63 protein-coding genes and 1 tRNA gene (1 of these 64 running past the window's edge) are annotated in these 53,832 nt (G+C 55.5%); 35 read left to right on the plus strand and 29 right to left on the minus strand.

The window, feature by feature from the left end:
- The 3 genes in view from BUA39_RS08080 to dnaQ are tightly spaced (each overlapping or abutting the next) and all read left to right on the plus strand, a layout consistent with a single transcriptional unit that may run on beyond the window.
- Positions 1-123, plus strand: partial view of a shikimate dehydrogenase gene (locus BUA39_RS08080; protein ID WP_072792539.1) — the end only. Its footprint begins 711 nt before the window's first position; the window shows 123 of its 834 coding nt (coding positions 712-834); its start codon lies off the left edge, out of view; the stop codon is at positions 121-123.
- Complete coding sequence (gene coaE, locus BUA39_RS08085; protein WP_072792540.1) at positions 120-713, plus strand: dephospho-CoA kinase; 594 nt, start codon at positions 120-122, stop codon at positions 711-713. Before BUA39_RS08080 ends, coaE begins: the two co-directional genes overlap by 4 nt.
- Positions 706-1,437, plus strand: a complete 732-nt coding sequence (gene dnaQ / locus BUA39_RS08090) for a DNA polymerase III subunit epsilon (protein ID WP_072792541.1) — start codon at positions 706-708, stop codon at positions 1,435-1,437. Before coaE ends, dnaQ begins: the two co-directional genes overlap by 8 nt.
- 51 nt (positions 1,438-1,488) lie before the next feature.
- Here dnaQ and secB read toward each other — a convergent pair whose 3' ends face one another.
- Together secB and BUA39_RS08100 are read right to left on the minus strand one after the other, a co-directional pair.
- Complete coding sequence (secB, locus tag BUA39_RS08095; RefSeq protein WP_072792542.1) at positions 1,489-1,986, minus strand: protein-export chaperone SecB; 498 nt, start codon at positions 1,984-1,986, stop codon at positions 1,489-1,491.
- A 59-nt stretch (positions 1,987-2,045) separates the two neighbouring features.
- Positions 2,046-2,540, minus strand: coding sequence for an FxsA family protein (locus BUA39_RS08100; RefSeq protein ID WP_072792543.1), 495 nt, complete (start codon positions 2,538-2,540; stop codon positions 2,046-2,048).
- A gap of 100 nt (positions 2,541-2,640) precedes the next feature.
- Between BUA39_RS08100 and BUA39_RS08105 the strand changes: the two genes are divergently transcribed.
- The 3 genes from BUA39_RS08105 to BUA39_RS08115 are packed head-to-tail and all read left to right on the plus strand — an operon-like array spanning position 2,641 to position 4,918.
- Positions 2,641-3,294, plus strand: coding sequence for a Tim44/TimA family putative adaptor protein (locus tag BUA39_RS08105; RefSeq protein WP_072792544.1), 654 nt, complete (start codon positions 2,641-2,643; stop codon positions 3,292-3,294).
- Entirely contained in the window at positions 3,291-4,328 is a 1,038-nt protein-coding gene (gene mltA / locus BUA39_RS08110; RefSeq protein ID WP_072792545.1) for a murein transglycosylase A, read from the plus strand. The genes BUA39_RS08105 and mltA overlap by 4 nt, the downstream gene beginning before the upstream one ends.
- Entirely contained in the window at positions 4,325-4,918 is a 594-nt protein-coding gene (locus BUA39_RS08115; protein WP_072792546.1) for a Smr/MutS family protein, read from the plus strand. The genes mltA and BUA39_RS08115 overlap by 4 nt, the downstream gene beginning before the upstream one ends.
- A 109-nt stretch (positions 4,919-5,027) precedes the next feature.
- Here the strand turns inward: BUA39_RS08115 and hslU are convergent, their stop codons facing one another.
- Together hslU and hslV are read right to left on the minus strand one after the other, a co-directional pair.
- On the minus strand, positions 5,028-6,335 hold the full coding sequence (hslU, locus tag BUA39_RS08120) for an ATP-dependent protease ATPase subunit HslU (RefSeq protein ID WP_072792547.1): 1,308 nt from the start codon (positions 6,333-6,335) through the stop codon (positions 5,028-5,030).
- A 21-nt stretch (positions 6,336-6,356) separates the two neighbouring features.
- A complete protein-coding gene (gene hslV, locus BUA39_RS08125; RefSeq protein ID WP_072792548.1) occupies positions 6,357-6,914 on the minus strand; it encodes an ATP-dependent protease subunit HslV in 558 nt (185 codons plus the stop codon).
- A gap of 220 nt (positions 6,915-7,134) precedes the next feature.
- Between hslV and BUA39_RS08130 the strand changes: the two genes are divergently transcribed.
- Positions 7,135-7,326 (plus strand): DUF1127 domain-containing protein, encoded by a 192-nt coding sequence (locus BUA39_RS08130; RefSeq protein WP_072792549.1) that lies wholly within the window; start codon positions 7,135-7,137, stop codon positions 7,324-7,326.
- Between the two features lie 76 nt (positions 7,327-7,402).
- Here the strand turns inward: BUA39_RS08130 and BUA39_RS08135 are convergent, their stop codons facing one another.
- The 9 genes from BUA39_RS08135 to regB form a co-directional block, all read right to left on the minus strand.
- On the minus strand, positions 7,403-7,771 hold the full coding sequence (locus BUA39_RS08135) for a Lin0512 family protein (RefSeq protein WP_072792550.1): 369 nt from the start codon (positions 7,769-7,771) through the stop codon (positions 7,403-7,405).
- Positions 7,771-8,118: a Lin0512 family protein gene (locus tag BUA39_RS08140; protein WP_072792551.1), complete on the minus strand. Its 348-nt coding sequence runs from the start codon at positions 8,116-8,118 to the stop codon at positions 7,771-7,773. Before BUA39_RS08140 ends, BUA39_RS08135 begins: the two co-directional genes overlap by 1 nt.
- A 140-nt stretch (positions 8,119-8,258) precedes the next feature.
- Positions 8,259-8,579, minus strand: coding sequence for a thioredoxin (gene trxA, locus BUA39_RS08145; RefSeq protein WP_072792552.1), 321 nt, complete (start codon positions 8,577-8,579; stop codon positions 8,259-8,261).
- A 59-nt stretch (positions 8,580-8,638) separates the two neighbouring features.
- Positions 8,639-11,995: a double-strand break repair helicase AddA gene (gene addA, locus BUA39_RS08150; RefSeq protein ID WP_072792553.1), complete on the minus strand. Its 3,357-nt coding sequence runs from the start codon at positions 11,993-11,995 to the stop codon at positions 8,639-8,641.
- On the minus strand, positions 11,992-14,925 hold the full coding sequence (addB, locus tag BUA39_RS08155) for a double-strand break repair protein AddB (RefSeq protein ID WP_072792554.1): 2,934 nt from the start codon (positions 14,923-14,925) through the stop codon (positions 11,992-11,994). Before addB ends, addA begins: the two co-directional genes overlap by 4 nt.
- On the minus strand, positions 14,918-15,613 hold the full coding sequence (locus tag BUA39_RS08160; RefSeq protein WP_072792555.1) for a nucleotidyltransferase family protein: 696 nt from the start codon (positions 15,611-15,613) through the stop codon (positions 14,918-14,920). The genes addB and BUA39_RS08160 overlap by 8 nt, the downstream gene beginning before the upstream one ends.
- Positions 15,589-16,611, minus strand: coding sequence for an aminoglycoside phosphotransferase family protein (locus BUA39_RS08165; RefSeq protein WP_242648557.1), 1,023 nt, complete (start codon positions 16,609-16,611; stop codon positions 15,589-15,591). Before BUA39_RS08165 ends, BUA39_RS08160 begins: the two co-directional genes overlap by 25 nt.
- Positions 16,604-17,080: a tRNA (adenosine(37)-N6)-threonylcarbamoyltransferase complex ATPase subunit type 1 TsaE gene (gene tsaE / locus BUA39_RS08170; RefSeq protein WP_072792557.1), complete on the minus strand. Its 477-nt coding sequence runs from the start codon at positions 17,078-17,080 to the stop codon at positions 16,604-16,606. The genes BUA39_RS08165 and tsaE overlap by 8 nt, the downstream gene beginning before the upstream one ends.
- A gap of 83 nt (positions 17,081-17,163) precedes the next feature.
- Positions 17,164-18,555: a sensor histidine kinase RegB gene (gene regB / locus BUA39_RS08175; RefSeq protein ID WP_072792558.1), complete on the minus strand. Its 1,392-nt coding sequence runs from the start codon at positions 18,553-18,555 to the stop codon at positions 17,164-17,166.
- Between the two features lie 163 nt (positions 18,556-18,718).
- Here regB and BUA39_RS08180 point away from each other — a divergent pair, with 163 nt between their 5' ends.
- Together BUA39_RS08180 and BUA39_RS08185 are read left to right on the plus strand one after the other, a co-directional pair.
- Positions 18,719-19,336 (plus strand): SCO family protein, encoded by a 618-nt coding sequence (locus tag BUA39_RS08180; RefSeq protein ID WP_072792559.1) that lies wholly within the window; start codon positions 18,719-18,721, stop codon positions 19,334-19,336.
- Between the two features lie 80 nt (positions 19,337-19,416).
- Positions 19,417-19,971 carry an ActR/PrrA/RegA family redox response regulator transcription factor gene (locus BUA39_RS08185; RefSeq protein ID WP_072792560.1) on the plus strand — a complete coding sequence of 185 codons (555 nt, stop codon included), beginning with the start codon at positions 19,417-19,419 and terminating at the stop codon, positions 19,969-19,971.
- 79 nt (positions 19,972-20,050) lie between these two features.
- Here the strand turns inward: BUA39_RS08185 and BUA39_RS08190 are convergent, their stop codons facing one another.
- Together BUA39_RS08190 and BUA39_RS08195 are read right to left on the minus strand one after the other, a co-directional pair.
- Positions 20,051-20,536 (minus strand): GNAT family N-acetyltransferase, encoded by a 486-nt coding sequence (locus tag BUA39_RS08190; RefSeq protein WP_072792561.1) that lies wholly within the window; start codon positions 20,534-20,536, stop codon positions 20,051-20,053.
- Positions 20,533-21,099, minus strand: a complete 567-nt coding sequence (locus tag BUA39_RS08195; protein WP_423219933.1) for an HD domain-containing protein — start codon at positions 21,097-21,099, stop codon at positions 20,533-20,535. Before BUA39_RS08195 ends, BUA39_RS08190 begins: the two co-directional genes overlap by 4 nt.
- A gap of 415 nt (positions 21,100-21,514) precedes the next feature.
- On the opposite strand from BUA39_RS08195, the gene BUA39_RS08200 reads away from it, so the two are divergent.
- The 6 genes from BUA39_RS08200 (at position 21,515) to BUA39_RS08225 (ending at position 25,876) form a co-directional block, all read left to right on the plus strand.
- Positions 21,515-21,829: a hypothetical protein gene (locus tag BUA39_RS08200; protein ID WP_072792781.1), complete on the plus strand. Its 315-nt coding sequence runs from the start codon at positions 21,515-21,517 to the stop codon at positions 21,827-21,829.
- A 93-nt stretch (positions 21,830-21,922) separates the two neighbouring features.
- Positions 21,923-23,311, plus strand: coding sequence for an adenosylhomocysteinase (gene ahcY / locus BUA39_RS08205; RefSeq protein WP_072792565.1), 1,389 nt, complete (start codon positions 21,923-21,925; stop codon positions 23,309-23,311).
- Between the two features lie 87 nt (positions 23,312-23,398).
- The gene (locus tag BUA39_RS08210; RefSeq protein WP_072792782.1) at positions 23,399-24,055 is read left to right on the plus strand and encodes an extensin-like domain-containing protein; all 657 of its coding nucleotides are present in this window, start codon (positions 23,399-23,401) and stop codon (positions 24,053-24,055) included.
- A gap of 180 nt (positions 24,056-24,235) precedes the next feature.
- Positions 24,236-24,817, plus strand: a complete 582-nt coding sequence (locus tag BUA39_RS08215) for a PRC-barrel domain-containing protein (protein WP_072792567.1) — start codon at positions 24,236-24,238, stop codon at positions 24,815-24,817.
- A 187-nt stretch (positions 24,818-25,004) separates the two neighbouring features.
- A complete protein-coding gene (locus BUA39_RS08220) occupies positions 25,005-25,346 on the plus strand; it encodes a DUF2853 family protein (RefSeq protein WP_072792569.1) in 342 nt (113 codons plus the stop codon).
- Positions 25,347-25,483: 137 nt separating this feature from the next.
- Entirely contained in the window at positions 25,484-25,876 is a 393-nt protein-coding gene (locus BUA39_RS08225) for a rhodanese-like domain-containing protein (RefSeq protein ID WP_072792571.1), read from the plus strand.
- A 39-nt stretch (positions 25,877-25,915) separates the two neighbouring features.
- On the opposite strand, the gene BUA39_RS08230 is transcribed toward BUA39_RS08225, so the two are convergent.
- Genes BUA39_RS08230 through tsaD form a run of 5 tightly spaced genes read right to left on the minus strand, consistent with a single transcriptional unit; the run spans position 25,916 to position 29,117 of the window.
- A complete protein-coding gene (locus BUA39_RS08230) occupies positions 25,916-26,311 on the minus strand; it encodes a DUF1761 domain-containing protein (RefSeq protein WP_072792573.1) in 396 nt (131 codons plus the stop codon).
- 58 nt (positions 26,312-26,369) lie between these two features.
- Positions 26,370-26,789, minus strand: coding sequence for an EVE domain-containing protein (locus BUA39_RS08235; RefSeq protein WP_072792574.1), 420 nt, complete (start codon positions 26,787-26,789; stop codon positions 26,370-26,372).
- Positions 26,789-27,061 (minus strand): YciI family protein, encoded by a 273-nt coding sequence (locus BUA39_RS08240; RefSeq protein WP_072792576.1) that lies wholly within the window; start codon positions 27,059-27,061, stop codon positions 26,789-26,791. The genes BUA39_RS08235 and BUA39_RS08240 overlap by 1 nt, the downstream gene beginning before the upstream one ends.
- Positions 27,062-27,063: 2 nt before the next feature.
- Positions 27,064-28,023 (minus strand): NAD(P)H-dependent glycerol-3-phosphate dehydrogenase, encoded by a 960-nt coding sequence (locus BUA39_RS08245; protein WP_072792578.1) that lies wholly within the window; start codon positions 28,021-28,023, stop codon positions 27,064-27,066.
- Positions 28,020-29,117 carry a tRNA (adenosine(37)-N6)-threonylcarbamoyltransferase complex transferase subunit TsaD gene (gene tsaD, locus BUA39_RS08250; RefSeq protein WP_072792783.1) on the minus strand — a complete coding sequence of 366 codons (1,098 nt, stop codon included), beginning with the start codon at positions 29,115-29,117 and terminating at the stop codon, positions 28,020-28,022. The genes BUA39_RS08245 and tsaD overlap by 4 nt, the downstream gene beginning before the upstream one ends.
- Before the next feature lie 67 nt (positions 29,118-29,184).
- Between tsaD and BUA39_RS08255 the strand changes: the two genes are divergently transcribed.
- The 4 genes from BUA39_RS08255 (at position 29,185) to BUA39_RS08270 (ending at position 33,072) form a co-directional block, all read left to right on the plus strand.
- A complete protein-coding gene (locus tag BUA39_RS08255; protein WP_072792580.1) occupies positions 29,185-29,892 on the plus strand; it encodes a uroporphyrinogen-III synthase in 708 nt (235 codons plus the stop codon).
- Between the two features lie 75 nt (positions 29,893-29,967).
- On the plus strand, positions 29,968-31,290 hold the full coding sequence (locus BUA39_RS08260) for a hypothetical protein (RefSeq protein WP_131814581.1): 1,323 nt from the start codon (positions 29,968-29,970) through the stop codon (positions 31,288-31,290).
- Between the two features lie 10 nt (positions 31,291-31,300).
- Entirely contained in the window at positions 31,301-32,782 is a 1,482-nt protein-coding gene (locus tag BUA39_RS08265; protein WP_072792584.1) for a heme biosynthesis protein HemY, read from the plus strand.
- Positions 32,783-32,996: 214 nt separating this feature from the next.
- A tRNA-Thr gene (locus BUA39_RS08270) sits at positions 32,997-33,072 on the plus strand.
- 11 nt (positions 33,073-33,083) lie between these two features.
- Here the strand turns inward: BUA39_RS08270 and BUA39_RS08275 are convergent.
- A complete protein-coding gene (locus BUA39_RS08275; RefSeq protein ID WP_072792585.1) occupies positions 33,084-33,296 on the minus strand; it encodes a helix-turn-helix domain-containing protein in 213 nt (70 codons plus the stop codon).
- 76 nt (positions 33,297-33,372) lie between these two features.
- Between BUA39_RS08275 and BUA39_RS08280 the strand changes: the two genes are divergently transcribed.
- Positions 33,373-34,482: a hypothetical protein gene (locus tag BUA39_RS08280; RefSeq protein WP_131814582.1), complete on the plus strand. Its 1,110-nt coding sequence runs from the start codon at positions 33,373-33,375 to the stop codon at positions 34,480-34,482.
- A gap of 290 nt (positions 34,483-34,772) precedes the next feature.
- Here BUA39_RS08280 and BUA39_RS08285 read toward each other — a convergent pair whose 3' ends face one another.
- The 4 genes from BUA39_RS08285 to BUA39_RS08300 form a co-directional block, all read right to left on the minus strand.
- A complete protein-coding gene (locus tag BUA39_RS08285; RefSeq protein WP_072792589.1) occupies positions 34,773-37,070 on the minus strand; it encodes a VapE domain-containing protein in 2,298 nt (765 codons plus the stop codon).
- Entirely contained in the window at positions 37,060-37,281 is a 222-nt protein-coding gene (locus BUA39_RS08290) for a helix-turn-helix transcriptional regulator (protein ID WP_131814583.1), read from the minus strand. The genes BUA39_RS08285 and BUA39_RS08290 overlap by 11 nt, the downstream gene beginning before the upstream one ends.
- A 107-nt stretch (positions 37,282-37,388) precedes the next feature.
- Positions 37,389-37,994, minus strand: coding sequence for a hypothetical protein (locus BUA39_RS08295; RefSeq protein ID WP_072792592.1), 606 nt, complete (start codon positions 37,992-37,994; stop codon positions 37,389-37,391).
- A 213-nt stretch (positions 37,995-38,207) separates the two neighbouring features.
- Positions 38,208-39,374, minus strand: coding sequence for a tyrosine-type recombinase/integrase (locus tag BUA39_RS08300; protein WP_072792593.1), 1,167 nt, complete (start codon positions 39,372-39,374; stop codon positions 38,208-38,210).
- 459 nt (positions 39,375-39,833) lie between these two features.
- Between BUA39_RS08300 and BUA39_RS08305 the strand changes: the two genes are divergently transcribed.
- Positions 39,834-41,066, plus strand: a complete 1,233-nt coding sequence (locus BUA39_RS08305) for a DNA methyltransferase (RefSeq protein ID WP_084604823.1) — start codon at positions 39,834-39,836, stop codon at positions 41,064-41,066.
- Here BUA39_RS08305 and BUA39_RS08310 read toward each other — a convergent pair.
- Together BUA39_RS08310 and BUA39_RS08315 are read right to left on the minus strand one after the other, a co-directional pair.
- The gene (locus BUA39_RS08310) at positions 41,063-42,148 is read right to left on the minus strand and encodes a hypothetical protein (RefSeq protein WP_165610500.1); all 1,086 of its coding nucleotides are present in this window, start codon (positions 42,146-42,148) and stop codon (positions 41,063-41,065) included. The two genes, BUA39_RS08305 and BUA39_RS08310, sit on opposite strands and share 4 nt — an antisense overlap.
- Before the next feature lie 629 nt (positions 42,149-42,777).
- Entirely contained in the window at positions 42,778-42,903 is a 126-nt protein-coding gene (locus BUA39_RS08315; RefSeq protein ID WP_072792598.1) for an entericidin A/B family lipoprotein, read from the minus strand.
- A 451-nt stretch (positions 42,904-43,354) separates the two neighbouring features.
- Between BUA39_RS08315 and BUA39_RS08320 the strand changes: the two genes are divergently transcribed.
- The gene (locus tag BUA39_RS08320) at positions 43,355-44,230 is read left to right on the plus strand and encodes a formate/nitrite transporter family protein (RefSeq protein ID WP_072792784.1); all 876 of its coding nucleotides are present in this window, start codon (positions 43,355-43,357) and stop codon (positions 44,228-44,230) included.
- A gap of 85 nt (positions 44,231-44,315) precedes the next feature.
- Positions 44,316-44,813, plus strand: coding sequence for a Dps family protein (locus BUA39_RS08325; protein WP_072792600.1), 498 nt, complete (start codon positions 44,316-44,318; stop codon positions 44,811-44,813).
- 103 nt (positions 44,814-44,916) lie between these two features.
- Here BUA39_RS08325 and BUA39_RS08330 read toward each other — a convergent pair whose 3' ends face one another.
- Positions 44,917-45,744, minus strand: coding sequence for a response regulator (locus BUA39_RS08330; RefSeq protein WP_072792602.1), 828 nt, complete (start codon positions 45,742-45,744; stop codon positions 44,917-44,919).
- A 92-nt stretch (positions 45,745-45,836) separates the two neighbouring features.
- On the opposite strand from BUA39_RS08330, the gene BUA39_RS16790 reads away from it, so the two are divergent.
- The 12 genes from BUA39_RS16790 (at position 45,837) to BUA39_RS08385 (ending at position 52,321) form a co-directional block, all read left to right on the plus strand.
- A complete protein-coding gene (locus BUA39_RS16790) occupies positions 45,837-46,013 on the plus strand; it encodes a NepR family anti-sigma factor (protein ID WP_165610501.1) in 177 nt (58 codons plus the stop codon).
- Positions 46,003-46,551, plus strand: a complete 549-nt coding sequence (locus BUA39_RS08335) for an RNA polymerase sigma factor (RefSeq protein ID WP_072792604.1) — start codon at positions 46,003-46,005, stop codon at positions 46,549-46,551. The genes BUA39_RS16790 and BUA39_RS08335 overlap by 11 nt, the downstream gene beginning before the upstream one ends.
- A 140-nt stretch (positions 46,552-46,691) precedes the next feature.
- Positions 46,692-47,192 (plus strand): PRC-barrel domain-containing protein, encoded by a 501-nt coding sequence (locus tag BUA39_RS08340; protein ID WP_072792606.1) that lies wholly within the window; start codon positions 46,692-46,694, stop codon positions 47,190-47,192.
- A gap of 69 nt (positions 47,193-47,261) precedes the next feature.
- A complete protein-coding gene (locus BUA39_RS08345) occupies positions 47,262-47,987 on the plus strand; it encodes a Crp/Fnr family transcriptional regulator (RefSeq protein ID WP_072792608.1) in 726 nt (241 codons plus the stop codon).
- A 279-nt stretch (positions 47,988-48,266) separates the two neighbouring features.
- Positions 48,267-48,515: a hypothetical protein gene (locus BUA39_RS08350; protein WP_072792610.1), complete on the plus strand. Its 249-nt coding sequence runs from the start codon at positions 48,267-48,269 to the stop codon at positions 48,513-48,515.
- 189 nt (positions 48,516-48,704) lie between these two features.
- Positions 48,705-48,866 (plus strand): DUF1328 domain-containing protein, encoded by a 162-nt coding sequence (locus BUA39_RS08355; RefSeq protein ID WP_072792612.1) that lies wholly within the window; start codon positions 48,705-48,707, stop codon positions 48,864-48,866.
- Between the two features lie 62 nt (positions 48,867-48,928).
- A complete protein-coding gene (locus BUA39_RS08360) occupies positions 48,929-49,207 on the plus strand; it encodes a FliH/SctL family protein (protein WP_072792614.1) in 279 nt (92 codons plus the stop codon).
- A gap of 140 nt (positions 49,208-49,347) precedes the next feature.
- Positions 49,348-49,533, plus strand: coding sequence for a PLDc N-terminal domain-containing protein (locus tag BUA39_RS08365; RefSeq protein ID WP_072792785.1), 186 nt, complete (start codon positions 49,348-49,350; stop codon positions 49,531-49,533).
- Positions 49,534-49,667: 134 nt separating this feature from the next.
- Positions 49,668-50,135: a hypothetical protein gene (locus BUA39_RS08370; RefSeq protein ID WP_072792615.1), complete on the plus strand. Its 468-nt coding sequence runs from the start codon at positions 49,668-49,670 to the stop codon at positions 50,133-50,135.
- Positions 50,122-50,523 carry a phage holin family protein gene (locus BUA39_RS08375; protein WP_072792617.1) on the plus strand — a complete coding sequence of 134 codons (402 nt, stop codon included), beginning with the start codon at positions 50,122-50,124 and terminating at the stop codon, positions 50,521-50,523. The genes BUA39_RS08370 and BUA39_RS08375 overlap by 14 nt, the downstream gene beginning before the upstream one ends.
- Positions 50,510-51,280 carry a DUF883 family protein gene (locus tag BUA39_RS08380; RefSeq protein WP_072792619.1) on the plus strand — a complete coding sequence of 257 codons (771 nt, stop codon included), beginning with the start codon at positions 50,510-50,512 and terminating at the stop codon, positions 51,278-51,280. The genes BUA39_RS08375 and BUA39_RS08380 overlap by 14 nt, the downstream gene beginning before the upstream one ends.
- Positions 51,281-51,286: 6 nt before the next feature.
- Positions 51,287-52,321, plus strand: a complete 1,035-nt coding sequence (locus BUA39_RS08385) for an AI-2E family transporter (RefSeq protein ID WP_207546201.1) — start codon at positions 51,287-51,289, stop codon at positions 52,319-52,321.
- A gap of 17 nt (positions 52,322-52,338) precedes the next feature.
- Here BUA39_RS08385 and BUA39_RS08390 read toward each other — a convergent pair whose 3' ends face one another.
- Entirely contained in the window at positions 52,339-53,751 is a 1,413-nt protein-coding gene (locus BUA39_RS08390) for a mechanosensitive ion channel family protein (RefSeq protein WP_084604825.1), read from the minus strand.
- Positions 53,752-53,832 lie beyond the last annotated feature (81 nt).

Raw genomic sequence — 53,832 nt, forward strand, 5'->3', positions numbered from 1 at the left:
CGCGGATGTGTGACGGTCGATGGTCTTGGCATGTTGCTGCATCAGGCAACGCCCGGATTTGAGCGTTGGTTTGGCCCGCGCCCAGAAGTCACGGATGAATTGCGGCAGGTGATTTTGGGATGACATTCACGCTTGGCTTGACCGGTTCCATCGGCATGGGAAAATCGACCACGGCCAAAATGTTTGCCACGGAAGGCTGTGCCGTTTGGGATGCGGATGCGGCTGTGCATCGCATGTACGGAAAAGGCGGCGCGGCCGTTGGCCCGATGAAAAACGCCTTCCCCTCTGCGGTTCAAGACGGGGCTGTCTCTCGCGAGGTCCTCAAGACGCTCATTCAGTCTGATCCGAGTGTTTTGAAACAGATCGAGCAGATTGTGCATCCTTTGGTCGCTGCAGATCGAGATGCGTTTATCTCGGCCAGCACCGCAGCCATCACTGTTCTGGACATCCCGCTGCTGTTTGAAAACGGCACAGAGAAAACTTTGGACGCCGTTGCCTGCGTGCATGTTGCGCCAGATATTCAGCGCGCGCGTGTTCTGGAGCGCGGCACGATGAGTGAGGCGCAGTTCGAAAGCATCCTCGCAAAACAAATGCCCATCGCTGACAAGCTAGCGAAATCAGATTATGTCATAGAGTCCGACACGCTGAATCACGCGCTTGCGCAGGTGAAGGCGGTGGTTGAGGACATCAAGCAAAGGTTGGCACATGCGTGAAATCGTGATGGATACCGAAACGACGGGCTTTGACCCGGAGTCTGGCGATCGGATCGTCGAAATTGGCTGTGTCGAACTTTATAACCACATGCCAACGGGAGAGACGTTTCACGTCTATATCAACCCCGAACGGTCCATGCCGGAGGAGGCCTTTGGTGTGCATGGCATCGGACCGGACCTGTTGGAGCCGCCGCGCCCACCTGAACCGGGTGAGGTCATTCTGCGAGACAAACCGGTCTTTGCGAAGGTTGGCCAATCCTTTGTGGATTTCATCGGCGACGCCAAGCTGGTGATCCACAACGCGGCCTTTGACATCAAGTTCCTGAATGCAGAACTGAAATGGATGGGTCTGCCGCCGATTCCATGGGAACAGGCCATCGACACATTGGCCATCGCGCGCAAGAAATTCCCAGGCGCACGCGCGTCTTTGGATGCGCTTTGTACGCGCTTTGGAATTGATAACAGCAACCGGACGCTCCACGGCGCGTTGCTTGATTCTGAAATTCTGGCTGAGGTTTATCTGGAACTGATTGGCGGGCGACAGCCGGACTTTGGCCTGTCAACAAGCGCAGGTCAGTCAAGCGGCGGTGGTGCAGAAACTTGGCGGCCCACGGCGCGTCCCAATCCCTTACCTTCTCGACTTACTGAGGCTGAAAAGGCGGCGCATACGGCGTTTGTCGATAAGATGGGAGATGAGGCGCTTTGGAAAAAGCTTGGTCTATAGACCGGCCAAAGCGCGCAGCACCCCCAGACTGAACCAGGGGTGCAGATAGATTTAAGAATCCAGTTTCTGAGCGCCAGCAGTCGCTTGACGGCGCGCGATCTCGTTGCGGTAAAGCGCAACAAAATCAATGGTTTCCAAGTTCAGAGGCGGGAAACCACCGTCGCGTGTCACGTCAGAAACGATGCGACGCACAAATGGGAAAATCATCCGAGGGCATTCGATCAGCAGGAACGGATGCATTTGTTCCTCTGGGATGCCTTCGATGTGGAAGATGCCCACATAATCCAATTCCAGCACGAACAGAGTCGCGTCGCCGTCTTTGGCTTTGTTTGTGATGTTCAGCTTGATCGCGGCTTCGTATTGGTTTTCCTGAGACCGCTTCTTGGCATCAAGGTTCACCTGAACCTGCACGTCAGGCTGCACGTCACCCTGAACGCCCTTTTGTGCGAGAATGTTTTCAAAGGACATGTCGCGCACATATTGCGTCATCACGTTCATTTTGACTTGCGGCGCTTGTGGCGCCTGTGCGGGGGCGTCGTTTTCAGCCATTGGGGTTCTCCGAGAATATCAATAATTGCAGGCAGGCTTAACAGAGGCGCCGGGTGGCCTCAATGCTTAGTCCAACCCGAGGGGCGGTGTGTCGGCTTTTTTGACGGGTCGACTTCGGCATAATCCACGTCAATCACGTCTTCATCGGGTTGCGGTTCGCCGTGAAAATGCGCACGGCGGTCACTGCCGCCCATTGAAAAGCGATGCACTTTGATGCGTTTGCGGGCGTAATTCATAATTGCAATGCGCACCGGCGGCATCAGCAAGGCAAAGCCCACGGCATCTGTGAAAAAACCGGGTGTCAGCAATAATGCGCCAGAAAAAAGGATCATCGCCCCGTGGGCCAATGGCTCTGTCGGATCGTTCAGCTCGTTAAATGACTTCCGCAAATCCCCAAGCGCCATCGCACCCTGCGTACGGACCAGCCAAGTGCCCAAAACGGCAGTCAAAACCACAATCGCAAGCGTTGGGAAAAGGCCAATCGCGCCACCGATTTGAATAAACAGTGCAATCTCAATCAGGGGCACTGCCAGAAAAGCCAAAAACAACCACATGCTCAATGTTCCTTCTGATCCCGCGCGTGTGGACTTGACGTCGCGCCTGTCCTACATAAGTCCGGTACATGATGATTTCCACGCCTGACACGAGGTTCATATGAATTCCCCACTTATTCAGCTTTTGGTGCTGGCCGGCATTGCCGTTTTCCTGATCCTTCGGCTGAGAAACGTGCTTGGCACAAGAGATGGGTATGAACCCCCACGCGAAGCCGCTCCGGCGCAGCGACGCGGCCCCGCGCTTGAAGTGATTGATGGTGGCCCGGATCGCGACATTACCGATCATGTCGAAGACGGCAGCCCTTCGGCCATTGCCCTCGGCAAAATGAAAGCGGCGGAACCGGGTTTTGGCGTCAGCGATTTCCTTGGCGGTGCCAAAGGTGCGTATGAGATGATCCTGATGGGTTTTGAAAAGGGCGATCTGGCCCCGATCAAAGATTTCCTTGCCGAGGATGTCTATGAGACTTTTGAACAGGTCGTTAAAGCGCGCGAAGAGCAGGGGCTGAAAATCGACGCGGAATTCATCGGTGTGCGCGAAACCGCTTTGCAAGAGGCCACTTTTGACGATGCGACCCGCGAAGCTGAACTGACCGTGCGTTTCGTCGGTGAACTGACTTACGTTGTGCGCAACGCCGAGGGTGAAGTTGTCGAAGGCAGTGACACTCAGATCAAACGTCAGAAAGACGTCTGGACCTTTGCGCGGAATATGGGTTCTGACGATCCAAACTGGCAGCTTGTCGCCACGGGCGAATGATTGCGGCGCTGCGGGCGGCATTGGTTGCGGGGGCGGCAATGATTTCCAGCATTGCGGCAGCGGATCCTTCGGTCACGATACTTGACTTCAAAGACCTCGATGGTTGGGAGCGCGACGATCACACCGCCGCGCTTCGTGTTTTTCAGAACACCTGCCCTGATCTTGATGCGCCGGATTGGCGCGCTGTCTGTGCGGCGGCACCCACCTTTGGAAGCGCCAAAAAGTTCTTTGAACTTCTGTTTCGACCCGTCCTGATTGAAGACGGCGCAGAGGCGAAATTCACTGGTTATTTTGAACCGGAACTCAATGGCTCTCGGATACCCACGGCGCGCTACCGGTTTCCGGTCTATGCCAAGCCGCCTGAGGTTGGGCTTGGCCAACGTTGGCTGAGCCGCGCAGAAATCGAAACCACCGGCGCGCTGGTGGGGCGTGGGCTGGAGATCGCTTGGGTTGACGATTCTGTTGAGCTGTTTTTCCTGCAAATCCAAGGCTCTGGCCGCATTCGCTTGCCTGACGGCAGCGCCATTCGCGTTGGTTATGGCGGCGCAAATGGGCACCCTTATCGCTCTATCGGGGCCGAACTTGTGCGGCGCGGTACCTATCAGGCGCATCAGGTCAGCGCGCAGGTCATCCAGAATTGGGTGAAACGCAACCCGGCAGAAGGCGCGGAGCTGCTGCGTCATAACCCGTCGTATGTCTTTTTTCGTCGGGTCGACCAGGTCCCTGCTGAGCTTGGTCCCTTGGGCGCAATGAATAGGTCCATCACGACCCTACGATCGGTGGCTGTTGACCCGGCCTATACGCCCCTCGGCGCGCCGGTTTGGGTTGAAAAAGACGGCGCTGGCCCCATCCGGCGGCTTATGATTGCGCAGGACACCGGGTCGGCAATCAAAGGCGCGCAGCGCGCAGACATCTTTTTTGGCACCGGTGATGCCGCTGGTCGGCTGGCCGGTCAATTGCGCGACCCCGGGCGGATGCTGGTGCTTTTGCCCATTCAGCGCGCCTATTCGCTTTTGCCAGAGGCCGTGTTGTGAAACGCAAGAGACTGAGCGAAGAAGACAAGGCGCTTTGGAAAAAAGTGTCTGAAACGGCTGAGCCGTTGCACCCACCGGGTGCCCGCCCAAAACCTCCGTCAGAGCGCCCCTTGCCGATGCCAAAACCTGTCACGGTAGAGCATTCAAAGATCGCGCCGTTCCAGTTGGGCGCGAAATCCAAGGTCTCTGACATTGGGCACGACTTGATGCCCTCCATATCAGAGCGCGTGGGTGGTCAGCCTGTGCAGATGGATAAAAAGGCCTATGGCCGGATGACACGCGGCAAGCTGAAACCTGAAGGGCGGATTGACCTGCATGGCATGACATTAGAGCAAGCCCACCCTGCGCTGATCGGCTTTGTGACGCGATCCTATGCAGAAGGCAAACGGCTGGTTCTGGTCATCACGGGCAAAGGCAAATCCAAACGCGATGATGGCCCCATCCCGGTGCGGCGCGGCGTGTTGAAACATCAAGTGCCGCAATGGCTGCAAATGGCGCCGCTGCGGTCTGTGGTGTTGCAGGTGCGCGAGGCGCATTTGAAACACGGTGGGTCCGGAGCGTATTATGTTTATCTGCGCCGAACACGGTAGATTTCTAATAATGAGGGTGGCCCCTGACCTTGGGTGGGGGTGAAGCCCCCTCCCGTGGGGAGGGTCGGGGGCTGCCCGGCCTGTCGACCGGGCCTATGTTTCGTTCAAATCAAAGCACGTAGCGCGACACATCCGTCGATTTTGACAGTTCGCCCAAGTGTTTCTCAACAAATGCCGCGTCAATGGCGATCTCGGCCCCTGCCTGATCAGGCGCGGTAAAGCTGAGGTCTTCGAATACGCGTTCAATCACCGTGTAAAGACGCCGCGCACCAATGTTTTCAACCGATTGGTTCACTTCGGCCGCGATCTTGGCCAAGGCCGCGATGCCATCGTCGGTGAAAGTCACGGTCACCTCTTCGGTCGCCATCAGCGCCGAATACTGCAGCGTCAGCGCATTGTCGGTTTCCGTCAGAATACGCACAAAATCCTCTTCGGTCAGCGCACGCAGCTCCACCCGGATGGGTAGACGGCCCTGCAATTCGGGCAGCAGGTCCGAGGGTTTCGCAATGTGGAAGGCCCCTGAAGCGATGAACAAGATATGGTCGGTTTTCACCGGGCCATGTTTGGTGCTGACGGTTGTGCCTTCAATCAAGGGTAACAGATCGCGCTGCACCCCTTCCCGAGAGACATCGCCGCCGCGCGCGTCAGAGCGGGCACAGACCTTGTCGATCTCATCCAAAAAGACGATGCCGTTTTGTTCAACCGCTTCAAGCGCCGCCTTGGTGACGGTTTCATCATCCAGCAATTTGTCGGCCTCTTCGCCGATCAGCACATCATAGCTTTCGGCCACGGTCAGGCGTTTCTTTGTCGTGCGTCCACCCATGGCTTTTCCGAAGATATCGCCAAGGTTCATCATGCCCATCTGGCTGCCGGGCTGACCGGGAATGTCAAACATCGACATTGGGTTGCTTGAATCGGTCAGTTCTAGGTCAATCACCGTGTCATCAAGTTCCCCGGCGTGCAGCTTTTTGCGGAACATCTCGCGTGTGCCCTCGCGGGCGTCTTCGCCTGCAATGGCCGTGATCACGCGTTCCTCTGCCGCGCGCTGGGCGTTGGCTTTGACATCTTCGCGCATGAATTCGCGGGTTTGCATGATGGCGGCATCCACCAGATCACGCACAATCTGTTCCACGTCGCGACCCACATAGCCAACTTCGGTGAATTTCGTGGCCTCGACCTTGATGAAGGGGGCCTTCGCCAGCTTGGCAAGGCGGCGCGAGATTTCTGTTTTCCCGACGCCAGTCGGCCCAATCATCAGGATGTTTTTGGGATAAACTTCATCACGCAGATCATCCGCCAATTGCTTGCGCCGCCAGCGATTGCGCAGGGCTACGGCCACGGCACGCTTGGCGTCTTTTTGCCCGATGATAAAGCGGTCAAGCTCGGAAACGATTTCACGAGGTGTCAGGTCAGTCATATTATTTCCTAAGTCTTCGAGTCAGGCCGAGATTTTTTCCACAGTCAGGCGACCGTTGGTGTAGACGCAGATGTCCGCCGCAATCGCCATGGCATCGCGGGCAATGGTCTCGGCGTCTCTGTTGCTGTCCATCATGCCGCGCGCAGCGGCCAGGGCGAAGTTGCCGCCAGAGCCAATCGCGGTCACATCATGTTCGGGTTCCAGCACATCCCCTGCCCCGGTGATCACGAAGATATCTTTGCCATCAGACACGATCAGCATGGCTTCGAGTTTTTGCAGGTATTTGTCGGTGCGCCAGTCTTTGGCCAATTCAACAGACGCACGCGCCAGTTGGCCCGGCGTGGCCTCTAGTTTGGCTTCAAGGCGTTCAAGCAGCGTAAAAGCATCTGCCGTTGATCCGGCAAAACCGCAAACAACCTCATGCCCGCCGGGTTTCAGGCGTCGCACCTTGCGCGCGGTGCCTTTGATGACCGTCTGACCAAGGCTAACCTGCCCGTCACCCGCGATGACAACCTCGCCGCCTTTCTTGACGCCGATAATCGTTGTGCCGTGCCAGCCTGGAAATTTGTCTTCTGCCATCAAAGCCTCCGTAAATGCGTCGTTCGTATATGGGCCGCACCGTTGCCGGACGCAAGCGTCAGGCGGAAACTGCGCATCAATCTAAGTTTTCAAACCGCTCAAAAGCTATGCAAAAACTGCAGATCGGGCTTCTTATTTCGTCAATTGTGAGACTCGCTTTCCGCGCCTAGGTAGGCGTCAAGCTGACAGGACGTCGGCACATGCACATAGGACAAATCAAATGGCTACCCAAGCTATCGCCGTGAAAGCACCATTCAGAGCCGCTGGCGCTCTGCGTGAGTACAACCTGATCTCTGAGATCTTCACCGCTTTCGCAACCTGGAAAGAAAAGCACAAGACTCGGGCCATGCTGCTAGAGCTGAGCGATGCCCAACTGGATGACATCGGTCTTTCGCGCAAAGACCTGCTGTAATTTCGATCCTGCGCAAGTGCGCGGATTTGACTGAAAGCCGCTCTGTTCCCCCCAGAGCGGCTTTCGCATGTTTGGGTTACGCTTCGGACAGGACCCATTTCCCAGTTTGATCCGGCACAAAGGCTTCAATCGCGGCAGTGGCCACAACATGATGCGTTCCAGCTTCGGCATCATGCACATCAAGCCCGCCTTTGACCGCCGTGACATGCGCGACCCCACGCGGCAATTCTGAGGCGACAGCCTCACAATCCACCAAATCAGGCTGCGCCACGCCAATGGTGACGTTAACTGCCATCTCAGAATGATCCATGCCGATCTTGGAAAACAGCGTGATCGAGGAGTGATGCAGCGCGTCTTGCACGGCGCGTTTGGCGGCCTTGGAATAATCCTGACCATAAAGGTCGTTGCCCATCCCCATTTCCAAGATAATCCGTTTCTTTTCCATCAGGCGGGCTCCATATCAAAGGACACGATGATTGCCGCATTGGCGATCACGGTATGGCCGTCGCGATGAGGCGCGTCGATATCCAACCCACCCTCTTCGACAGTGATGTTAGGCTGGCCGTAGGGGAAAATCTTTTCCAATGTGGCGATATCGACCTGCTCCGGATTGGCGCAGCCGATCTTGGCGTCGATGATCATCGCGCTTTTTTCAAAGCCAAAAAGCTCGGCCATATTGATGGAATTGTGCCAAAGCGCATCTTTCAGGGCGCGACTGGCGGCTTCGGTGTAGTCTTGGCGGCGCAGGGATGTGCCCATCCCGAATTCCACCAACACACGGGTTTTGGCCATGGGGCTTTCCTTTCTAAAGTCGCTGGCAGACTGGGCAATCTGGCTTGGAAAGGAAAGAGGCACTTTGCCGCTTTGATATGGCCAACGAAAAATGGCGCCCAAATCGGGGACGCCATCTTCAATTCAATTGACCGCTTTGATCAGATGGAATCTTCGATCCAGCTTTGCAGCGCCGCCTTAGGGGCCGCGCCCGCGCGGTTAGAAACAACCTGACCGTCTTTGAAGATAAACAGCGCAGGAATGCCACGCACGCCCATGGCGGCTGCGGAATTCGGGTTGGAGTCGACATCGACTTTCACAACCTTCACTTTGCCTTCGTAATCGGCGGACAGCTCCTCGAGCGCCGGGCCGATTTGTTTACATGGGCCACACCATTCTGCCCAGAAGTCGACGACAACGGGGATATCGGAATTTTTGACTTCAGCGTCAAAGGTGGCATCGGTGACAGCAACAGTTGCCATTTGAGTCTCCTAGGAAGAAATTGAGTTGGACATGAAACTAGGTACCCGATCTTGTGCCGTCAAGGCGCATACACGTTTGCGAGAGCGTCCGTGATCAGCGCATCTGGCAAGGGCATGATTTCAGCCGTTTTTGTCCAGAGCAGCGCAGTTTTAATAGTTTTGTCCGGGTAGATTTGTTTCAACGCATGGGCATAGGCCCCCATTTGGCGCAGCAACCCTACTGGAACGGCGGTCGCATCTGCAGGCACCACGGCATTGGTTTTGAAATCGACGGCCAGCACCTCGGTTTCGCTGATCACCAGCCGGTCAATGGTGCCGTGAAGGCGATTGGGGCCAAGCTCCGCTGTCAGCGAAACTTCGGCGAGCGTTTCTGGCGCAAAGAAGGAGCGCAGATTGGCAGAACGCAACACTTGTGCAGCTTCGGCCAGCAGATCGGGCCAAGCTTCTGTTCCCTCTCCCGCGTTTTCAAGGATGCGTGGTGTCAGACCCTGCCAATTTTCTTCCGGTTCATGGGCCAAATGTTCCAACAGCAAGTGAATCTGGCGGCCGCGTTGCTTGGCCGCTTCCTCGTCCAAACCGGCCTCGCCAGGCAGCGCCTTTGCGCCGCCGAGGTCCGAAGGACTGAGCGCAGGTTCTTTGGCGACGGTCGCTGGCGCAGATTGGCCAAAGAAACCGGGCAACGGGGCCAATGTGGCATCGGCGGGCGCTGTTTCCGTGACAACGACCCCAGACCAATCGCCATGTTCGTAGCGCAGCCCCTGCCCTTCGGCGAAAGGAAAGGCAGTTGCGCCGGCATGTTTCATTCCGGCTTCGATGGTCTGGTACCAAGTGTCGCCGGATTTATCCAAATCCGCGGCGGCCGCCACGATCAACCATTTCTCGGCGCGGGTCATGGCCACGTAAAGCAAACGCAACCGTTCAGCGCGCTGGGCATCGATCTTTGTCTCACGCGCCGCGCGCACCGCTTCAGGTGCGGTTGCCCCGCCAGAATTCCAAAGCGCCACGTCGCCGCTTTCGACAATCTGATCCCGCATCTGCAGCAGACGTTTGCCTGTATCCGGCATGATAACGATGGGCGCTTCAAGGCCTTTGGAGCCATGCACCGTCATCACCCTGATCTGGTCGCTGGCGCTGTCCATCTGGCGTTTGATTTCCAGATCGTCGGTTTCCATCCAGACCAGAAATCCCGTCAGGCTGGGAATTGCGCTGCGTTCATAGGCCAAGGCTTGCGACAAAAGCGCGTTGATCCCGTCCTCAGCTTCATTGCCCAGCCGCCCCAGCAGCTTTTTGCGCCCGCCATGGCGGGTCAAAACCCGCTCAATCAGGTCGTAAGGCCGCAGAAAGTCCGTTTTGCCCATAAGGTCAGACAGGAAGGCCATGGTTTCGGGGAATTCTTCTCCCCTTTCACGCAAGGCCTGCCATAAGAACGGCGTGGTGCGGCGATGGGCAAGGTCGAATAGTTGCTGTTCGCTCCACCCTAAAAGCGGCGAACGCAGAACTGTGGCAAGGGACAGGCTGTCCTCGGGTGTGCCAAGGAACTTCAGCAACGCCTCAAGGTCTTTGACGGCCATTTCAGCGCCAACTTTCAGGCGATCAGCACCGGCAATTGGCAGGTTTGCTGCCTTACAGGCGCGAATGATTTCCTGAAACAGGTCAGAGCGGCGTTGCACAAGTATAAGGAAATCGCCCGCGCGCACCGGGCGTTGGGTGTAGATGCCATCCTCGCCCTTTTCGGCCGGGATAGTGACTGTTTCGCGGATCATCCGCTTGATTTCCCAAGCGATGTTTTGTGCCAGTTGCACCGTGTGATGCGTGTCACTCAGGCGGTCCACCGGATCAAACCAATCGCCCTCTTCTGGGGTTTCGGTCTTTTCCACCACGGGCCACAGGTCGACGCGCCCCGGCAAGTCATTGTTGAACGCAATATGGCGGTCGAAATTTGTGTCGGGCTGGACCTGAAAGCAGGCGTCCACAACGCGCAAAATGGCATCAGAGGAGCGGAAGGAATACTCCAGCTCCAAAGTCTGCAGTGGCGTTTCCGAGGCTTGCAATCGCTCCTTAAATTCGGCGCGCATGCGGTCGAATTCGGCAGGGTCAGCGCCCTGAAAGCTGTAGATTGATTGCTTTTTGTCCCCAACGACAAAGATCGTGCGCCGCGTTTCGGTGCGGGCACCGGTGCCTGCAGTGAATTCCTGCGCCAGACGTTCAATCACCTGCCATTGCACAGGGCTTGTGTCCTGCGCCTCGTCCACAAGGATGTGGTCGATACCGCCGTCCAATCGATACAGCACCCATTGCGCAACGCTGGGATCGGACAAGAGGTTGCGCGCGCGCAGGATCAGGTCGTCGAAATCAAGCCAGCCAAGGCGCTGTTTACGATCGTCGTACAGGTGCAAGAAGCGGTGCGCGAAGCGCCACAGGGCCATTGTTTTGCGCAGGTTCGACAGCGCCAAACGTTGCGCGCGCGCCTCTTCGACGCGCAGCATGAATTTGTCCAGCCGCGCAATCAGATCGGGGTGATCGTTCTGCAGCTTTTTTGTTGGGAAAGAGCCTATCTTGGCTGAAAACGGCTCTTTTGCCTTTTCACCCGTCAGGAATATGCCTTCCAATTCAGCCAACGTGTCAAATCCGATACTGGGCAGCGCAGCGAGCTTTTCCGCCGCTTTGCCATCATTCACACCGCCTGTTCTCAGGATATCGATCAACGCTGTGACAAGACTGCATTCATCCCCAAGAAACACGCTTTCGGCGATAGTTTTTTCGGTTGTGCCCGGCTTAAGACCCAATTCTGCAGCCAGCAGCCCTTCATCCACCTCCCGCGCGAAACTTGCACGGTTGCGCGTGACGTCCGAGGTCAGATGCTGCAGGTCTTCGCCGGTGAAATGCGCGGCGAGGTTCGCGACGAGCGTTGAGTCTGCGCTGTCGGCCATCTGTCCCACAATTTCGTCGCGCAAAAGGTCAGCTGCGCGGTCTTCCATTTCGGTAAAAAGCGGGCTGACTCCGGCTTCTAGCGGAAAGCGGCGCAGCAGAGACGCGCAGAAAGAGTGGATGGTTTGGATTTTCAATCCGCCCGGCGTTTCAATGGCACGAGCGAACAAGGTCCGGGCGTTATTCAGCTGTGTGCTGTCGATCTGACCTTCGACGCCAAGGTCCAAAAGTTCCGCTTTTAAGGCGGAATCGTCTCTCATTGCCCAAGCGCCAAGCCGTTTGAACAATCGGTTCTGCATCTCTGACGCGGCGGCTTTGGTATAGGTCAGACACAGGATGTGTTGTGGCTGCACGCCTTCGAGCAACAGGCGTGCTACACGGTCAGTCAACACGCGGGTTTTGCCGGACCCCGCATTTGCCGAAAGCCAAGTTGAGGCATCTGGCCGCGCGGCCTGGACCTGACGTTCGGTGGCGTCGTTGCGCTTCATGTCAGCTCCTCCGGGGTTGCTTCTTCGGTCACGTCCCATTCGCCAAAGCGCGCGAGTTGATCATAGTCACTACGATCTGTGTCCTTGCGCAGCGCCCGACGTGAGGTGAACCCCTGCTCTGCGTCCAAATAGCGGCTGATCAACTGTTCAAACTCGGCCCAAACCTGGGCGGTTGGCATCTCTGCCAGCGGCGCCAGGACGTTTTTCGGATTGTTCGAAAGACCGATATAGATCGCTTCGGCAACCTCTGCCGGGTCGATCTGATCAAACCCGCCCTTCTCGGCCATCGCGGCCTCTAACAAAAGCTGCTTGTCAAAATACCGCTGCTCAGCCGGCGACGGGGGCGTGCCGGTTTTGTAATCATACAGCACCAGATCGCCGTTTTCTTTGCGGTCAATCCGGTCCGCAGCACCGACAAGCGTGAATCCAAGCGCAGAAATCGCCGTTTCAGCACGGGTTTCAAAACCGATGGGTTTGCCACGATCCTGCCGGAAGATTTCATCGCTTACAAAACGGTCTGCAATGCGTTCAATTCGGGCTTTCCACAGGGCTCGGGCGGTTGGCCAAGGGACGTTTTGGGCCAGAACAGTCTCTGATATCTCCAAAAGATGCTCTGGTGTCAGCTTGGACCTGTCTGCGCTGACATCTTTGATGAAAACCTCCAGCACCTCGTGGATCACGATCCCGCGCAGCAGCGCATCTGGGGTGCGCATCAAAGGGTCCATCGGGCGCAATCGCAGGCAATGGCGGGCGTAAATTGCGTATGGGTCGCGGATCAGCTTTTTGATTTCCGTGACCGAAAGCCGATTGGGTCGCGCTGACAGCGGCGGCCTGGGCGAAGGACGTTTTGCGGCGGGCACCGGTTGGACGGTTTCCAAAGCTTTCGCCCGGTCAAGCCAATGCGCGCCGCGCGCGCGCATGTCGGCCAAAGCCGCCTGCCCGCCCTGATCCTGCAATCCGTCAAGAAGGTTCACCAACCGGTTGATCCAGCGTGATGGCACGGTTTCCGCATCGTCAGACCGGATGGACCGCGTCAGCCACACCTCTTTGGCGCCGACAGCCTGCTGAAAGTCATGCGCCGACAGGCCGATCCGGCGTTCCGGCAACAGCAACCCGGCGTCGTGGCGCATTTTGCGGTTCAGCCATGGATCGGGCGACGGGCTTTCGGGCCAGCTGCCTTCGTTCAGCCCGCCGAGAATGGTCAGGTCCGCGCCCTGAACGCGCGCCTCTAGCGTGCCCCAGATCAGGATGTGGGGATGGGGCGCGTCGCGATCGCGCACCTCGCCGCGCGCCAGAACGGCGCCAAAAAGATCGGCATAGTCGCTGGCGTCCACGTCGCCTGCGTGGCCTGCGTTTTCTTGCAGCTCAGCCACAATCTTGATCGCTTCGCGACCGGCCTTTTCTTCCCATAAGCCGCCGCTGCCAGCGTCGATCCTGCTGCCACGGGAAAGGGTCTCGGCAAGTGTCAGGTGGTGTGCTAGCCGGTCACCAACGGGTGCCGTCCCGATGCTCTCTTGATCGCAAAACGCCGCTGCAAGCCATTCACCCCAAGCCACTGCGCCGTCGATGGTTGAGGCCCATTGGCGCAGATAGGACGCTTCGGGGAAGGTGATGCCCTTGCGGCGCAAGTGCAATTCCAGTTCGCGCGTGTAGCGCAGGTGGTGGTTCCGGTCAGCACCCGAATGAGTCAGCGGATGTTTCAGCAGGGTCAGCAGCGCTTCTGACGTCAGGGGCCGATGAAACAGCGCCGCGACATGGCGGAGGAACCTACCGGGCGGCGAAAGCTGCAGGGGCGTACCGGCGGAGTCATCAGGTAGGATATCCCAGCGGTCCAGTGCGGCGGTGACTTGCCGTGTCAGCATCCGGTCGGGCGTGATCAGGGCTGCGGTTTGTCCATCTTCTGCCGCTTGGCGCAGGCGCATTGCAATGGCGAGTGCTTCGTCCCGCATTGAGGGCGCTTCAATCAAAGTCATCTGCTCTGTTGCTTGGTCCAGCCCGCGCAAATTCGGACCTTCGCGCCGCCATTGGTCGGTTACAGGCGCTGGGCGCAGAGCCAATGAAATCAGTTCGTTACGGGCAGGGCAGGGCGCTAATTCTTCTGTCCAGGGGGTGATGTCGGCTGGCTGTAAGTCGAGTGTATCTACGATCTTGCGAAAGCGGTATTGCGGATGATCCTCTGCCGTTAAGGCATCACCCAACGCAGACCAGACGCGTTGAGGCATGTCAAAATCATAGCCGGGTAGAACCAATGCGCCCTGCGGCAGTTTCGCGACCGCTTCCATCAGCAACATGGTTGTCCCGCGCGACCCGGTAGAGCCAGCGAGGATCACCGGGTGTTGTGGCGGGTTTGCGGCCCAGTCTTCGGCCAGCCTTTCCACAATTAAGCGTTGGCGGGTTTCGCTGTCAGGGGCTTGATCGGCGGTGTCCAGAAATGTGCGGGCGATCCCGAAAAACGCTTGCGCGCGCTCCCAGTGGCCCGACTGGTCTGAGATATCCAACGCTTCAATCACGTCGGGCGACACGCCCTCGCCGCTCATTTCATCCATCAGCCCGGCAAGGCTGTCGGCGAGGTCAAACAGCGAACTACGCGCGGCCAGATCGGGTTGTTGGTCCAGAAGGCGGCTGATCAGTTGGATCAGTTCAAACCGGCGGCGCAGCGGATGCACTGCGCGCGGAATATCGCGGTGGGCAATGTCACGACCGAGGCTGGTCAACAGGTCGATACGTGGCATCAACGTGGCCGGGCCGCTGTCGGCAATCTGGCGCAGTCGACGCGCCATACGTTGGGTGTTGACGATGATCTGGACCCGCGCAAGCGCCTCTGGCGGGTGGCCCTGCATACGCGAAAGCACGCCATCCCAAAGCGCCTTCGGGAAATCAATGCCCGGTGCGACGCCAAAGATGCGGGGTTTGTCGGTTGGGTCAAACATCGCGGCCTCTCAACAGTGTTTCAGCCAGGTCGATCCCGTCAGGGCGGCCCACGTCACACCATTGACCGGGGTAGGACAGGCCAAAGAGGCGTTGGTTTGACAGCATTTGGTTCCAAAGCAAGTTTAGAGAAAACGCTTTTTCTTCAATACCATGCAACAACTGCGTTTTGAGGATTTGAATGCCGCCGTAAACATGACCGCCGGGTTGTCGTGTTAGGCGTCCGTCCGAACCCATCACAAAATCCCCAGCGCCGCTGTGCCCATGGCAGTTTTGCAGCGGTACACAAAGCAACAAAGCATCCATCCGGTCGGCATCCCATGCCTTTAGGATCATGTCGAACGGGTTGGGGCCAAGCCAGATGGCATCGGTGTTTGACGTCACAATGGGACCGTTGCCCAGATGGGGCAGGGCATTCTTAAGCCCGCCACCCGTTTCAAGGATGTCAGGTTCCTCGAAAATGCATGTCACGTTGCGCTTGGACAGATGCGTTTCCAGCTGCTTTGGCAGGTAGTGCAGGTTTGCGGCGATGGTGCCAAAGTTCTGGCTCAGCGCGAGGTCAAGACTGTGGTCGATCAAAGGTTTACCGGCCACCTCAAGCAAAGGCTTGGGTGTCTGCGCCGTAAGCGCGCCCATCCGCGTGCCAAAGCCCGCGGCAAAGAGCATCAAAGCGTCGGGACGGTGCCGCATTGGTCTTTGAGATCCTTCAAAATGGTTGGGGTTGGGGCAGGGAGGTCCCCAAGAATGACTTTGGCCAATGGCGCAGTGACGGGGTGTTTCAGGTCTTGGATGATATGATCCCAGACACGCGGTATCAGATCGACGTAGTGTGGTTTGCCGAAATGCAACGACAGGCGCGCAAAGATACCGAGAATGCGCAGGTTGCGTTGCAGGCCCAACAGGTGAAACGCCGCGCGAAAGTCCATGTCATTTTGACCGGATTTGGCGATGTAATGGGCAAGCATGTTGTCCTGCACCGCAGCGCTGACATCGCGGCGGGCGTCTTGTAGCAGGGATACCAGATCATATGCGCGATGCCCGACCATGGCGTCTTGGAAATCAAGCAGTCCAACACGGGCCGCGCCGACACGGTCCGGCAACCAGATCAGGTTTTCGGCATGATAGTCGCGCTGTATTAAGACCTCTGGCGCAGAGAGGTTTTGGGCAAGAATAGTCTCGAATTTCGTGGCAAACTCTGCGGCCTTGTCTGACCAATCCAGCCCACATCCCCGGCGATACCAGCGCCACGCCTGCGCAGCCATATCAGCCATCACGGCGCTGTCGTATTCTGCCAAATCTTGCGGCGGCGCGGCTTGGTGAAGATCAAGCAAGACGTCCACTGCGGCCTCATAAAGTTCTGCCTCACGCGCGGGAGCGGTTTTAAGAACCCGCGCAAAAAGGTCATCACCAAGGTCTTCGAGCAGCAAAAAGCCGTTGTCGGTATCGCATGCGAAAATCTCTGGCGCTGACAGACCTTGGGCGCGTAGGTGGTTGTCGATCCCAACAAAGGGCCGCACGTCTTCGCCCTTTTCAGGTGGGGCATCCATCAAGACGGCGCGGGCGCCATCTTTTGCCACCAATCGCTCATATCTGCGGTTTGACGCGTCCCCGGCCAGATTGCTGCGCTGGGCAGTCGACCAGCCGGCCTTTGCCAAGAAAGCGCTCATTTTGTCTGCGCGGTCAGTCAAGATGAAGATCCTTGATCTTTTGGTCCCATTTGGCAGCGCTCCAACTGATGACAAGCTGTCTTTGACCGGGTGTTTCGGTCATTTTCAGCGAAAGCGACAAGGCGTTTTCAGGAGCGAGCTCCTCTAGGCGATCTGGCCATTCGATCAGGCAAACTGCCGTTTCAAACGCCTCTGTCAGACCTAGTTCGACCACCTCGTCTGGTGAAGACAGCCGATAAAGGTCGGCGTGCCAGATGTCATGTTCTGGAGCGTCATAGGTTTGAACCAGCGTGAAAGTCGGGGAGGGGACGTCTTCTTGGTAGCCAAGACTATGCTGGATCAGGCTGCGCGAAAAATGGGTTTTGCCTGCGCCGATGTCCCCGGTCAGCAAGATCGTGTCGCCTGCCTTCAGAACAGAGGCAAAAGCCGCCGCCAGATCGGCGGTTTCATCTGGGGAAATTAAGGTTTTTGCCAACTGCTTTCTTGCCATGGGCCGAGGATACTCTCCCCCCGTCTGCCTGCAAGGCCGAAGCACATGGGCTGTGGAATTTCCTTCCTTGTGGCGCGTAACGCCTATGGCAGGAACCTCGGGTTTTGGGCGGTCGGTTCAGCTTGCTCTGCGTGCTCCATCCTCTCGCGCGGCCAAGACACCGTGACGACAGCGCCTTTACGGCTTTCCTTTTGTTCTTCCACCGAAAAAACGTCATAGCCATTGGCAAACCGCAGGTTTGCACCGGTCCGTTCCAGCAATGTTTTGGCGATGAACAGGCCCAAACCCATGCCTTCATATCCGGGGCGCTGCTTGCCCTCGCGGTCGTTGCGACGCCTGCTGACAAATGGGTGCCCGATTCGGCCAATCAAGTGGGCGGGATAGCCGCGCCCATCGTCCATGATCCGCACGGTGACTTTGTCTTCGGTCCAATCGCTTTCGATCCAGACGTTTTCTTGCGCGAAATCCACTGCGTTCTGGATCAGGTTGCGCAGGCCGTGGATGATTTCTGGGTGGCGGATCACGATGGGTACGTCGCCTTCGGAGGTCTGGGTGATCCGGTCAAAGAATTGCAGCGTCTTGCCCCGGTTCACATGCGGCTCTGCCGCTTCTTCGATCAGCGTTAAAAGCGGCGCGCGGCGCAGTTGCAGGTCATTTTTCCCTGCCCGCCCCATCGATCGCAGAATATCCCGGCACCGATCAGCCTGCGCGCGGATCAGCGCGGCGTCTTCGTGCAGCTCTGGCTGATCCTGCAACTCCTCCATCAGTTCCGCGCTGGTCAGTTTGATGGTCGCAAGCGGCGTACCCAACTCATGCGCCGCCGCTGCGACAACACCGCCAAGATCGGTCAGCTTTTGTTCCCGGGCCAGCGCCATTTGCGTGGCGGCGAGGGCTTCGGCCATGGACGCCATTTCGGACACAACGCGGCGCGAGTAGATGGAGGAAAAGACAATGGCAATCGTGATGCCCGCAAGATTGCCATAGAGGAAGATGCTGGGGATCTTGAGGATGAAGCCTTCTTGTGTGCGCAGGGGCAAGTGGAACTCGACCATCAGGACCACCAGCAAGATCGCGACGGTCGCAAGCGTGAAGGTCGAGCGCACTGTCAGCGTGGCGGCAGAGATGGTGACCGGGCCGACGATGAGGATCGAGAAAGGGTTGTTTAGCCCACCGGTCAGAAACAGCAGAAAACACAGTTGCAGGATATCAAACAGCAACATGCCCGCATTTTCGGATTCCGACAGCAGGCGGTTTTCTGGAAAGATAAAGGCGGCTGTGAGGTTGGCGAGGACCGAAATGCCGACGGCCGCATAGCAAAGCGCGTAGTTCAATTCGAGCCGGAAATACTGATCCGCCACAATCAGCGCGACGACCTGCCCGACGATGGCAATCCAGCGCACCATGGTGATCGTGCGCAGACGAATCCAATTGCTGCGGCCCTTGCCGGAAATCAGATCATAGGCGGGTTCTGTCATCGCGCGGTCCCATCGTCGTTTGCTTATTGTTAGGGGCTTGCAGAGGCGATGACAAACGCCTGCGGTAGTTTGGCGCGGAAAAGCATTCGTGAGCTTGGGCGATATTGCCGGGCACAGGCACAGCCATTAGGTAGCGGTGCATGGAAAGCGAAGGGGAAATCGGATGATCCGCACGATAGCAGCTGCGTCCACCGTAGGCATGATCGCCTTGATGGGGGGCATCTGGTACGCCAGCGAAAAGCAAAGCGATGACCCATTTGCGCAGTGCCGCGAAAGCACCGTTGCTGGCGGGGCAGGGGCGATTGGCGGACCGTTTGAATTGGTGCGCGAAGATGGGGTGACAGTGACCGATGCAGAGGTCATCACCGAACCGACATTGCTTTATTTCGGCTATACTTTCTGCCCAGATGTTTGCCCGATGGATGCTGCGCGCAATGCCGAAGCGGTGGAAATATTGGAAGAGCAGGGGATCATCACAACGCCTGCCATGATTTCGATCGACCCAGAGCGCGACACGCCGGAGGTTCTGGCAGAATACACCGACTACCTGCATCCGCGCATGATTGGGCTGACGGGGTCGGCACAGCAAGTCCAGGCAGCGTCGCGTGCCTACAAAACCTACTACAAGAAACAACCCGCTGAGGATGAATTCTATCTGGTAGATCATTCGACCTTCACTTACCTCGTGCTGCCCGAAACAGGTTTTGTGGAATATTTCCGGCGTGAAGTCACGCCAGAGAAAATGGCCGAAACGGTCGCTTGTTATGTCGAGCATTCGTAACTGACGCACCGTGTCGTTTGACGAAGGTCAGTGCGCGGGCTAAAACCTATTGAAATCAGGACAGTCTGCAAAGGACGCGCATGTCTGAAATCAAGCTGAAAGACATCGGACCCGACAAGTCGCTTTTGTTGGTCGATGACGACGAACCCTTCCTGAAACGCTTGGCGAAAGCCATGGAAAAACGCGGTTTCGACGTTGAAACCGCCGGCTCTGTGGTTGCTGGTTCTGCCATCGCAACCGCCCGCCCACCGGCCTATGCGGTTGTCGATTTGCGGCTAGAGGATGGCAACGGCTTGGATGTCGTTGAGATCCTGCAAAACAAGCGCGAGGACTGCCGGGTTGTTGTTCTGACAGGCTACGGCGCGATTGCCACAGCGGTGGCAGCGGTCAAGATCGGGGCGACCGACTACCTGTCTAAACCCGCGGACGCACAGGATATTGTGAACGCTTTGCTGTCTGCAGAGGGTGAACTGCCACCGCCACCTGAAAACCCAATGTCGGCAGACCGGGTGCGGTGGGAACATATTCAGCGCGTCTATGAACTCTGTGATCGCAACGTGTCAGAAACCGCGCGGCGGTTGAACATGCATCGGCGGACGTTGCAGAGGATTCTGGCAAAGCGCAGCCCGCGCTAAATCAGGTTTGGAGCGCTCTGGCGAGCGCTGCCTACGGCGTTAGTATTTTCGCAAAGAAGAAGCAAGCGGAGCGTCGGCGCTAAAGTCTGTAGCGCTTGACGATTTTGTCGACGATGGTGCCATCGTCCAATTTCTGACTGCGCAGACGCTGAACATCTTCAAAGCCACGGCTCTGATAGTAGGTGAGGCCGCTGTCATTGTCGGCGCGAATGATCGCATGAATATATGTGTAGCCAAGATCGATGGCGGCCTTGCGCGTTACATCAAACAGCTTGGAGCCAATGCCGAGCCCGGTGGCGCCAACTTTGGTGAATGTTGCGATGCTCATGCTGTTTTTGTCTAGGTCAGGGTTTCGTTCGAGCCATTGAAATCCGACAATCTCTCCGGCGTCTGTTTCGGCAACGTGCCAGACTGTGCCCGGCTCTTTGACTTTCGCCTTCATCATCTCGGTTGAAAACGGCGTCACGTAGGCTGTGGTTCCGCCGATCTTGATGACGTCATTCAGCAGGTCGGCCATCCCACGGCAATCTAATGCCCCCGCTGGGCGCACCGTGATGTTTTTCATTTCAATTCTTTCAAAAGCGCATTGTGCCGGGCGGTGAAATCATTGCGCACCTCAACCGGAGGACGCAGCGTGATTTCCAGCCCGTCAATCAACTCTGGCTTCGGTTTGCCGAAAAACTTTGCCGCTTCTGTTTCAGAGAATCCCGCAATCTGCGTCGCCTCCATATAGGCGCTGACCTTATCGGCGCGTTTGATTTGCGATTTGATGGTTTTGGGCAGGGCGGCAGGCAGGCCAAAACGGATGTGTATGGCCGCCATCAACCGGTCATCCAATTCGCCATAGTCCGGCCCGACCGCGGCCTTCACCGGCGAGATCATATCGCCAATCACATATTCCGGCGCATCGTGCAGTAATGCAGCGAGCCGCCATTTGATGGGGGCTTTCGGGTACATGCGTGAAAAGAGTGCCTCGACCAGCAGCGAATGTTCGGCCACCGAATAGGGATAGTCGCCATAGGTCTGGCCGTTCCAGCGCGCCACGAAGGCAAGGCCATGCGCGATGTCCTCAATTTCAATATCCATCGGGGTCGGATCAAGAAGATCGAGCCGTCGACCAGACAGCATTCTTTGCCACGCACGCGCCATATCTGAGGGTCTGCCTTACAACTGTTTTGGCGAGTGTCGATCACAAGCAGGCAGGATTCAACGTCTTCCAGCACGAAACACGCAAAATTCTTGGCCCGAAAAAACGAGGGGGATGCCTTGCTCGACTTTGTTATTCACAGAGGGGGTTCTGTGATGTTTACACCTCATATTGGCAGTTTTGACCCAAAAAATCAACGATATGCCTTGATTTTGACCGATATGAAAACCATCCTTGTCTCATATCGAGATCACACCCGGCACTCATATCTGTGAAGCCACGTGTTTTGAAACGCCAAGTTTGGATCCCGATATTGGAAGCGAAAGGGGGGTGCGTAACCTCCTCCCGCGTGCCCTCCTCTCAAATCGTAACTTGAACGATGTGAAGGAGCCTATGATGTTCAAACGACTCTTAGCTGCCGGACTATTGTTCGGCATGGCGGCAACAGCCCCGCCCGCCCACGCCAGCAACTGTGCTTTGCGATCCATTGTGGTGGACAAGCTAGAAAGCAAATATTCCGAAACGCTGACTGCAGGCGGACTGCAGGGCGAAGACAATGCACAGACCATGGTTGAGGTCTGGGCCTCTGAGAAAACCGGTACATTCACCGTGATCCTCACAACGCCGCAAGGCATCTCATGCGTGGTCGCGACAGGCACGGATTTCTTTAAACGTGAAGCCGTCGCCGCCGTTGACGGTGTCGAAAGCTAAACGAGACACGGTCTTGTTGTGGACCTGCCATTGTCGGATAGGCCTCTCAGTGCTATCTGACCCCCAAATTCATGTGGCAAGGAGCACGGCGAGATGCCGACAGACTACATCGTAAAAGATATTTCTCTGGCTGAATTTGGCCGGAAAGAACTCGACATTGCGGAAACCGAAATGCCGGGCCTGATGGCGCTGCGCGCTGAATATGGTGAGAGCAAGCCCCTAGCAGGTGCGCGGATCGTTGGATCTCTGCACATGACCATCCAGACAGCGGTATTGATTGAAACCCTCGTCGCGCTGGGCGCAGATGTGCGCTGGGCGTCGTGCAATATCTTCTCAACCCAAGACCACGCGGCGGCGGCGATTGCCAAGGCGGGCGTGCCGGTTTTTGCGATCAAAGGCCAAACGCTTGAAGAGCATTGGGATTATCTGGATAAATCCTTCCTCTTCCCGGAAGGCCCGAACATGATCCTGGATGATGGGGGTGACGCCACGCTTTACATCCTTTTGGGTGCGCGCGCCGAAGCAGGCGAAGACATCATTCCGGTGCCATCTTCTGAAGAAGAAGAGGTCATCAAAGCCCAGATCAAGAAACGCATGGAAGCCAGCCCCGGCTGGTTCACCAAGATGCGCGACCAGATCAAAGGGGTGTCCGAGGAAACCACCACCGGCGTGAACCGTCTGTATCAGCTGGTGAAAGAAGGCCATCTGCCTTTCCCGGCGATCAACGTGAACGACTCTGTCACGAAGTCGAAGTTCGACAATAAATACGGCTGTAAGGAATCGCTGGTCGATGGCATTCGCCGTGCGACCGACACCATGATGGCGGGCAAAGTGGCTGTTGTCTGTGGCTACGGCGACGTGGGTAAAGGTTCTGCGGCCTCTCTGCGCGGCGCGGGTGCCCGTGTGAAAGTCACCGAAGTTGACCCAATTTGTGCGCTTCAGGCGGCGATGGACGGCTTTGAGGTCACGCTTTTGGAAGACGAAGCGTCAACAGCGGACATCTTTATCACCACAACCGGCAACAAAGACGTCATCCGCATCGAACATATGCGGGCGATGAAAGACATGGCGATTGTCGGCAACATCGGTCACTTCGACAATGAAATCCAAGTGGCGAACCTAAAGAACCACAAGTGGACCAACATCAAGGAGCAGGTGGACATGATCGAGATGCCGTCGGGCAATCGTATCATTCTGCTGTCCGAAGGCCGCTTGCTGAACCTTGGCAATGCGACGGGGCACCCGTCTTTCGTGATGTCGGCCTCTTTCACCAACCAAGTTCTGGCGCAAATCGAATTGTGGACGAAGGGCGAGACCTACAAGAACGACGTCTACATCCTGCCCAAACATCTGGATGAAAAGGTTGCGCGCCTGCACCTAGACCGTATTGGCGTGAAGCTGACGAAGCTCGATAAAGATCAAGCGGATTATATCGGTGTGACGCCGGAAGGCCCGTTTAAACCAGAGCACTACCGGTACTAACGTCGGATGCGCATGAAAGCTGGTCACCGCTCCATTTTGCTTGGGGTGGTCCAGTTTGTTTTCAATGTCTGCATCTACGGGCTTATTATGGTCGGGATGATCGCGCATCCGGCTTCGGGCTTGCCGCCAGAATGGCGCCCGAATGCACCATTGCGCGTGTCTCAACCGGTGACGCCTTTAACCGACTTTCGACTTCGGAAGACCGTTCGCGACGCGGAGCTATGTCGCTCCGCTCTTCTTGCGCATAAGGTAGAGGCGCGCGCACTGCCGCCGCTATTGGCCACTGACACTTGCGGCATCGCCAATCGCGTGTCGTTGTCGCGCCTTGGATTGGCCAGCCTCGCGCCTGTTGATACAAGCTGCGCGACCGCGCTTCGGCTTGCGATGTGGGAAGCGCACAGCCTGCAGCCCAATGCCCAAAGCCTTTTCGGGCAAGATGTCGTGCGCATCGCACATATCGGTTCTTATGCCTGTCGCGCCATCCGCTCTGACCGCGGCTCTGGGACCCGTCCCAGCAGTCATTCACGCGCCGCAGCAATAGATATTTCGGGTTTTACTCTGGCGGACGGGCAAATCCTTGACCTTAAGCGTGATTGGAATGAGAGCGGCCCGAAAGGTACCTATCTACGCAAGGTGCATCGCGAGGCATGCCGTTGGTTTGGTTTGGTGCTCGGCCCAGACTATAATCGCCTCCACGCTGACCATTTTCACCTACAAAACACCGGCTGGCCGATTTGTAGATAGCGGATTTTTGCCGGAGCCCGATGCGGAGGCCTAGCCCTTCGGAACATTTTGCGCGGACGAAGCGTTTAACTAGATTGCCAAGCTAACCCATTATTATAGATAAATAATTTTTCATATTTTTGGAACCAAAGAGGGAGTTTTCGTGTTTGTCCCCCATGCAACATCGAATTGGAGGATGCTATGACATTTAAGAAAACACTGCTCACCACCGCTGCCTTTGTGACTCTGACTGGCGCTGCGACTGCCGGCACAGAACTGAGCACCGATGCAGACGTAAAAAGCGATGTTTCCATCGAGATGAATGACACCGGTATGTCAACAGACACGATGGCTGCCAGCGATGCAGAAATCACCACAGACGGTGAAACTGACATGACGACTGGCGGTGCCAAACTCAAGATTGGCGACACAAAAATGGCAGAAGCCGACGCGAAGGCCGATGCCGAAGCGGACGCAGCCATTGATGCGTTTGCTGGCATGAAGGTCGCAGATATTCTGGGTATGAACGTGGAAACCCAAGACGGTGAGATCGTCGGCGAAATCGACTACGTTGTGAAAGATGGCGACGGCTACTCTGCCGTGATCGGTATCGGCGGTTTCCTGGGCTTGGGTGAATATACCGTTTCCCTGCCGCTTGAAAAATTTGAGGTCGAAGACACCCACCTGTTGCTGAATTCGGAAACCGAGGCAGAGCTTAAGGCAATGCCAGAAGTAGACGAAAGCGAGCTGGAAGGGCTGGATGGCGATTACGTGATCAGCTAACGGCCTCCACTTTGGAATATCACCGAAGACTGCCCCGCTCTGGTTTCGGCCAGAGCGGGGCTACCGTTTTGAAACCGAATTTTGGCATGCAGCCAAGTGCCAGAAAGTTTTCCTTTGAGAATTCGTTGCCAGATCATAGAGTTTTGCGGGGGAAATCCCCAAATTTTTTGTGACTGGGAGAGTGATTATGGGAAAACGCGACGATCTGATCGCACAATATGCGGATGACCTGCGCAACAAATGTGGCATTGAGCCTGACATGGACCTGCTGACCAAAGTGACCATCGGCTGTGGTCCGGCGATTTATGATGCGGATGCCTCGACGGTGGCCGCCACTCAGGAAAGTGAGTTGGAAACCGTCAAAAACAATTTTCTCATCAAAAAGCTGGCCCTTTCAGACAGTCCTGCGCTGATGGAAGCGATCCATTCCGTGATCGAGACCTACGGCAAGTCCGAGCGCAATAAATACCGCGCGGTGGTCTATTACATGCTGACCAAACATTTCGGCAAAGAGTCGATCTACGGTTAAGATATATCGCCCACTCCGCCTTCGTACACGGAGTGGGCGCGAGCGCTTCGGCGTCGCGCTGCAATACTTTTTCCCCAAAATTTGTTAGACTAGCTCATAGAGCGCGCACCAGCGTCCTTTGCACATGGAGGCGGGACATGAAGTTATTGCATCTCATGATATTTGTGATCGCCATTGTGGCGGCGCCCACCGCGTTCGCTGAGAGCCACAGAACCATCATCGATGCACAACAGGCGAAAGACCTACATGACCGGGGTGTGTTATTTGCAGATGTTCGCTCTAAGCTTGCTTTCGATCAGAGCCACATCCCCGGCGCAAAGAGTTTTGATGTGCGTAAAGCAGATTTTATTGAACGGTTCTCATCCGAAGTCGGCCTTGAGGACGAGGTTGTGATCTATTGTAGGGGCGTAACATGTGATCGCTCGGCAGAGGCGATCCTCCTGTTGCATCCCCTCGGCTATCACAGACTGTACTATCTGAAAGTGGGTTTGCCGGGCTGGATCGAAGCGGGTTATCCCGTCGAACAGTAGGTATCAAATCCAGTCCGACAAATACGTGTCATTTCTAGCTTAGAACAGTGTTAGAACAATCCCGATGACCGCGCATCCGATAGTCGCGTAGCCGCCATCAATCAGGATCAGGTTCCGCGGCTTGCCTGCGAATGTGTAGTTGGTGGTGATCCAAGGCGTGGCTAGAAAAAGGCCAACGCCAAGACCCGCAACAAGACCTTTGCCAACGCCATCAATTCCCGCAAGGCTAAAGACGTGGCGCATCATACCCGCCACGATCACAAGGCTAACAAACGAAATGATATAGGGCGTTTTGTCAGCGGAGTTTGCCGGGCGTCCGTCTTCGCCGACTTCGATATCGGCAGCAGCCATCCAGGGCCCCGACAATGTCATGTACCATACGGCACCGAATGCAAAGGCTGCGATGGCAGCCACTATTACGTTGATGAATTCCATGTCCCTCTCCATGTCCCTAGCTGGATGAGGGCAGAATGCGCAAAAAATTTGCGTCTGGCTAGAGGGTTACACCCCCAAGGCCGAGGATCACCTGCCATTCGGATTCAGCGACCGGTTGAACCGACAGGCGCGAGTTTTTCACCAGCACCATGTCGGACAGCCGTTCGTCCGCCTTGATCTGATCCAGCGTGACCGGATTGGGCACATCAGCAACCGCCTTGATGTCAACGCATTCCCAGCGCTCGTCGTCGGTCGAGGAGTCGGGGTGCGCCTCGGCGATGACCTCAACGATGCCAACCACGGATTTTTCTTTCTGAGAATGGTAGAATAACCCGCGGTCGCCCAGTTTCATCTCGCGCATGAAATTGCGCGCTTGGTAGTTGCGCACGCCGTCCCATTCCTCTCCGTCATCGCCTTTGTCGATCTGGTTTTGCCAGCTCCAGGTGGAAGGTTCGGATTTGAACAGCCAGTAGCGCATCAGCCGATTACCTTGTTCCAGGCGATGATCTCCACGCTTTCAAACAGATCGGCCTTTTTGTAGGGATCATTGGCGGCCCAAGCCTGCGCATCGGCGATGTCGTCAAATTCCAGAATGATCAGTGAGCCACACATATTGCCATCGGCATCCAGAAAAGGCCCTGCCATTTCGACGGCATCGGTAGATTTCAAATAGGCGACATGGGCGTCGCGGTTGGCTTTGCGAACCTCAAGCGCGCCGGGTTTGTCTTTGGCAATCAGGGCAAAACGCATTTCTATTCCTCTTTTGGGGGGCGTGCGAGCAATTGGGCCATAGCCTCTCGTACATCAAGTTTACGGTCAAGCAGGGCAACCACCATACGGGTGATCGGCATGTCGATTTTCATAGCGTCAGCGCGGTTTAGGGTAGCGCGCGCGGTGGCGGCACCTTCGACGGTGACGGAAGGATCAAAGTCCTGCCCGCCGCCAAGCGCGAAGCCAAAGCTGTAGTTGCGCGACTGCGTAGAGGTGCAGGTCAGGATCAGGTCGCCAAAGCCCGACAGCCCCGCCAATGTGTCAGACCGCGCACCTAGCGCGAGCGCCATGCGGTTCATTTCGGCAAAGCCGCGGGTGATCAAGGACGCACGCGCGCTTTCGCCAAGACCCGCCCCCATGGCGGCGCCACAGGCAATGGCCATCACGTTTTTTAACGCGCCGCCCAGTTCGGCTCCGACTGGATCGGAGCTTCGGTAAATGCGCAAATTCGGGGCCATCAATTGGTTTTGCAGGTCGCGCAGCCTGTCTGCGTCGGCGCAAGCCAGTGTTAGGGCGGTCGGCAAGCCTTTGGCGATGTCGGCAGCAAAACTTGGCCCTGTCAGGATCGCGGCGGTTGCGGCAGGGGCGACCTCTTGGATCAACTCAATCGGGCCTTTGCCGCTGGTCAATTCGATTCCTTTGCAGCAAGCCACCAGCGTGCGGTTGTGCAGGCTAGGATTGGCCACCAGCACACTGCGCAGTTGCTGCATTGGCACAGCAAGGAGGACGGTGTCATCCGTGATAGCAGAAAGCTCAGAGGTGACGGTGACATTGTAGGGCAGCGTGGCACCGGGCAAGCGTTGTGCATTTTCACGGGTGCGCTGCATTTCTTCTGCGGCGTCATTGTCGCGCGACCAAAGCGTCACGTCGCGGCCGGCATTTGCTATTGAAATCGCCAGCGAGGTGCCAAATGCGCCGGACCCGAGGATGCTGATGCTCATGCCTTTGCCCCTTTTTTGCCACCACCCAACAGCGCCGGGGCTGTTTTGTCCAGTGGCCAGCGCGGTCTGGCGGCAAGGCGCATGTCATCGCGATGCCCACCGCGGAATCGTTCCAGCCCGGCAAAGGCGATCATGGCGGCATTGTCGGTGCAAAGGGCAAGCGGCGGGGCGGTGAAACCCACGCCCATTTGGGCACAAACAGTCTCTAATGCAGCCCGAATGGTCTGATTTGCCGCCACGCCGCCAGCGACCGCCAGAAGCGGTTCTGCCGGGGCATCTTCAAGATAAGCAGCAATCGTGCGGGCTGTTTTTTTGGCGAGCACATCGGCGACGGCGGCTTGGAATGAGGCACAAAGGTCGTTGCGGTCTTGTTCGGTCAGCCCGCCTTGATCGGTGACCAAGGCATCACGCGCGCGCAGCAGGGCGGTTTTCAGACCCGAAAAACTAAGGTCACAGCCGGGGCGATCCAGCAAGGGGCGCGGGAAGGCAAAGCGGGCAGAGTCGCCATCCTTTGCGGCTTGCTCGACCGAGGGGCCGCCGGGTTGGGGCAGCCCCAAAAGCCGCGCAGTTTTGTCAAAGGCCTCGCCGGGCGCGTCATCAATTGTGCCGCCAAGGCGCGTGAAATCGTCGGGTCCGCGGGCAATCAGGAATTGGCAGTGGCCGCCGCTGACCAAAAGCATCAAATAGGGAAATGCGACTTGATCGGTCAGGCGCGGCGTGAGGGCGTGGCCCGCCAAATGGTTTACACCGACAAGGGGGATGTTCAGACCCGCAGCAAGGCCTTTGGCGCACATAACGCCGGACATGACGCCGCCGATCAGGCCCGGTCCAGCAGTGACTGCAATCGCGTCGAGATCCCGTAGGGCAACACCACTGGCAGCCAGCGCCTCTTCGACGCAGATGTCCAGCTTCTCGGCGTGCGCGCGGGCGGCGATTTCTGGAACGACGCCGCCAAAGGCCGCATGCAGATCGTTCTGGCCATGCACGACCGAGGCAAGAATTTCGGCGGGCCCGCCGTCAGGCTGACGCAGAATCGCGGCGGCTGTGTCGTCACAGCTGCTTTCCAACCCAAGAATGATCAGTTCCTTGCCCATGCGCAGATCACAGCCCACCATTGCACCTTTTGCCTTCGGCAGGTAACACCGGAAGGCGCTGTAAACAATGGGTCTGCCCGTGCCAAAGCCAACCGCATCGATCCTGCTGACGCGCCCTGAGGCGCAATCAAGATCGTTTGCCCAGCAGTTGCAGGCACATGGCTTCACCGGAGACATCCAGATTTCGCCACTGTTCGCGATCAAACCGACCGGGGCGGCAGTTTCTTTGAACGCCACGGATCAGGTGATATTCACCAGCCGAAACGCAATCGAGTTTGTCCCAGCGACACACGCAGCCGCGTGGTGTGTGGGTGAAAAAACCGCAGAGCAAGCGAAGCGGGCAGGGTGGTCAGCGATTTCTGCGAATGGGGATGTGGATGCGTTGGCAGCGAAGATTGTCGCGGCAAACCCCACTTGCCGTTTGGTGCATGTGCGGGGGCGCCACAGTCGAGGAGACTTGGTGGCGCGGCTCAATACGGCGGGTCTTACCGCAATTGACGTTGTTGTCTATGAACAGGTCGCACAGTCGCTGAGCGATGCGGCGCTGGCTGTGTTGAACCAGACGGACCCAGTGATTGTACCGCTGTTTTCCCCAAGAACGGCGCGGCTTTTTGCGGATCAAGGCCCCTTCAGGGCTCCGATACACTGTGTCGCAATGAGTGACGCCGTCGCGCAAGAGGTGCGGGACCTACCTGTGCAAACACTGCGCATAGCGGCGGACCCGACGGCCAAGTCCATACGAAAAGGCGTTCTTTCGCTTGTCGATGCAGCATGACGCATTGTCGTCCGGTGTTTCGGCGCATAGATTTGAGATGAATATGAAAAAAACGGATTCGAAAGGGTGGTAATCGTGGCCAAGGCTGACAAATCCGACACGTCAAATGACAAGGACAAGGCCGTAGAGCCAAAGATTTCTGACGATGTCGTGGATGCAGAAATTGTCGAAGACACCCCCGTTGCGGCTGAGGCTGAAACTGCCGAGGACGTGACTGCTGAAGAAACGTCGCCTGAAACAGCCGAGGATTCCGTGGAAGCTGAGCAGGCCGAAGACACCGCTGCGGACGCAGAAACCTCCGATGTCAGCGACGCAGATGATGCCCCTGTCACCGAAGACAGCGTGTCTGCGCCGGAGGAAGTGGATAGCGCCGATGAGAGTGCGGAGCCTGACGCTACGCCAGCTGCACCTCCGCCAGCGCCAAAGAACGCGCCAGAGAAAAAGACTGGATTTGTCCCTGTTGCTCTTGGCGGTGTCGTCGCCGCTGCGCTGGGGTTCGGCGTGGCGCAGTATGTCGGCCCGATGGGGGCTGGCGACAACGAAGCGCTGATAAACCTTCAGTCGTCACTGACCGCGCAATCAGAACAGATCGCAACGTTGCAAAGCCAGCTGCAGGAAAGCCAGTCGACGCTCGAAGATGTCTTTGCCGCCAATGACACGCTGTCCGTGCAACTCGAAGGGCTGACCGGCTCTGTCGCGGCTGTAAATGGCCGCATCGATGACGCAAGCGGGGCACTGGCAAAGTTGGATGGCCGGATTGCCGTTCTTGAAAAGAACCCAATCACGCAAAGCCTGCCGTCGGCGGCCATCGAAGCCTATGAACGTGAAGTCGAAGAGTTGAAGGCGGCGGTTGCTGAACAACGCGCCGAAGCGGCCTCGATGGAAGAAAACGCTAAGCTGACGGCGCAGCAAGCCTTGGCGCGGGCCGCACTTTCGCGTGTCTTCTCGGCGCTTGAATCAGGCGCGCCTTATCGCGCGGCGCTCACAGATTTTTCTGCGGCAACTGGAACCACCGGCCCGGCGGCACTAGAAGGCTATGCGGATACGGGCGTCCCGTCCTTGGCTGCGTTGCAAAGCACGTTCCCAGACGCTGCGCGCAAGGCGCTGGCAGCAGCACGCGGCGGGTCAGAGCCTGACAGCAACAAGGTTATGTCGTTCCTGAAAACCCAATTGGGCGCGCGCTCTGTAACGCCGCAAGAAGGCGATGACGCTGACGCGGTGCTCAGCCGTGCCGAGGCTGCGTTGCGTGCCGGTCGGATTGGCGACAGTCTTGCGGAACTTGACGCACTGTCTGAAGCCGCCAAAGACGCGATGAGCGACTGGATCGCCGAAGCGGAAGCCCGGCAAGCGGCCCTAGTCGCGGGCGAATCTCTGTCCCAAGAACTGAACACAAACTAAAGGTCTGCTGATGCTCTGGTCCCTCACAAAAATCGTCATTTTTGTCGCCGCCATCGCAGGGCTGACCCTCGGTGCGGAATATCTTCTGGAAAGCGAAGGCGGGGTGATGATCACCGTCGCCGGTGTCGAGTACACGCTGACCCCGTTCATGTCCGCTGTTGCGCTTGTCGTTCTGGTGATTGTGCTGTGGCTGCTGCTGAAATTGGCCTCGCTGACAGTAGCGTTTCTTAAGTTCCTGAACGGCGATGAAACCGCGCTGTCGCGGTATTTCAATCGCAACCGCGAACGCAAAGGCTACAAGGCCCTGACCGAAGGCATGATGGCGCTAGCGTCTGGAGAGGCGCGCGTCGCCATGGAGAGGGCGCGTAAAGCAGAGCGTCTGTTGCGCAAGCCCGAACTGACCAACCTGATCACCGCACAGGCGGCAGAGATTTCCGGGGACCGCCGCAAAGCCGAAGAGGTCTACAAGCGCCTGTTGGCCGATGACACGACCCGGTTTGTCGGCGTGCGTGGGTTGATGAAGCAAAAGCTGGAAGAGGGCAAAACCGATGTCGCCCTTAAGCTGGCGGAAACGGCCTTTGCCTTGAAGCCCAAACATGTGGAAACGCAGGACACATTGCTGAAACTTCAAGCCGGTGAAAAGGATTGGTCCGGCGCGCGTGAGACGCTGAAAACCAAGTTGAAACACGGCGGACTTCCGCGCGATGTGCATCGCCGCCGCGATGCTGTGCTGGCGCTGTCAGAGGCGAAAGATCTGATTGGTCAGGATTCCACAATTGAAATGCGCGAGGCCGCGATTGAGGCCAATCGACTGTCCCCTGATCTGATCCCGGCAGCCGTGATGGCCGCCAAAGGCTACCTGAGTGAGGGCAAGAAGAAACACGCCGCGCGTATTCTAAAAAAATCGTGGGAGGCGCAACCCCATCCCGATCTGGCCGCAGCCTTTGCCGCAATTGAACCTGCGGAATCTCCAACAGAGCGGATCAAGCGTTTCACAGCCCTGGTGAAAACCACACCCGACCATACAGAGACAAAGATGTTGCTGGCAGAACTGCACATCGCGGCAGAGGACTTCCCTGGCGCGCGCCGCGCCTTGGATGATCTGGCAGAGACCGCTCCAACGGCGCGCAGCCTAACCATTATGGCGGCGATTGCCCGTGGAGAAGGCGCTGAGGATGCTGTGATTAAGGGCTGGCTGGCCAAGGCGCTAACCGCGCCGCGTGGCCCGCAGTGGGTCTGTGACAGTTGCCACAATATCCACTCTGAATGGGTGCCGGTCTGTGAAAACTGCCAGAGCTTTGACACGCTCAGCTGGAAAACGCCGCCCGCCTCTGAATCCGTCAGTTCGACCGGGGTTGAGATGCTGCCGCTGATCGTCGGCCAGCTGACAACTGAAAACGTGGCAGACGCTGCAAGTGATGACGAACCCGACGCAGAACCCGCGCCTGACCCGACGGTCGCGGCGACCGCTGAGGCCGCACCAACCACCTAAATTTGCGGCCCCAATTCAATGAATTGGGGCTTCCCCATTTCTCAGCAGAGTGATATTCACCCCGCCATCACCAGATCGCCTCAATAGCTCAGCTGGTAGAGCAGGTCCTTCGTAAGTAGCGGGTCCGTCCGCAATTGACGTTTGAGACCAGAGGGTTAGAGAAGCCGCACAGTAATTAGTAGGGCCATAGTAGGGCCGCAGAAAGAAATAGTTTGCCGCATTAGCTCAGCTGGTAGAGCAATCGCTTCGTAAGCGATGGGTCGGGGGTTCAAGTCCCTCATGCGGCACCACTCTTTCCAAACTATTCTTCTAACTCCAATAGCTTAGATGGTTTAACGCCCAGCGCATCGGCCAGCTTTGCGATGATGAGGACCGTGGGGTTTCTTACTCCGCGCTCGACACCGCTGATATAGGTGCGGTGAAGGTCAGCCTCGAACGCAAGCTGCTCCTGAGAGAAGCCTTTGGCCTCCCGATGGTGCTTAACGTTTTTTCCTACGACCGCATTGATGTCCATGCGTGCATAGCGCGGATTTGCAGCCTATTGATCTACAGACTATGAGTCTCATTTTCGTTGTCACCAGATTCGGGATGTGCTGAACTTGACACCAAACGGATTGAAAGCAGGTGAAAATGTGATTTCACAGATTTTAAGATTCATAATTGCGTCAGTTGAAATCGGCGTAATGTTTGTTGTCTTGACGCTTGTTCTTATAGCGTCGAAATTTGCGGCGTATGTCGCAGCGCTAGCAATCTGCTTCCTTGGCCTTGTTGCAGCGGTTACTGGGCGGAGGGTTCCGAGATTACGCGGGCGCATCAAAGGCATTTCTGTTTTTATTGTTGCGGGAGTTTTTGCTTTCATAGCTTGGCAAGCTCATCATATCGAACAACGCGAAACTCGATGGGCGGAACTCAGGAAAACTGCTCCCGATACCTATTTGGAGGAACTACAAGCCATCGACCAAGATCGTTGGCTTGAAGAATTGAGTGAACTTCGGCCTGAACGCTATGCCGAGGAGACCGAACGGCGCGAAGCTGAACTGCAAGCCCAGCGTGAGGCCGAAGCCGCAGAAACTGCTCTCAGCGCCGATGCGGAGGTGGCCGTGCAAGTGGTAACTGAGGCCCCAGCTTCGGCGACAGCACAACGATTGATTGCAAGTTCAGATGACCTCGATGAAAATCGCGCGGTCTTTGGCCGTGTTGCGAACGAACTAGTTACAAACGGAACATGCACAGAAGCTGAATTTATCGCAAACGGCGGTTGGCTGCGTTCGACAACATTTGAGCCAAGGCCGGTCTATTTCATGTATTGTGGCGGCTCTACCGTGGCGGACCGTCTGTATTTGGATGCGGCTACAGGGAAGGTGTTCCGAGGAACCGATGGGCTGGAAATCTCTCGACCTGACGGGAATGGGTCAGAGCAGGCAGTCGAGCGTTTAGCCCAATGCGAAAATCATGAAGCAGAGGCCTACGTTATGATCAAGGCAGATGTGCGTCGGGTTTTGATTGCGCCTTCCACTGCAAGGTTTCCTTGGCGTTTCGACGCTGGGACCGGCCATCTGGGCGATTGCTTGTATCGTGTGAACGGGCATTTTGATGCCCAGAACGGCTTCGGTGCAATGCTGCGAAGTACATTTACCGGCACGATTCGATATTTCCCACAAAGCGGAAGCTGGCAGACCCAATCCCTTAGCATAAACTAGGCTGCGTTGGCGCAACCCAGTGCTAGCACCCTGTAACGGGCCGGAGAGGTCCGAAGGGCGGCGTATAGGCCGTGTTAGGCCCGCCCTTACTACAACCAGCTCAAAGCACCCAGTGGCCCTACGTAGCGCATAAAATTTTGTGGGCTCTTGTCTATCCCACCCATTTTGTAACTTGTAGCCGTAACTTAGTTTGAAAGGTGCAGAAAAGTACAGGCTGGGCACCGAAGCACCCCGCCCTATAGTACATGCCTGTTTGGGCTTTATGTTACGTTTCAGGTTGCGCAAGGTGCTTAAAACGGTGGTTCATCTCTTCTCTCCGTATCAAAAGGCACTATCACGACCAAGCCACTGTCCAAGCGTTGCGCGATGAACTCGGACTTTCGTTCATGCGCGTCGCCGCGCGCAAACCCCTTTCGTTGAGCCTTTTCTAGCCTACCGAGATCATGGAGACGATGGGTGCCGTAATCCCATCCCAACCCTGCCATGACTGACTTAATCCTCCGGGCATCCATTGGTGACATGCGGGCGGTGTCGACTCCGAGTAAAAGTTTGATACTGTCCATCGATACCCGACCTTTGGTGTTACCAAATGCATCCTCCAAAACATCTGCGATAGCATCCTCGACCATTCTTTGCCCCTGCACATTAGAAGCCGCAGCCCACAAATGCGGGGATAAGGTTATCGATTCGCCCTTTTCCTCACGCACGACCGCCTCTGCCCAGAGCTGATCGACATCAGAACTGAAACCCACCAGATCAATCTTGCAGACGTTTACTGGCCATATTCGACGATTGCCCGTTAGATCGCGCAAGTAAGCGATTTCGTTCGTTGTTCCCAAGATGATGCAATGACGGCGAAACTCCGAGGCAGTACGAGCATAGGCAGGGCGAAACATGTCGACGGCTGTGCTCAAAAACTTCTTCAAGCTCTGGCTTGTCGTCTTGTTCATGCCGTCCAGTTCTTGGCACTCCACAATCCACGAGCGGGTCATCATCTCCGCTTTAGTTTTGTCATCGCTCTTGAGATCCAGGCTGCCACAGAACCACTCTTCACGGATTGCAAGGCGCTGGGCGATTTGGGATTTGCCTGCCCCCTGCGCACCTTCGAGTACCAACATCGTATCGAATTTAACACCCGGTTGCTTGATACGGCGCACGCCCGCGATTAGAAGCTTGCTGCCGAATTCCGCGTTCAGCTCATTGTCTTCAGCGCCGCAATAATCGGCCAACCATTTGTCTATGCGTGGCTTGCCATCCCACACAAGGCCGTCAAGATAGTCCTCGACAGGATGGTACTTCTGCTCATGCGCGATAGCGAGTAACTCGCGCTTGATGTACGCGGGGGCTGCTATGAAATCCAAATCGCGCTGGAATGTGCTGGACAGAATTTCCACGATATCCGTTAGGTCACGTCCATCGAGGCCGTAGCCGCGAAACTCGTCGGTTTGCGTGAAAGTGTTGCGTTGGGCATCCACGCCCAAGACTGTCAGTGCATATCGGATGTTCTGTGGTGAATTGCGAATGGGTCGACCATCATCATCGCATAGCGGCCAACCGTCGTTGCGCAACTCAATGGTGGACATCGCACGAACCACTTGGCGATGAGCGTATATGATTGGATTAGGGCTTTCCAGAACATGAGCGCTAATCCCGACATCAGGTGACAAGATTATTGATAATACGTGCCCCGGCTGCATCCCATTGCCAAGCATCCATATCGTGGCCGCATAAACCAGTTCTGAGCGAGAAGCGTAGGTTTTTCCTTCGGGGTTGTTTCCATTCAGGATTGCTTCGATCCAAACGGGTTCCGGTGGTAGAATATCCGTTAGTTGATCAGGAAGCTCTAGTGGCTCAACTGCAATCGCAGTCGAACCTACTTCTGTGCCATTCGCGTTGGAATTGTTCACCCCCTTAGGTAGCTTCACCCGGAAGTCGCTTAATAAGTAGGTTGTGGGTGGCTTGGTTAGATTCATCGGCTCGAAGTGCCAAGCCAATGCGGGTTCACGGCCAGCGGCTCTTTTTTTGTCGTTGAGCCAGTTCATTGTCCAAGGCAAACGAAGCAATCGGTCGGCATTGTGCGTGCCGGGTCCGCCTTGTAAAATATGCAACAGTGTTTTGTTGAGTTCCTCTGCCTTAGCTATGCTTACGGGCTCTTCTAACTTCCACACGGCCTGACACCCAGCGCCTGTTTCCCAGATCGCCGATGGCAAGGGTACACCGACTGGGCGTTTGCTATCATCATGCAGAACACCCCAAACAAAATCTCTCTGTTCGGTTTCTGTGCCAGGGTAGTCTTTATAGTCCAGATCGACGTGCAAAAAGCGCACACAGGAAAGGTTTGTTTTCTTGCGTGTACCCTCCAAGTACTCGGCATTCGGCAAGAAATACATGTTGCGCTGGGTTTCGCCCGAGTTGCCAGACGCAACGAAGACCACGGCCTGCTCGTGCTCCGAAGGGCCGAACACTTTTGCCTTAGGAGCCGCCTTGCCTTTGTTCGCCATCGACTCAAGATACAGCGACGCCTCAGGGTTCAGCCAGCGTATGAACTCAATGGCGCGGGAGGGATTGGGTTTCAGGTTACCGGCCATCTGCGCCCCCTTTCGGCTCACACATCATATCGGACAACCAGCTTTCGACATCGGTGCGGCGGTAAAGGATTTTACCAACGCGACCGCCGGTTTTTGAACGAATGAAGCGCGGCCCATACCCGAGGATGCGGCCTTTTTCAAAGTAGCTGGTGCTGAACCCTGTGATCTCGGGAAGCTGCTTGGTGGTTAGAAGTTCTATTTGTTTGGACATAATGCCCTCCTTTGCCATCATTAGATGAGGAAGACATTGCGAGTATTTTGACTTAAATTCTTGCGAGCGAAAACATCTTTTGTCCGCAAGACAAAGGCGGTTGGGAATTATTTTAGTTTGGTTTTGACCCCATGTTTTGCAAGCACCGCACAGATCTTTTCCAAAGCTTGAAATTCCACAGATTCGACAGCACCGTCATGCTCTACGGCCATATATTTGAAGGTCATTGCGCTATTGATCTTCGGCCTACTCTTTGACTTCTTATAGTAAGTGCCATTGAATTTCTCTCTCAACCTGTTGGCCATTCTAATGATGTCTTCTTCATCATAGGCGTGAGGGGCAAATTGCTTTGCCGCTACAAAGGCCAAGGCGTGGGGAGTGCGAACCTTCGGAACATCAGGTGGGTTTGGAGAGTTGTAGTGCTTGATTTTGTGCATGTCGCGATTGCACTCATCCCGATGAAGTAGTTCCCCCATATAGCGAAGAGCTTTATAATCGGCATCATTGGTCACTGCATATTTTGACGCGCTCTTCCCCACCAAAGAGTGCATTGCTTTGTTTAAGCGGATAGCATCACTTTCTTCCGATTTGTCATCTGTGTTTGCTCTAATAATCGCAAGTAACAGCTTTTCTAAAATGTCTGGGTCACATGATAAGCCATAGAACGTTTCTTCTTCGGCTTCGGCATTAGTACTCACTTCTTGGTCTGTCATTTGGCAACCCATCTAGTAAACAACTCGGTCGACGTGCGATTAGCGCACGCGCACGCGCGAAAGCGCAAATGCAAGATAACCCAATTAATACTTCACTACATTGGCAGCGTTTTTTGTAGAGAGTTGAACAGCACTCGTGGATTCGATCTGAACCGGCGGCGTGAAGCACGCTCTCAACCTGAGTGCCGTCGATAGGGTGGGGTCACTCGAGAGTCAGTCGCGTGGCTCTTTCAGTTCTAAGATGCGTTTAGCCACCAGTTCGACTGGCTCCCGCAGACGCTCGGCATTCACCACAATGTAGCCACCCGTTACATCTCCATTGGTGCGGTGGTTCAGTAGACGCTTAAGCGCGTAGTAGGGCACGTCGAGGCTCTCGGCGATTGTAATGAAGGTGCGCCGCAGGTCGTGCAGGGTGAAGCTGACACCAGAACCAGCTGACACGCGCAGGAGAAATTTCTTGGTTTCGACCAGATGACCGGTGCGCCCCGGCCCCGGGAACACCCAAGGGGAGCCTTGGTTCGCCTCGCGACGTTGGGCCAACAGGTCGGCAAGAAACTCGGACAGAGGGAGGGTCAGCGGGTCGCCGTTCTTGGTGGTCGGCAGGTGAAGTGTCTTGGCCGAGAGGTCCACGTTCTCCCAGCGCAGTTGCATCACTTCGCTGCGGCGCATGCCTGTGAACAGAGCAGTCAGCAGGAAGTCCCGAGAATAATCGGGTTCCGCCATGACTGCCGTCCACCATGCGGGCAGATCAACAGCGGTCACAACGGTTTGACGGCGGCGCTCTTTGAACCACGCCCGCGCTTGGGTCAGGATTTGCACCGGATTGGGCGGGAAATCGTTCTGCGTCGCAGAGGTGAAATTATAGACTGAACGAAAGTGGCGCATCACGTTGTTGCCGGTGGTTTCGCCGTGTATCTTACCAATCTCCTGATGCTTCTTAAGCACCATCTGGCGGTCGATTTCCTTCATCTCCTTCTTGCGCCAAGCTTTTAGATAAAGCTGTGCCGACCGGCGGTAGTTGCTGATCGTGTGGGGCGACAGAGTCTTGCGGGCCTCGAAGAAACGGTCAAAGGCCATTTCCACGGTGACCCGTTCCCGCTTCTCTTTGCGTTTCTCTGCATTAGGGTCGCGCCCTTCGGCCATCTCGCCCAGAATGACCAACGCCTTCTTGCGGGCGATCTCGGGAGCGAACACGTCGGCCCGGCCAATCGTGACCCGCCGTGTGCGCCGGTTCACCTGCCCTTCGGCGAAGAACACCTTGGAGTTGGCTCCAACCCGCAGCCCGAAACCAGACAGCATGGTGTCGCGATAGAAAACCTGACCACTGGCGGGATATGGAACTTCATCGACCGCGCGGCGCGTAAGACGTAGACTTGGCATTGTGACCCTCCTTCTGGCCACAAATCATTATAAGCACATCCAGAGAAAAAGCTCGACTTTTCAGATGATTATGATGCACTTTCCTGCACATGGAAACATGTTGGCATTAAATCAAAGACTGGCGTGCACATTTTTTACTGATCACAGAAATCGCTTTCGAGTAGACAAAAATAGTCTCATGGCGTGGATAACTTCCGTGAACTTGGCTCGCGGATAGGAAAACAAATCGATGTTAGCACGAGAGCAGCCTAATCGGCCTCGATGGCTTCACTCGACAATGCTCAGGCTAGGGAGATTTGAGTGGTCAAGAAGTTATCACCTGATCAAAGGAAAAATATCCGCACTGCTGTGAAAGCGGTCGATTGCAGTATCTAGCGACCTGAGGTACCAAGGGCTCTACATATGGGGGCACCCACTTAGTAGGTGAATGCTACTTTACAACCAGACAAGGTAGACAGAATGAACAAGGAAGCCATGCGAGATCTATTTGGTGCACAAACTGAGCCATGGCGGAACTATAAGCCGATTGTTACTCGGGTCGATGACGAGCCTAACTCATGTATTTGGGATATCCCCTATACAATCCCGCAGCTTGGATACCTGACTCATAACCACTTCCGTTACTATGGAAAGTTCCCGTCTGTCGTTGCTGGCCAAATACTTGATGATTTACCACCGGCCTCCCCAAACGATTATGCATTAGATAACTTTTGCGGCTCGGGCACTACCCTAGTGGAGGCGCGTTTACGCGGGATCAACGCATTCGGAGTCGATGTCAGCTGGCTGAGTGCCCTCGCTTCAAATACTAAAGTCGCAGAGATCGATCTTAAACTTGCACGGGAAATCTCAGAGCGTGTTCTCGCGGCAGGACAAAGCGTAGATGCTATCGAGCTATTACAGGACAAGTATCGCGAAAAATGGTGGCCACAGCAAACAGCCAGAGTGCTTACTGCGTTCCAAGATGCCCTGTTGCGAGAAACTGATTCTCCGGAAAAAGATTTCTGTCTTACCGCGTACTTAGCTATTATTCGGCGTGTGTCCTACGCCTACGATGGCGAAGTTCGGCCACATTTCAACAAAGACAAGACTCCGCGAGAACCCTTGGCCGCGCTATCCAAGAAGATCAATGACATGATCGGGCGACACCGTGAGTTTCTCGATGCTTGCGAAAAACCATCCATCGTTTCGTGCATTGTTTCCGACAACAAAGAAATACCGCGAGATGAGCTGCCCTCCGGGGACTGTTATTTGGTTATTTCCCATCCACCTTACCTAAACAGCTTCGACTATAGCCCAGTCTACGGACAGGAATACTATTGGTCCAAGCCATTTCGAGCATTAGATGATGATAAAACCCGGCGAGCTGCGGAACTGAAGGCATGGCCTGCGAAAGACAAGCTGGTGGAAGACTATTACGCTGGCCTATCCGATTGTTACCGCGAAGCTTATCGCATTCTTAGACCGGGGGGGCATCTAGCCGTGGTCATCGGCGATTGCACGATACAGAAGAAACTCGAACCAGTGCTCGACAAATGTGTAGATTTGATCGAAGCGATTGGCTTCCGTACCGAGAAAGTCAATTACCGAACTACGCACTATGGCCTTGGGAAATATGCCTATAGCCACCGAGCGGATTACCATGGCGAAGCAGTCAAGCGGGATGCCATTATTTACTTTTCAAAAAGTAGTTAGTCTACGATGACAGAGCCATTTCCATATCGAATAGTTTGTTCTTTTCCGGTGTCGAGATCGGTAAAGATTTTCAAATCAAAATGGTTGACTATTTCCTTACACAATTGAGTCACTGCGAGGTCCGTACCTAGCTTTTCTTTTGTAATCTGCTCAAGAAAACTGTCACCAAATGCCTGTTCGAATTTCTCAAACGCAAAAACAATGATCTCATCACGAACGACAAGGTTGTGGTCTATACAAGCTCGCACCATGTTTCTGCTCTTTTCCTCCCAGTGGGAGATTTCCGTCATAACCAGAACACTCACCAGGTCACTTTCATTGTCACGCTTGTCGAATTGACCGAACCTGCCCTTTCTTAGATCAAGCGCAACAAATGACGCCTGCTTCGCTTTTTCGGGGGTTTGTGGTCCGGTTAGGCAATCGTTCAATAGTGCAACAACGCCATCTTCATTGATCGACATTATCTCAAGAATCTTGCTTGCGCCAACACTTGGCTTAATCTCTCGTAAGCTCTGGTTGTTATTCAGAAAAAACGGTTCTGCATCTACCGTGAGCCCGAAAATGAAACGATGCTCGTTTTCTAGGGCTGCGTTCAAAATTGTTTTGCCGTTTTGACTGACAGAAATTCCTGGTTCGGGCTCGCTGGAAAATACCACGCTGAAATCAACCCTTTCTGCGGCCCAACGAGGGTTCATTGAAAAATTGATGTTTTTCCCATAGGCAACGTGGTTTTTTCCTTGACCAAAATTCCGTTTAAACGTTCCGTTTACTGTTTGCTCTACGCCAACCTTTTTGCATTCAATAAATGCCAGCAATTGATCGATGGGTGGTAGTTCACCGTTCCCAGGATGCTCGTTATACACTGCAAATTCAACCTTATGACCTGCACCCGAAAATCCCTCCAATTTTGGTTCGATAACCAGTTTTGACCAGATCTCGGGGTCTTCTTTCATTGCTGCCATAGTCAATACTTCAAGCATGTCACCTATCTTGCGGCCAATTTGATGACCTTTTCGGCGGTAGTGAGAAATGTACTTAAAAATGTCTGAAATGTACGTTCCTGGGCAGGCGTTCGAATTCATTTTTGGGATCCTTTGGGTGATCCGTGAAGCATAGGCACGCCACCCTGCGGTGTCGAGCTGTAGTTCAAACCATCCGGACCAATAGAGGAAGAAGCTAGCACCAAAATCCTGCCTCGAAGGAACACTGGGTATGGCCTCGCCCAAGAGTAAGCTGCTTAGAAACCCATGGCGGGGAGGGGTCTACTAGTAGGGCACTACTTTTGCGACTAGTAGGGCATTAGTAGGGCGTGTTCGTCAAACGTTCTGAAAGGCTGTGCAAGAGCATCAAAAATCGAGGCCTTAATTAGTCAAGCAATCGTAAGGTGTTATGCGACGGCATATGTCTCGATCCGGTTCTTTCCAATAACTCGACGCCAAAATTCGTAAGGACAAGGTCGGGGGTTCGAGTCCCTCTTGAGGCACCACATTCTCTTCCAGTTGTGGTTCTTAATTTCTTCTAATACCTTATTTTACATCGAAAATCTCGAGAGCAATGTACGAGGTTGTCCGAAGTGTTCCCTCTGAATCTAATCCCAATGGGGGTAAGATAGGGGGTGAACCTTGTTCCAATTTGACACGCGAAAGAACCGGTGATCTGTCTCATTGCCCGCAGTCGCACGCCGCCGATACACAGGCTCCATCCGGCGTGGTTACTGCGCCTCGCGGGCCTCTTGGCTGATTTCATCGCCTGCGTTGGACAGATCTTGGCCGAAGCCTTCGACGGTTTCACAGGCCACGACAGTGACAAGGGACAGGATGACAAAGATAAAGCGCATGGTCGGGTCCTTTCTGAACAGTTCGTGCGGCAAACACACGTTCTGGAACGCGCAAAGGGCAAGGATGTTCCTGAAAATTGTGCAACCTGCGTGAGCGACCGACCCGTTTTCCACCTTCGTACCGGAAAAATGTCAGGCCAAACCTGCAGAAACAGGTTTGGCCTGAAAGCTTCAGGCTTCGAGAAGGTCGCGCCTGGCACGAGGTAAATAACCCAGACGATCCCCTCTCAAGGTCTGCTGCATAGCTCAGCACGGCACGCTACATCACGTCGGCCAGCGCTGGTATTTCACGTATCGCGGGCAATTAACGCGCGTGTTTCGTATTGGTTCCAAAGTTTTTTGAAAAAGCGCAGTTTTCGGAACCTTGTTTGAAATCAAACGTTTCTTAAAGGGTGACGCTACGCGTGCGGCCAAGCGCACCTAGGCGAAAATGACACGACAGGAGCCCGGTTTGACCGATCATCACGACCACTTGCTTGCCGAAGACGATGACGAAAGGAACGCAGTGGACAACGCCGCTGCCTTACCAGCAAAGCTTGTTTTTGAAACCATTCGCCTTCAGGGCGAAGAAGAGCTGCAGCGCCCAATGCGCGCGCTGTGGTGGGCGGGCGTCGCTGCGGGCCTGCTGATTTCATTTTCCGTTTGGGGCGAGGCGATCCTGCGCGCGGTCCTGCCGGACAACGGATCGCGTTATATTATTGAAAACGCTGGATATAGCCTCGGCTTTGTCTTGGTCATCCTCGGCCGGATGCAACTATTTACCGAAAACACGATCACAACCGTAGTCCCCGTCGTTCAGAACCCAACGCGACAATCCTTTCTACGCACTGGGCGCTTGTGGGCAGTGGTCTTGATCGCCAATCTCGTTGGTGCGTTCGGGGCGGCGGCATTTATGGTTTTTGCCCCTGTCTTGTCAGAACCGGTGTTTAAGGCGGTGATCGCTTTAAGTGAGCATGCCACAGGTATGAACTGGCAAGAAGGCTTGGCGCGCGGCATTCCTGCGGGGGTTCTGATCGCCGCTTTGGTTTGGATGTCGCCGAGCGTGGTCGGCGCGCAGCTGCCACTTATTATTCTGATCACGTGGTTTATCGCGCTTGGGGACTTCACGCATATTGTTGCTGGTTCTGTTGAAATGGCATTCCTGCTGTTGCTTGGTGAGCTGCCTGTCACCACGGCGATTTTTCAGTTTTTTCTGCCCGTTCTCCTGGGCAACGTGATTGGCGGAACCGTCGTGTTCACCTTGCTTACCTGGGCACAAATCCGGCACGAAGTCAGACTCGCGAAGGAGCGCAAGCTGCCATATGCGGCTCGAAACCACCTCCGATGATTTGAAAGTCGGATTCTTCGATCCACCTTGGAACAAATCCGGCAGCCGCTGGTTGTAGACATGAACCTAATAATGGAGATGAAAATTGGCTGACGCACTTAATGTTGTCCCGACTGAAAACTTCGTATCGACAGGTGTTCGTGAAACCTCGGTTTTGGCCGAAGCACTTTCAAACGTGCTGGCCGAAACCTATCGGCTCGTTTTCAAGACCCACGCGCTTCACTGGAACGTGGAAGGGCCGCTGTTTTATTCAGTGCACAAACTGACCGAAGAACAATATGGCGATATGTTCGCTGCCGCCGACGAACTGGCGGAACGTATCCGGGCGCTGGGTCATCTGGCACCGTCACAATTGCAGGATGTGATTGATGCCTCCCGCGTTGTGGACAGCGACGCGAATTATGATGCGGCCTCATTGGTGGCGGATCTGGCAAACGATCACGAAAAACTTGCCCATCGACTTCATGCGCTGATCGAACTGGCGGGTCGGCACAATGACCCCGTGACCGAAGACATGGCTACCGCACGCAGCGCGTTCCATGAGCAAGCAACTTGGATGCTACGCTCTCTAAGCAAGACCTAGGGCGCGGTCCAAGAAGTTAATACGAGTGTGATGTGTAACGATTACGAAACCCCGCCTGATATCATTCAGGCGGGGCTTTTATAATCAGTGAAATAGCGGAGATTTAGCCACGCAGAGTCTCGGTCGATGCAAAGAACATCGCTTGGCTAACAGCAGAGCGCACTTGCTTTTCAGTGTATGGCTTAGAAATGAGGAAAGCCGGTTCTGGTCCCTGACCGGTCAGCAGCCGCTCTGGGAAAGCAGTGATGAAAATAACAGGGCGGTCGCCCTTCTTGCCAAGGATCTTGTTGACAGCATCAATCCCGCTTGAGTGGTCTGCGAGTTGAATATCGGACAAAAGCAAGTCAAAATCTTCGCGCTCAGCTAGGGCGATTGCGCCATCTTCGGTCCGCGCGACGCCTGTGATTTGGTGACCCATTTCAGCGACGATGCCTTCTAGGTCCATGGCGATGATTGCCTCATCTTCGATGATCATCACCTTGCCGGCAATCGCGTCATTCATTTCAGACACCGCAGTTTCAACAAGCTCTTCCGCTTCACCGGTGTCCACTTGCATGATCTCGGCGACCTGAGGAATCGAAAACCCTTCGATCGAATTGAGAAGCAGCGCTTCTCGGCTGTTGGTGGTCAAGCGCGACATATGTGCCTGCGCACGGGCCGCAAGGCCGGTTTCACCGCTTGCATCGACGGGCATCCCGGATGTCGACCAAATTGCATGAAAGGCGCGAAACAAGGCCACTTTGGCCGCGGACTGCGGATCGTCCCCGCTCACGTTAAACGAACCGGGATCAGCAATGATCGCCTCAAGCGTTGCTGCTGCGTATCTGTCACCCGTGTCCTGATGGCCGGTTAAAGCACGTGCGTAGCGGCGTAAATATGGCAAACTGACCCCAATCAGAGAACTGATATCTTGGGTGGATGGGTTGCTCATTCAATTTTTCTCCGGTTTTTTCTTATAACGGCAGGAACTAAACTCGCATTCGCACGTTATGGTTCCGAGAATAGTTGAGCACAGAGACAAAAATGTCGAACAAAAATCGCAAGACCCCCGACCCGGAGGTCGCCGAGGAGATAGATCGCAATCTCAAGCGCGCATTCGATGAGATGGCGCAGGAGCCCTTGCCGGATCGGTTCACCAATTTGCTTGAACAGCTTCGCGCTTCGGGCGGGCGGTCTGACGAGGCCTCAAATGACAGTTGATCCAAGTGAGGAGCTGACAGAGCATATTGGTGCGCTGCGCGCTTTCGCCATGAGTTTGACTCGAAATTCGGCAACGGCTGACGATCTGGTTCAGGAAACCCTTATTAAAGCCTGGAAGAACATCGACTCCTTTCAGCCGGGGTCAAACATGCGTGCTTGGTTGTTCACCATTTTGCGCAATACTTTCTATTCTCTGCGCCGCAAGCGCAAACGCGAGGTAGAAGATACTGACGGGTCCTTGTCATTGTCCTTGGCCTCCAAGCCAGACCACGATGGTCGCTTGAACATGCGTGACTTTATGAAGGCCTTTGATCAGTTACCAGATACCCAACGTGAAGCTTTGGTACTGGTCGGTGCGCAGGGCTTTTCATACGAGGAAGCGGCGGAAACCTGTGGTGTCGCTGTCGGCACGATCAAAAGCCGTGTTGGGCGCGCACGTGCGCAATTGGCCGACTTGCTGAAGCTGAAGGACGATGAAGCGCTGGAACTCACAGATCGTGTCACGGCAGGCATTGTCTCACACCAATCCATCGCCTGAATTATCTACCTATTACGACTAAAAGCGCCGCCTTCTGGGCGGCGTTTTTTCAATTTTTAAAAGGAATTAGAAGTAATTTGGGAACTTCGTGCCACTTTTGAAGGTTAGTAGTGCAAGTGCTGCTACCTGGGAGATGTGAGATGAAGGAAACGATTAAGATATTAACACTATCTGCTGCCATGATCGCCTCGACAGCTATTGCCGGCGCAAAGGGACGCGCAGTTGAGACGACTTCAGCAATGCCAACGGCGCTGTCTGCCAGCACGCCATCTGACATGCTGGTCGACGAACAGGTTGAAGCGCAACCTTGGTTGATCCGTGCCGGAGACGTCGCAGGCTCTGCAATTTACACTCTGCCCAACACCACCGCCGAGAACTGGGACGAAGCATGGCGCGCGGCGGACCTTCATTCAAATGCAGTCGAGATTGGTGAGATCGAAGACGTGGTCTTTAACAACGACGGCGATATGAAAGGTGTGGTTGTCGGTGTGGGCGGCTTTCTTTCATTCGGGAAGAAACAGGTGATAATGCCGCTCTCTGACCTCAAGATGATCGCTCTTGAGGACGACTCCTTTGCCTATCTGACATGGATGTCCGAAGCGGACTTGAATGACATGGCCGTCGTCAACAGCGTTTTTTGATCCAGCGTCGCGCAAGAATTCCGCCACCCGTCACTTTCCCGAAACGCACGATAATCGAAAGGCCTTTATATGCCGACCAAATGTGAAAAGTGTCCTCTGCGGGGCCTACCGCTTTTCTTGGAGTTCAGCCGGGATGAGCTCGACTATATGCAACGTTTCAAAACTGGTGAAATGATTGCAGAACCCGGCACCCACCTTTTGTCTCAGGGCGAAAAATCCCCGCAACTGTTCACTGTTTTGTCGGGGATGGGACTGAAATACAAGATGCTGAAAGATGGTAGCCGTCAGGTCGTGGGTTTTGTGATGCCCGGCGACTTTCTGGGGCTGCAGGCTGGCGTCATGGGGAAAATGGGCCACTCGGTTGAGGCCGTCACGGATATGACACTCTGCGTCTTTAACCGGGCCGCGATATGGGAGTTGTTCAGTGCGCACCCCGAGCGCTCCTTTGCAATCGCACATCTGGCGGCTGTCGAAGAACACTTCCTTGGAGATGCGCTGGCGGCGGTGGGTCAACGACCAGCCTATGAAAAAATCGCTTGGGCCATGGCACGGTTTTTCAACCGTGCGCAGGGCACTGGACTCGCTGTCAAAAACACGGCACCGCTACCCTTCACGCAACAGGATTTGGCAGACGGATTGGGTCTGTCTTTGGTCCACACCAACAAACAGCTTGCGAAACTGCGGCGCGATGGTGTGGCCAGTTGGCAGAAGGGCACATTGACAGTCCACAACCGCAAAGCATTGCTGGATATCGCAGGCGAAGAAAGCGAAGTTGAGTGTCGCCCGCTGATGTAATGTGCGCGTCGAAAAAATTTATCGACTGCAGATTTTTTTTGGGAACCTTCTTCTGAGTTTTGCGTCTACCTCATATAGGCAGATTATTGATCCTGCCTCTGGACCCCGTCCCCGGAAATTGGTCCAACACTCGGCCCCCGCCTTTGTCCCGCGGGGGCCATTTTCATTTGAGCGATTTTCTGCCCGAAAACACATTATTTTATTCGTTTTCAATTAATTAGGGGAACGAAATTGGTTTGCTGACGTTTCTAATTCATAGCAACCCGAAAGGACGATACAATGAAACCATCCATGATCTTTGCCGTGATCGCCGGTGTTCTGGTATTGGCATTTGGCATCTACATGATCGACATCGATCAGACGCAAGAAACGCGGCTTCCAGACGTTGATGTCTCTGTAGAAGGTGGGCAACTCCCAGAATTCGACGCTGATGTTGGCGACATCGAAGTGGGCACAAAGGAAGTGACCGTAGAGGTCCCAACCGTTGATGTTCAAAGCCCGGAAGAAGACGTTGCGGACGCACAATAAGCTCCACAAACACAAGAACTTTTACGAGCGAAAGGCGCAGTCGATCTGACTGCGCCTTTCTCTTTGTGTGGCAGAAACACGCCGCCCGCACCAAGAGATTTCTGGCAAGAACAGGAACCAAAATGAGCCTTACTCGTTGACTCCCTACAAGGCGCTATCACAGCGCATCATAGTCAAAGGAGTATAACCATGCTTGGTTGGGCCATTACATTTCTAGTCGTCGCTTTGATCGCGGCGGTCCTTGGATTTGGCGGCATTGCGGGTGCATCCGCAGGTATCGCACAGATCCTTTTCGTAATCTTCATTCTGCTGTTCGTAGGGTCGCTGATCATGCGCTTCGTGAAGCGGTGATCGACAGATCAACTGACAGCTGACTGCAAATCCAGAGCCACGCAACATAGAGGAATATTAATATGTCGTCCACGACCGAAACCAAAGCTTACCCAAATGGCGATGCGAAAGGGCAGGAAACGTCCGCTTCGGCCATGGCTGCGCAGGTAAAGGATCAGGCCGCTGAGACCTTTAAGTCTGCGCAAGAACAGCTGGACCAGGGCATCGCCCGCAGCAATGAAGAGATACAGCGTCTGGCCAAAGAAGGGCGCGAGTTTGTTGCCAAGAACCCTGGCGTTGCGCTTGCTGGTGCAGTGGGTTTGGGTTTGATTGTTGGCCTGGCCATGCGCAAACGCGGCTAACCACATGAAAAACCAATGCTAATGGCTGCGATCTTCGCGGCCATTATTTTATTTATTCCAATAATTTAATGCGATTTTCGGAACTCAATTTCAGTTGTCGCGTTGATTAAACAGACTGAGATATGACAAAGGAGATCGCCATGGAATTTGGCCTCATTGGACTACTTATCTTGATTGCAGACATCTACGCGATCATTCAGGTCGTTGGCTCTGGCTCATCGACCCTGTCGAAAATAATCTGGGTACTTGCGATCCTGATCCTGCCTGTGATCGGCTTCATCGCATGGCTGGTGGCTGGACCGCGTTCCTCCACGGCACGCATCTAAGACTTTGCTCTGATTGAAAGGGCCTGACGCAAGACGTTAGGCCCTTTTTCTATGCGAGCATGGAAGGGAAGGCGGAACTTCTGAGGGTCACCTGCGTTGACTCACCACAAACCGAATTACAGGAAGGCAGAGACATGACGGATACATCTGGTCTAGAGACGAAAGCTCGACAACAGGTTTCCGACCTCAGCCAAAAGGCGAAAGAGGTTGCATCTGAAAAGGTCCGGCGCACGGTAGATTCTGCGCAATCGCAAACCGCAGCGGAGGTTCAAGCTACGGCTGATGCCGCACAGGCTGCGTCGCGATCTTTTGAACCCGGCTCAATGCAGGCGCAAGCCACCGATTTTGTTGCCGCGCAATTGGCCGACGCCGCACACCGCGTGCGTACGGTTGACTTAGAAGAAACCGCTGCAGAAGTGGTAGGTTTTGCCCGCCGGAACCCGTTGATTTTTATCGGCGCTGCCGCCCTCGCTGGCTTTGCAGCAACCCGCTTCATGAAAGCGACGGCGGAAGAACCCGCGCGTTTGCCGGCCCCGATGCCGCAGGACCCTTACACAAGGGCTTATCCAACAGAAGAGGAGACCTCCTATGGCACATCGTGATCTAAGACAGGCTCCTGACCTTCTGATGCGTGCGGTACACCATTTTCTAGCGCTGTTGCGCAGTGAAACCGCCTTAGTCAAAGAAGAACTCAAGCAAAACGCCGCGCGTGCGGGTGTTGGGGTAGGCTTCCTTGCTGTTGCCATGCTTCTGGCTTTGGTGGCACTGAACGTGCTTGCCGCCGCGGTGGTGGCTTGGATCGCCGCTACAGGTCTTTCTTTTGGCTTTGCGTCACTCATCGTGGGCTGCACTTTGCTTACCGTTGCGCTGTTTCTGGCGATGGCGGGCAAATCGCGCCTCCAAGCAGACGCTCTGTTGCCATCCATGACCATCCGCAACGTCAAGAAAGACGTTTCAAGCATCAAAGAGGCTGCCGATGACACATACTGATGCACTCGAAAAACAAGTGGCCAGCAACCGTCGCAGGCTCGCTCAATCGCTTACCGATTTGACAGATACATTGGCCCCGCAGGCCGTATCCGAACAGATTTTTGCCTCTGCGACTGGCTATGGCGACGAAGTGCGTCGCCAAGCGGTACAGGCGGCAAAACGCAATCCTGCCGCGCTGCTGATTGCAGGTACTGGGCTCGCCTTGATGCTGACGGGCACAGGGGGGCGACGCCCGTCCCCTGCCGCGCCTGCCACCTCGACGTCGGCGGTTCCCGCGCTGAAAGCCTTCCATGGCTTTGACGAGCGCGTGGCCAAAGCCGACGCAGCGATCAAAAAGGAGATGACAGGAATGACCGACGAAAAGCTAAGAACCAGCCGCATGCGCGACGCTTTGGAGACAGGGTTGGACGCTTTGCCCGAGTCCGCCCGAAAGCGTGTCATGAAAGCGCGCAAGGCCGCGCTTGATGCTCAGCAATCTGTCGAGGCGCATGCCACGGAAATTGCTGACCGTTCGCGCACCTATTTTCATCAGAACCCGCTGGCCGTTGGGGCGATCGCCGTGGGCATGGGCGCGCTGATCGGTGCGCTGCTCCCCTCGACACGCCGCGAAGATGAAATCCTTGGCGCGCATCGTGATGCGCTTGTTCAGAAGGCAGAGGAAACCCTGCGCGAAGAAATGGACAGGGTCTATGTGAAAGCGCAGTCAAAGTTGGATCAAAGCACGGGCGAAGCGTCGACCCCAAACAGCATCGGCTAACTGTGAATGCCCAAAATTTTCGACACTATGCTTTGCAGTCGTGGTATCCGCGTGATGCTGATGATCTTAACGGTCATCAGCATCGTTGCGGCGCTGGCCTATGCCAAGCAAATCCTTGCGCCACTGGCCTTCGGTCTGGTGCTGGGCGTCGTGGTTTCACCCGTGGCAGATCGACTGTCGCGCCAAGGCGTGCCGCGCCCGGCAACTGCACTTGCGTTGCTTTTACTAACGACCCTTCTCATTGCGACGATTTTTTTGCTGATTGAGCCGATGGTGAACATCCTGCTGGATGAGCTTCCCCGTATCAAAGCAACGATGGCCACTTTGATCGATCGCGCGTCTAATTTGCTGCGCGGGATCGAAGAAATCAGCCAAGAAATCGAAGAAAGCGTTGGCGCAGACAAAGGTGGCGATGCCGAGCCAGCGAATAAAGGGCTGCCATCGGTAGGCGACGCCATTTGGCTCGCCCCCAGCTTCGTGTCGCAGGTTTTCATTTTTGTCGGGACACTCTTTTTCTTCACCCTCACACGCAACGATCTCTATCGCCTAACCGGCCGGCTTGAGGCAAAGCTGCGGCATGCAGACAAAAGCGTGTCGCGTTATTTTGCGGCCATAACGCTGGTGAACGCTGGGCTCGGGGCAGCAACAGCGGCGGCGCTCATGGCGTTGGGTGTGGAATATGCCATGCTGTGGGGTCTTGCTGCTGGGCTATTGAATTATGTGCTTTACCTTGGGCCATTGATGATCGCGGTGGGATTGGCGGTTGCCGGTATGGTGCAATTCAGCGGGGCTTACGCTTTCCTTCCGCCAGTCATTTTCCTGCTGTTCAATTTGACGGAAGCGAATTTCGTGACCCCGCTTGTGGTCGGCAAACGCATGGCGATGAATCCGCTGATGATTTTCCTGTCGATCGTTTTTGGCCTTTGGCTTTGGGGACCGGTCGGAGCCTTCGTGGCGTTGCCCTTGCTGCTATGGATGGGCGTCATGTTAGAGCCAGATCCGAAAACCATTATCCAGCTTGAAGATTCCCGCACGGCATAAGCCGCAAATCAAGCGCGCTATTCTGTTTGCTGTCGCGCATCCAACAGGTTTTCGGGGCTATCGTCGCTTTCCCTTTCGCGCTTTGCCACATCAGCTGAGGCCAACTCTGCCCGTGCTGGATCAGCGGCGTCAGGCAGCGTACTGATGGTTTTCTGGCGCTTCTTGGGAGCCTCGGCTGCAGAAGACTGAGGTTGAGCGGGCCATGTGGCATTGTCCAAACGCACGCGATAGATCGGTTCCGGCAAACCAAAGCCTGCGCTTTCCAGCGCCACCTTGGTCGCGCGGATCGCCTCACCCCGGGCTTTTGCAAAATTGACCTCGTTCTGATTGACCCACCCGGTGAACGTCAGAACCACGTTGGAGTCCCCGACATTGCTGATCCATGCGCCAACCTCTGGATCGTCCAAAACAAATGCAAGCGTTTCGAGTGCGGCCACGCCGGTGGTGAGCGCCGCAGCTAGGTCAGCCTCTGCATCCACACCAAGATCAAAGTCAAATCGCCGATTGGGGTCACGCGTGAAATTCACAATGCGCCCTTTGAATACAGTGGCATTCGGAATGCGAATATGATTGCCCTCCGGCGATATCAGTATCGTCGCCCGAGACGTTAGCCGTGCTACCGTTCCTTGATCGCCTTGGATGTCTACAAAATCGTTAGGGCGGAACGGCTGGCGTAGGCTCAGCAGGATAGAGGCGATGAAGTTTTCCACCGTATCCCGCACCGCAAAGCCGAGCGCCAGACCTGCCACACCTGCGGCGCCCAAAACGGCGCCGATCAATGCCGTCGCGTTTAGAATATCTAGTGCAAGCACCAGACCGACAAGGATGAAAAAGATACGGGCGACGGTGCGGTAGACATCTGCGATAAAAGCATTCGGTGCGAGCCTGCCCCATATCCCGATCCGACCAGTAAGAAACCATCCCCCGGAGGCGATCAAAGCAAAGGCCGCCAGCGCCACAAGGAAGATCGGCCCGTTCGCAACAAGATTCCGCAACCGCGCGCTCACCCGCTCCATCGCCGGGGTCAGTCGTTCTTCCAAAGTGCCACTGACACTGGTTTCATTTTCAATCGCAACCACACCGATGACACGATTGATGATCTGAGTCAGGCGATCTTGGGTAACATTGTCGATCACTTCTCCGGTCAGCCGCACCACGCCGCTAGAGACGGCGACACTGACGTCTTCATATCCGTCGATCTCTGCAAGCAGTTTCTGGATGCGCCGCAGGATCTCATCATCGCCGATCGCCTCATCGCCAACTGCAATTGTGCCCTCTGTTTGCACGGCCTCCGTTGCAGATTGCGCAACCACGCTGGTCGCGGCCCCGGAGAACACAAGCCCAAACAGCACACAAAAAGCAGCATACAGGCAAATGGATTTTAACCTTGTGTAAACCCGCAGGGCACCAAAGAACGTCTGCTGACTCATGCTCAAAAAACCTTTGCCTATAGGCGTTGCGCGCGTTTCTCTCCCGACAAACAGTTGACTGTCGCTTGCTGGAAATCAAGT

Source organism: Cognatishimia maritima (genome assembly GCF_900129685.1).
In the GTDB taxonomy this organism is placed as follows: domain Bacteria; phylum Pseudomonadota; class Alphaproteobacteria; order Rhodobacterales; family Rhodobacteraceae; genus Cognatishimia; species Cognatishimia maritima.

What these genes read in the sequence shown, in the direction of transcription:
- BUA39_RS08385 (WP_207546201.1), top strand. Translation starts at nt 51,287, where the DNA reads ATGCCCAAAATTTTCGACACTATGCTTTGCAGTCGTGGTATCCGCGTG.
- BUA39_RS08255 (WP_072792580.1), top strand. Translation starts at nt 29,185, where the DNA reads ATGGGTCTGCCCGTGCCAAAGCCAACCGCATCGATCCTGCTGACGCGC.
- BUA39_RS08360 (WP_072792614.1), top strand. Translation starts at nt 48,929, where the DNA reads ATGTCGTCCACGACCGAAACCAAAGCTTACCCAAATGGCGATGCGAAA.
- BUA39_RS08295 (WP_072792592.1), bottom strand. Translation starts at nt 37,994, where the DNA reads ATGACAGACCAAGAAGTGAGTACTAATGCCGAAGCCGAAGAAGAAACG.
- BUA39_RS08160 (WP_072792555.1), bottom strand. Translation starts at nt 15,613, where the DNA reads ATGCGGCACCGTCCCGACGCTTTGATGCTCTTTGCCGCGGGCTTTGGC.
- hslV (WP_072792548.1), bottom strand. Translation starts at nt 6,914, where the DNA reads ATGGCAGAAGACAAATTTCCAGGCTGGCACGGCACAACGATTATCGGC.
- addA (WP_072792553.1), bottom strand. Translation starts at nt 11,995, where the DNA reads ATGAAGCGCAACGACGCCACCGAACGTCAGGTCCAGGCCGCGCGGCCA.
- BUA39_RS08220 (WP_072792569.1), top strand. Translation starts at nt 25,005, where the DNA reads ATGGGAAAACGCGACGATCTGATCGCACAATATGCGGATGACCTGCGC.
- BUA39_RS08100 (WP_072792543.1), bottom strand. Translation starts at nt 2,540, where the DNA reads ATGTGGTTGTTTTTGGCTTTTCTGGCAGTGCCCCTGATTGAGATTGCA.
- BUA39_RS08305 (WP_084604823.1), top strand. Translation starts at nt 39,834, where the DNA reads ATGAACAAGGAAGCCATGCGAGATCTATTTGGTGCACAAACTGAGCCA.
- regB (WP_072792558.1), bottom strand. Translation starts at nt 18,555, where the DNA reads ATGACAGAACCCGCCTATGATCTGATTTCCGGCAAGGGCCGCAGCAAT.
- BUA39_RS08365 (WP_072792785.1), top strand. Translation starts at nt 49,348, where the DNA reads ATGGAATTTGGCCTCATTGGACTACTTATCTTGATTGCAGACATCTAC.
- addB (WP_072792554.1), bottom strand. Translation starts at nt 14,925, where the DNA reads ATGTTTGACCCAACCGACAAACCCCGCATCTTTGGCGTCGCACCGGGC.
- BUA39_RS08135 (WP_072792550.1), bottom strand. Translation starts at nt 7,771, where the DNA reads ATGGAAAAGAAACGGATTATCTTGGAAATGGGGATGGGCAACGACCTT.
- BUA39_RS08390 (WP_084604825.1), bottom strand. Translation starts at nt 53,751, where the DNA reads ATGAGTCAGCAGACGTTCTTTGGTGCCCTGCGGGTTTACACAAGGTTA.
- BUA39_RS08140 (WP_072792551.1), bottom strand. Translation starts at nt 8,118, where the DNA reads ATGGCCAAAACCCGTGTGTTGGTGGAATTCGGGATGGGCACATCCCTG.
- BUA39_RS08285 (WP_072792589.1), bottom strand. Translation starts at nt 37,070, where the DNA reads ATGGCCGGTAACCTGAAACCCAATCCCTCCCGCGCCATTGAGTTCATA.
- tsaE (WP_072792557.1), bottom strand. Translation starts at nt 17,080, where the DNA reads ATGGCAAGAAAGCAGTTGGCAAAAACCTTAATTTCCCCAGATGAAACC.
- tsaD (WP_072792783.1), bottom strand. Translation starts at nt 29,117, where the DNA reads ATGGGCAAGGAACTGATCATTCTTGGGTTGGAAAGCAGCTGTGACGAC.
- BUA39_RS08265 (WP_072792584.1), top strand. Translation starts at nt 31,301, where the DNA reads ATGCTCTGGTCCCTCACAAAAATCGTCATTTTTGTCGCCGCCATCGCA.
- BUA39_RS08375 (WP_072792617.1), top strand. Translation starts at nt 50,122, where the DNA reads ATGGCACATCGTGATCTAAGACAGGCTCCTGACCTTCTGATGCGTGCG.
- BUA39_RS08235 (WP_072792574.1), bottom strand. Translation starts at nt 26,789, where the DNA reads ATGCGCTACTGGCTGTTCAAATCCGAACCTTCCACCTGGAGCTGGCAA.
- BUA39_RS08200 (WP_072792781.1), top strand. Translation starts at nt 21,515, where the DNA reads ATGTTCAAACGACTCTTAGCTGCCGGACTATTGTTCGGCATGGCGGCA.
- BUA39_RS08210 (WP_072792782.1), top strand. Translation starts at nt 23,399, where the DNA reads ATGGTCGGGATGATCGCGCATCCGGCTTCGGGCTTGCCGCCAGAATGG.
- BUA39_RS08350 (WP_072792610.1), top strand. Translation starts at nt 48,267, where the DNA reads ATGAAACCATCCATGATCTTTGCCGTGATCGCCGGTGTTCTGGTATTG.
- BUA39_RS08240 (WP_072792576.1), bottom strand. Translation starts at nt 27,061, where the DNA reads ATGCGTTTTGCCCTGATTGCCAAAGACAAACCCGGCGCGCTTGAGGTT.
- BUA39_RS08105 (WP_072792544.1), top strand. Translation starts at nt 2,641, where the DNA reads ATGAATTCCCCACTTATTCAGCTTTTGGTGCTGGCCGGCATTGCCGTT.
- BUA39_RS08230 (WP_072792573.1), bottom strand. Translation starts at nt 26,311, where the DNA reads ATGGAATTCATCAACGTAATAGTGGCTGCCATCGCAGCCTTTGCATTC.
- trxA (WP_072792552.1), bottom strand. Translation starts at nt 8,579, where the DNA reads ATGGCAACTGTTGCTGTCACCGATGCCACCTTTGACGCTGAAGTCAAA.
- BUA39_RS08355 (WP_072792612.1), top strand. Translation starts at nt 48,705, where the DNA reads ATGCTTGGTTGGGCCATTACATTTCTAGTCGTCGCTTTGATCGCGGCG.
- BUA39_RS08190 (WP_072792561.1), bottom strand. Translation starts at nt 20,536, where the DNA reads ATGAAAAACATCACGGTGCGCCCAGCGGGGGCATTAGATTGCCGTGGG.
- BUA39_RS08195 (WP_423219933.1), bottom strand. Translation starts at nt 21,099, where the DNA reads ATGCTGTCTGGTCGACGGCTCGATCTTCTTGATCCGACCCCGATGGAT.
- BUA39_RS16790 (WP_165610501.1), top strand. Translation starts at nt 45,837, where the DNA reads ATGTCGAACAAAAATCGCAAGACCCCCGACCCGGAGGTCGCCGAGGAG.
- BUA39_RS08275 (WP_072792585.1), bottom strand. Translation starts at nt 33,296, where the DNA reads ATGGACATCAATGCGGTCGTAGGAAAAAACGTTAAGCACCATCGGGAG.
- BUA39_RS08315 (WP_072792598.1), bottom strand. Translation starts at nt 42,903, where the DNA reads ATGCGCTTTATCTTTGTCATCCTGTCCCTTGTCACTGTCGTGGCCTGT.
- BUA39_RS08340 (WP_072792606.1), top strand. Translation starts at nt 46,692, where the DNA reads ATGAAGGAAACGATTAAGATATTAACACTATCTGCTGCCATGATCGCC.
- ahcY (WP_072792565.1), top strand. Translation starts at nt 21,923, where the DNA reads ATGCCGACAGACTACATCGTAAAAGATATTTCTCTGGCTGAATTTGGC.
- BUA39_RS08180 (WP_072792559.1), top strand. Translation starts at nt 18,719, where the DNA reads ATGATCCGCACGATAGCAGCTGCGTCCACCGTAGGCATGATCGCCTTG.
- dnaQ (WP_072792541.1), top strand. Translation starts at nt 706, where the DNA reads ATGCGTGAAATCGTGATGGATACCGAAACGACGGGCTTTGACCCGGAG.
- BUA39_RS08130 (WP_072792549.1), top strand. Translation starts at nt 7,135, where the DNA reads ATGGCTACCCAAGCTATCGCCGTGAAAGCACCATTCAGAGCCGCTGGC.
- BUA39_RS08330 (WP_072792602.1), bottom strand. Translation starts at nt 45,744, where the DNA reads ATGAGCAACCCATCCACCCAAGATATCAGTTCTCTGATTGGGGTCAGT.
- BUA39_RS08225 (WP_072792571.1), top strand. Translation starts at nt 25,484, where the DNA reads ATGAAGTTATTGCATCTCATGATATTTGTGATCGCCATTGTGGCGGCG.
- BUA39_RS08310 (WP_165610500.1), bottom strand. Translation starts at nt 42,148, where the DNA reads ATGAATTCGAACGCCTGCCCAGGAACGTACATTTCAGACATTTTTAAG.
- coaE (WP_072792540.1), top strand. Translation starts at nt 120, where the DNA reads ATGACATTCACGCTTGGCTTGACCGGTTCCATCGGCATGGGAAAATCG.
- BUA39_RS08245 (WP_072792578.1), bottom strand. Translation starts at nt 28,023, where the DNA reads ATGAGCATCAGCATCCTCGGGTCCGGCGCATTTGGCACCTCGCTGGCG.
- BUA39_RS08215 (WP_072792567.1), top strand. Translation starts at nt 24,236, where the DNA reads ATGACATTTAAGAAAACACTGCTCACCACCGCTGCCTTTGTGACTCTG.
- BUA39_RS08335 (WP_072792604.1), top strand. Translation starts at nt 46,003, where the DNA reads ATGACAGTTGATCCAAGTGAGGAGCTGACAGAGCATATTGGTGCGCTG.
- hslU (WP_072792547.1), bottom strand. Translation starts at nt 6,335, where the DNA reads ATGACTGACCTGACACCTCGTGAAATCGTTTCCGAGCTTGACCGCTTT.
- BUA39_RS08370 (WP_072792615.1), top strand. Translation starts at nt 49,668, where the DNA reads ATGACGGATACATCTGGTCTAGAGACGAAAGCTCGACAACAGGTTTCC.
- mltA (WP_072792545.1), top strand. Translation starts at nt 3,291, where the DNA reads ATGATTGCGGCGCTGCGGGCGGCATTGGTTGCGGGGGCGGCAATGATT.
- secB (WP_072792542.1), bottom strand. Translation starts at nt 1,986, where the DNA reads ATGGCTGAAAACGACGCCCCCGCACAGGCGCCACAAGCGCCGCAAGTC.
- BUA39_RS08380 (WP_072792619.1), top strand. Translation starts at nt 50,510, where the DNA reads ATGACACATACTGATGCACTCGAAAAACAAGTGGCCAGCAACCGTCGC.
- BUA39_RS08290 (WP_131814583.1), bottom strand. Translation starts at nt 37,281, where the DNA reads ATGTCCAAACAAATAGAACTTCTAACCACCAAGCAGCTTCCCGAGATC.
- BUA39_RS08185 (WP_072792560.1), top strand. Translation starts at nt 19,417, where the DNA reads ATGTCTGAAATCAAGCTGAAAGACATCGGACCCGACAAGTCGCTTTTG.
- BUA39_RS08300 (WP_072792593.1), bottom strand. Translation starts at nt 39,374, where the DNA reads ATGCCAAGTCTACGTCTTACGCGCCGCGCGGTCGATGAAGTTCCATAT.
- BUA39_RS08345 (WP_072792608.1), top strand. Translation starts at nt 47,262, where the DNA reads ATGCCGACCAAATGTGAAAAGTGTCCTCTGCGGGGCCTACCGCTTTTC.